This is a genomic window from Paraconexibacter sp. (assembly GCF_059438195.1).
In genome coordinates this window covers 55,699-109,968 of sequence record NZ_JBLKKY010000006.1, presented here as the reverse complement: position 1 = coordinate 109,968, position 54,270 = coordinate 55,699, and the positions used below count along the sequence as shown (strand labels likewise).

Genomic DNA, 54,270 nt, shown 5'->3' with positions numbered 1-54,270 from the left:
GTCGACGCCGGCTGGTACCCGTACGCCGCCCAGATCGGCCAGACCGGCAAGACGGTCGCGCCGAAGCTGTACCTCGCGGCCGGCATCTCCGGCGCGATCCAGCACAAGGTCGGCATGCAGTCCTCGGAGAACATCGTGGCGATCAACAAGGACTCGAACGCCCCGATCTTCGAGTTCTCCGATCTCGGCATCGTGGGCGATCTCAACAAGATCCTCCCGAAGCTCACCGAGGCAGTGAAGGCGAAGAAGGGCTAGGAGACGCACATGGCAGCCGCCGCCAACAACGGGAAGGCCGTCCCCGCGGCCTTCCCGCCGCCGGTCGAACCCCGCAAGGAGTTCATCAAGCGCGAGGTCGACCCCGAGGACGAGATCATCGAGGTGGGCGTCGCCATCGTCGGCGGCGGCACCGCCGGTCTCGCGACCGCGAACCGGCTCCTCCAGCTCCTGCACGAGGACGCGGAGAAGGGGGGCGACCTCATGGAGCGCCTCGGCGAGGTCCCCGTCGCCGTCATCGAGAAGGCGAAGACGTGCGGCGGGCACAACCTCTCCGGGGCGGTCATGCGGCCCGGCCCGCTCGAGGAGCTCTTCCCGGACATGAGCCGGGAGGACTGGCGCAAGGAGGGCTTCGCCTTCGGTGAGGTGAAGAAGGAAGCCGTCTACATGACGCCGACGGGCAAGATGTCCCTGCGGATCCCGACCCCGCCGCCGTTCAAGAACCACGGCAACGAGGTCGTCTCCGTCTCGGCGCTCGCCCGCTTCCAGCAGCAGCAGGCCGAGGAGGGTGGCGCGTACATCCTCACCGAGACCTCCGCCACCCAGCTCCTCGTCGAGGACGGGCGCGTGAAGGGCGTCCGCTCCGGTGACAAGGGCCGCGGCAAGGACGGGGAGCCGCTCGGCAACTTCGAGCCGGGGACCGACATCGTCGCGAAGGCGACGGTCCTCGCCGAGGGCTGCTGGGGCCACCTCACCGGCGCGGCGATCCGCGAGTTCGACCTCGGCGAGAACCGCGAGCCCCAGGTGTGGGAGCTCGGGGTCAAGGAGGTCTGGAAGGTCCCGAAGCCGCTCGACAAGATCATCCACACGATCGGGCCCTGGCCGCTGAAGATCAGCGCGAAGTACGGGCAGATCGGCGGCACGTGGATCTACCCGATGAAGGACGAGAAGACCGGTGACGACCTCGTGTCGATCGGCTTCGTCGTCGACCTCGAGTACGCCGACGCGACGACGTCGGCCCACGACCTCCTCCAGCAGTTCAAGCTCCACCCCCTCGTGAAGAAGATCCTCGAGGGCGGCGAGCGCGTCGCGTGGGGCGCGAAGGCGCTCCCGGGCGGCGGCTACTGGTCGATGCCGAAGCTCACGATGCCGGGGGCCGTCCTCGTCGGCGACTCCGCCGGGATGGTCGACACGGTCGCGCTCAAGGGCGTGCACCACTGCATCAAGTCGGGCATGCTCGCGGCCGAGTCGATCTTCTCGGCGCTCAAGCGCGGCGAGTCGAGCTTCGAGAGCTACGAGACGGCGGTCGAGGAGGGCTCGATCGGCAAGGAGCTCTACGAGGTCCGCAACACCCGCCAGCCGTTCCAGAAGGGCTTCATCAAGGGCGGCCCGCTCGTCAACATGATGATCGCGACGAAGGGCAAGTTTCCCGGCGGTCGCTGGTCGTGGCACCGCAACGACCACCAGCCGATGTTCATCGGCAAGACGGCGGACAACTACCCGAAGCCGGACGGCAAGTACACGTTCGACAAGCTGTCCTCGGTGTTCATCACGGGCAACGCGACCCGCGACGACGCGCCGAACCACATCCGGGTCGAGAAGCGCGTTCCGCGCGAGATCGCGGAGACGTGGAAGTGGATGTGTCCCGCGGGCGTCTACGAGATCCCGGAGGACGCGCCGGAGACGGGCGACGTCGACGTCATCGTCAACTACACGAACTGCGTGCAGTGCGGCGCGATCACCGCGAAGGGCGGCCGGCTCACGGTCCCCGAGGGCGGCGACGGGCCTCTCTACACGGTGAGCTAGTCCCGTCCGCACCTGTCGTTCCGACGACCCCTTCCGGCGAGGCCGGGAGGGGTCGTCGTCTTTTCTGCCCTCGTCCTCACTCAGTCAGTAAGCTGACTGAATGGCGGGGCGCGCATCGGACACTCGTGAACGGCTCCTGGAGGCCGCACTCGACGTCGTGCACGGGCAGGGCTTCCATCGAGCGACGCTCGCGGACATCGCACGGGAGGCCGGTGTTCCGCCAGGCAACGTCCACTACCACTTCCCGACCAAGCAGTCCCTCGGCGACGCCGTGCTCGACCGCCGGCTCGCGCGCCAGAGGGCCGCGACCGCCCGCTGGGGCACGCTCCCGTCGCCGCAAGAGCGGCTGACCGCTTTCCTGCAGATGACGGTCGACGCCCGCGTGCAGCTGACCGAGCGCGGCTGCCCGGTCGGGAGCCTGTGCAGCGAGCTGGCGAAGGACGGCGGTCCCCTCGCCGACCACGCCGCGGAGCTGCTCGCCGGCTGGCTGGCCTGGCTGCGCGCCCAGTTCGCCGAGCTTGGCCACGACGACCCCGACCGCTCGGCCGGCCACCTGCTCGCGGCCGTGCAGGGCGCGACGCTGCTGGCGCACGCGCTCGGCGACCCGCGCCACGTCGAACGCGAGGCCGAGCACCTGCGGCGCTGGATCAGCGAGTCGTGACCGGGCCGAGCACCAGGCGCGTCGTCGTCACGGGCGCCACCGGGTTCCTCGGACGCCATGCGCTCGCGGCGCTGACCGCTCGGGCCGACGTCACCCCGATCGCGGCGTGCCGCTCGCCGGAGCGTCTGGACCTCGTCGGTGACATCGAGGTCCGCTGCGGCGACCTGCGCGATCCCGATCATCGCCGCGCGCTCGTCCGCGATGCCGACGTCGTCGTCCACGCCGGGACCTGGGGGGCGATGTGGGGCCACGCCGTGCAGGAGCGCACGCACTTCTACGAGCCCGCGCACGCGCTCCTCGAGGCGTCCATCGACGCGGGGGTCCGGCGCTTCGTCCTGCCGAGCACGGTCGCGATCGCCGGCTCCGCCGCCGACGATCCCGTGGACGACGAGGCTCCCACCGCGCGCACCGGCTTCTGGCCGCACCTCGATCGGCTCGTCGATCTCGACGACGAGATGCGGGCCGCGAGCGGCCGCGGGACCGAGATGGTCACGCTGCGCCTCGGGCACTTCGTCGGCGCGGGCCTCACCACCGGCCTCGTCGAGGTGCTCGCCTCGCGGCTGCGGACGCATCTCGTTCCCTGGCTGGCCGGAGGCCGCGGGCGGCTGCCCCTGATCGCCGACACCGACCTCGGCGAGGCCCTCGCGCTGGCCGCCGTGGCGGACGGCCTCGCGCCCTACGAGTCGCTGAACATCTGCGGCCCCGAGTTCCCGACCGCCCGCGAGGTCATCGACTTCATCGCCGAGCGCGGAGGGGTGCCACGCCCTCGCTACTCGGTGTCGTTCGCGGCCGGGCACGCGTTCGGGTGGCTCGCGGAGCGCGGGGAGGCGCTGGGTCTGTCCCGCACGCCGTTCCTCACCCGCTCGATCGTGCACCTCTCCCGCGACAGGCGGTGCGCGACCGACCGTGCGACCGCCACGCTCGGCTACGTGGCGCGGGCCCCGTGGCGCGACGCCGTCGGCGCGGCGCTGGCCGACCTCCGCGCACGTGGCTACCCGCCACCGGCTCTGGCGCAGCCTGCATGACGCGCTCCCGCATCCGCGTCGGCGCCGCCATCGACGGTCGCGAGCCGACGACGGGCTGAGCATCCAGGGGCGGGAGCGATCCGGCGGGGGCGCAACTGTCGCGGCCCTCGCCTGTTCCGGGGGGAGCATGACGCCGCTTCGCCGCATCCTCGCCCTCGGCGCCGCCGGGGGCCTCGTCCTCGCCGCCCCAGGCGCGGCATCCGCGCTCACCGCGACGACGAGCGCCACGTCGTCCGACGACGCCCCGCGCCTGCGCGCGACCCTCGAGGAGTGCGAGACCGGCCTCCGGGAGGAGGACCGCGTCGCGGAGTTCCGAGGCGCGATGCCCGCGCGCTCGGGCCATCGCCTCCTCATGCGCTTCGACCTCGAGCGGCGCGACGCCGACGGCGAGGACTTCGAGCGCATCAAGGCACCGACCTTCGGCCGCTGGGAGAAGTCCGATCCGGGCGTCGCAGGGTTCGTGTACCGCAAGCGCGTCGAGGGGCTCGACGCCCCCGGTCAGTACCGCGCGCTCGTCCGCTTCCGCTGGAAGAGCCGCTCCGGGCGCACGATCCGCACCGTCAAGCGACGGACGAGGACCTGCCGGGTCCGCGACGAGCGTCCCAACCTCGTGCTCGGCGACCGTCGCGTCGTCGCGACGCCCTACGGCCCGGTGCTCGAGGTCGACGTCCGCAACGACGGCCGCACGCGCACCCGCCGGGAGAGCGAGGTCGCGCTGCGCGTCGGCGCCGTCGAGGCCTCCTCCGCGCGCGTCCCGGAGCTCGCGGACGACGAGGAGACGACGGTCGTGCTCCCGGCCGCCGGCTGCCTCGCCGACACGGCGCTCCTCGTCGCCGACCCGGACGACGTCATCGACGAGGCCGACGAGGACGACAACGAGAGCGCGCGCCCCTGCGCCTGAGCGGCGATCCGCCGTCCAGGCGCCCGTCCACCCTGGAGGGGCGGGCCGGGGTCGCTGCGCTACTCTCGGTGATGAGATGAAGACCGAAATCCACCCCGACTACGTCGAGGCCCACGTCCGCTGCACGTGCGGCAACGAGTTCACGACGCGCTCGACGACCCCCGAGATCCACGTCGAGATCTGCTCCCAGTGCCACCCGTTCTACACGGGTCGCCAGAAGCTCGTCGACACCGGCGGTCGCGTGGAGCGCTTCAAGCGCCGCCAGGCGAAGCGCGCGCAGCGCCCCTCCTCGTAGGGGCGCCCTGCACCGAGAGACGCGAGCCACGGATGAGCGAGCGTCAGGACAGCGGAGGGGGCGCGCCCGGCGCCCTCTACGGGGGCCAGGCCCTCATCGAGGGCGTCATGATGCGCGGGCCCGACGCGTGGGCCGTCGCGTACCGTGAGCCCCTCCCCGAGCAGCTGACGCCCGAGGGCGTCGCGGCCCGCGAGCTTCCGCGTGGCGGGATCGCCATCGAGTCCTTCCCGCTCGAGAGCGCGCTGCACCGGCACCGCGTCCTCCGGCTGCCGCTCATCCGCGGCGTCGTCGCCCTCGGCGAGTCGCTGCGGATCGGCTTCCGCGCGCTCAACCTCAGCGCCAACGCCCAGCTCCCGCCCGGCGAGCGGCAGATCACCGGCGGCCTCTGGGTCGGGACGGTCGCGGTCGCGCTCGCGCTCGGCATCGGGCTCTTCTTCCTCCTGCCCGCCGGCCTGACGAAGCTCACCGGCATCGGCGGAGACTCCGCCTCCGGCGGCCTCGCGTTCGTCATCGTCGAGAAGCTCGTGCGCGTCGGCGTCTTCCTCGGCTACCTCGCGCTCGTGTCGCGCATGGGGCATCTCCAGCGCGTGTTCCAGTACCACGGGGCCGAGCACAAGACGATCGCCTGCCACGAGGCGGGGCTCCCGCTCACGCCCTCCAACGCCCGCGGCATGAGCCGTCTCCACCCGCGCTGCGGCACGAGCTTCCTCCTCCTCGTCATGCTCGTCGCGGTCGTCGTCTTCGCGCCGCTCGGCGAGCTCGCATGGCCGTGGCTCGTCGTGTCCCGCGTCGTCGGGATCCCGCTCGTCGCCGGCCTCGCTTACGAGGCCCTGCGTGGCTTCGCCCGCCACGGCGACAGCGCGTGGGGCCGCGCGCTCGTGTGGCCCGGGCTGCAGCTGCAGAGGCTCACGACGCGAGAGCCCGACGACGATCAGCTCGAGGTCGCGATCGCCGCGCTGCGCGCGGTCGTCGCCGAGGACGAGGCCGAGCGGGCGCACGGCGGACGCGTCGACTCGCCCCTCGCCGCCTGACCCGCGGACTGGCCGCACGACGCGCGCCGGTACCGTTCATCGAGGAATGATCGAGCAGCTCGTCGAGCAGATCGAGACGCGGTACGCCGACCTCGGCGCGCAGATCGTCGACCCCGAGGTCATCGGCGACCGCCGCCGCTACGCCGACGTCGGCCGCGAGTACCAGCAGGTCGAGGCCGCGGCGAAGCTCGCCGAGGAGTGGCGGCGCGCGCAGGACGACATCGCCGGCGCCCAGGAGCTGCTCGCCGAGGGGGAGGACCCCGAGGTCCGGGAGATGCTCACGACGGCGCGCAGCCGCGCCGAGGAGCTCGGGGAGGAGATCCGGCTCGCGATGGTGGAGCGGGACCCCAACGACGACAAGAACGTCATCGTCGAGGTCCAGGGCGGCGCCGGCGGCGAGGAGGCGGGTCTCTGGGCCGGCGACCTCTTCCGCCTCCTCTCCAAGTACGCGGAGCGCCTCGGCTACAGCACCGAGCCTCTCGAGATGGGCGACGGCAAGTACACGTTCGCGATCAAGGGGGACGGCGCCTACTCCGTGTTCAAGTACGAGGGCGGGACGCACCGCGTGCAGCGCGTCCCCGCGACGGAGTCCCAGGGGCGCATCCACACCTCGACGGCGACCGTCGCGGTCCTCCCCGAGGCGGAGGACGTCGACGTCCACATCGACCCGAACGACCTCCAGATCGACGTCTACCGGTCGTCGGGTCCCGGCGGCCAGTCGGTGAACACGACGGACTCCGCCGTCCGGATCACGCACCGGCCGAGCGGCATCGTCGTCTCGATGCAGGACGAGAAGAGCCAGCTCCAGAACCGCGAGAAGGCGATGAGGGTCCTGCGTGCGCGGCTGTACGAGGCCGCGCTCGCCGAGCAGCAGGCGGCCGTCTCCGCCGACCGACGCGCCCAGGTCGGGACCGGTGATCGGGCGGAGAAGATCCGGACGTACAACTACGGCGAGCGCCGTGTCACCGACCATCGCGTCAAGCTCACCGTCCACAACCTCGACGACGTCCTCCAGGGCGAGCTCGACGAGTTCACCGCCGCGCTCTCCTCCGACGAGAAGCGCCGCCGGCTCGAGGCCCAGGCGGCCGGGGCGGCCTGAGCGCGCGGTGGCGTTCGCGGGCGTCCCGATCGCCGACGCGCTCGACTCCGCGCTCGTCGCGCTGCGCGCCTCCGGCTCGCCGACGCCGCGCCTCGACGCGGAGGTGCTCCTCGCGCACGTGCTCGGCGTCGACCGGGCGCGCCTCGTCATCGACGCCGACCGGTCCGTCGAGGGGCCGGCGATCCGCCGCTTCCAGGAGCTCGTCCGGCGACGCAGCGTCGAGGGCGCGCCGGTCGCGCACCTCGTCGGGGAGCAGGGCTTCCGGCGCCTCGTCCTGCGCAGCGACCCGCGCGCGCTCATCCCGCGCCCGGAGACCGAGCACCTCGTGGAGTCCGTGCTCGAGCTCCTGCCCACGGGGGCGCGCGTCCTCGACGTCGGCACGGGGACGGGCGCCGTCGCGCTCGCGCTCAAGGACGAGCGCCCGGACCTCGAGGTCCACGCCAGCGACGTCGACCCCGACGCGCTCGCGCTCGCGCGCGAGAACGTCGCGGCGACCGGCCTCGACGTCGCGCTCCACCACGCCGACCTCCTCGACGGCGCGCCGGCCGGGCTCGACGCCGTCGTCTCGAACCCCCCGTACGTCTCCGAGGAGGAGCGCGGCGACCTTCCACGTTCGGTCGTCGGTCACGAGCCGCACGGCGCGCTCTTCGGCGGCCCCGACGGGCTCGAGGTCGTGCGGGCCCTCGTCGCCCAGGCGGGCGCGCTGGAGGTCCCGCTCGTCGCCCTCGAGCACGGCAAGGGACAGCGCGAGGCGGTGTCCGGTCTGCTCCGCGACGCGGGATACGATCGCATCGACGTCCACGACGACCTCGCCGGGATCGACCGTGTCGTCGTCGGTCGCCGCAGCGGGGGAGGGGGTGCCCGATGACGACGCTCACAGAGCACGACGCCGAGGTCTTCGAGCGCTGCATGGCGGTGGGAGGCGTCGCCGTCTTCCCGGCGGACACCGTCTACGGGCTCGCGTGCGACCCGGAGGAGAAGGAGGCGCTGCGGCGGCTCTACGCCCTCAAGGGCCGCGTGCCGGACAAGCCCTCGGCGGTCATGCTCTTCGACGTCGGGCTCGCGCTCGCCGCGCTCCCCGAGCTGGGCGCCGGGACGCGCGCGGCGATCGAGCGTCTCCTCCCGGGCCCGGTGACCGTCCTCGTCCCGAACCCCGCCCACCGCTTCCCGCTCGCGTGCGGGCCGACGCCCGACGTCCTCGGCCTGCGCGTCCCGCGGCTGCCGGACTCCGCCTCCGCGCTCCACGCGGTCCGGTGGCCGGTCCTCCAGTCGAGCGCGAACCTCTCGGGCGGACCGGACGCGCGCCGGCTCGAGGAGGTGCCCGAGGCGCTCCGCGAGCACGCCGACCTCGTCTTGGACGCCGGCGAGCTGCCGGGCACGCCGTCCACCGTCATCGACCTCGTCTCCTACGAGGACGACGGCGCCTGGAAGGTCCTCAGGGAGGGCGCGCTGCCGGCCTCCGAGGTCGCGACGATCCTCGACTGACCACCGCCCGCCCGCGCAGCTACCATCGGCGCATGCGCATCGCGGTCGCCTCCGATCACGCCGGGTACCACCTCAAGGCGCACGTCGCCGAGACGCTCGCGGCGGCGGGCCACGAGGTCCTCGACGTCGGGACGCGCTCGACCGACTCGGTCGACTACCCCGGCTTCGCCCACGACGCGGCGCAGAAGGTCGCCGACGGCGAGGCGGACCGGGCGGTGCTCGCGTGCGGGTCCGGCGTCGGCGTCTCGATCGTCGCGAACAAGGTCGCCGGCGTCCGCGCCGTCAACGCCCACGACGAGCACGAAGCGGAGATGGCGCGGCGTCACAACGACGCGAACGTCGTCACGCTCTCCGGCGCCCGGCTCGCTCCGGACAGGGCCGACGCGATCGTCGCGACCTTCCTGGACACCGAGTTCGAAGGCGGCCGACACGCGCGCCGCGTCTCCCAGATCAGCTCGATCGACGGGTCCTGACGGGCGCCGCCGGCGGGTGCCGCGGGCCCCGGAGGGCCCCGGTCGACGTGCTACCGTCGGGCCCCGATGACCGACCTGCCGCCGGACTTCTTCACCCGCCCCCTCGCCGACGTCGACCCGGAGATCGCCGAGCAGATCGGCCGGGAGCTCGAGCGACAGCAGCGCACGCTCGAGATGATCGCGAGCGAGAACTTCGTGCCGCACGCCGTGCTCGAGGCGCAGGGGAGCGTCCTCACGAACAAGTACGCCGAGGGCTACCCGGGCCGGCGCTACTACGGCGGCTGCGAGTACGTCGACGTCATCGAGCAGCTCGCGATCGACCGCGCGAAGGCGCTCTTCGGCGCCGAGCACGCGAACGTCCAGCCGCACGCCGGCGCCCAGGCGAACGCCGCCGTCTACCACGCGCTCCTGCGGCCGGGCGACACCCTCATGGGCCTGTCGCTCGCCCACGGCGGTCACCTCACCCACGGGATGAAGCTCAACCTCTCGGGGAGGCTGTACGACATCGCGCCGTACGAGGTCTCGCCCGAGACGGGGCTCGTCGACATGGACGAGGTCGAGCGGATCGCCCACGAGCGCAAGCCGAAGATGATCGTCGCGGGCTGGTCCGCGTACCCGCGCCACCTCGACTTCGCCCGCTTCCGCGAGATCGCCGACGCCGTCGGCGCCCTCTTCATGGTCGACATGGCGCACTTCGCGGGGCTCGTCGCCGCGGGGCTGCACCCGAGCCCGGTCCCGCACGCCGACGTCGTCACCTCGACGGTCCACAAGACGCTCGGCGGCCCGCGCTCCGGCGTCATCCTCTGCCGCGAGGAGCACGCGAAGGCCATCAACAGCGCGGTGTTCCCGGGCCAGCAGGGCGGTCCGCTCGAGCACGTCATCGCCGCCAAGGCGGTCGCGTTCCGCATCGCGATGACCGACGCGTTCAAGGAGCGTCAGCAGCGCACGATCGACGGTGCCCGCGCCGTCGCCTCCGCGCTCCTCGAGGGTCCCGCCTCCGAGCACGGCGTGAGCGTCCTCACCGGCGGCACGGACGTCCACCTCGTCCTCGCCGACCTCCGCGAGTCCGAGCTCGACGGCCAGCAGGCCGAGGACCGCCTCCACGAGATCGGCATCACGGTCAACCGCAACGCGGTGCCCTTCGACCCGCGGCCGCCGATGGTGACGAGCGGGCTGCGCATCGGCACGCCCGCGCTCGCGACCCGCGGCCTCTCCGTCGACGAGTTCCGGACCGTCGGCGAGATCATCGCGCGTGCGCTCACGCCCGAGGGCGCGGCCGAGAAGGACGAGCTGAGCGCCGCCGTCAGCGCCATCGCCGACCGGCACCCGATCTACGAGTCGCTCTCGCGCGGCGCGGGCGCGGCCGTCTGAGCGCACCGGGACGCGTCTCCGCCCGGGTGGGGGCGTAGGCTCAGCGTCGGCCCATGTCCGAGAGCGACGCCGTCCTCGCCTTCCTGGCGGCCTTCGCCGTCGCTGCGGTCCTCACCCCGTTGACGGCCCGCCTCGCCCGGTCGGTCGGCGCGGTCGACAAGCCGAAGGACCGCGGGCTGGGCACGGGCGCGACGCCGCTCCTCGGCGGCATCGCGATGCTCGCCGCCGCGCTCGTCGCGTCGGCGCTCTTCCTCGACCTCGGAGGGGTCGTCGGCGACCGCTTCGAGGCGATCCTCTGGGGCGCCGTCGCCATCGCGCTCGTCGGCGCGCTCGACGACCGCTTCGATCTGCCGCCCCTCGTGAAGCTCGCCGGCCAGATCGGCTCGGCTTCCATCCCCGTCGCGGCCGGGGTCGAGGTAACGAACATCACCGTCCCGTTCCTCGGGGCGATCGACTTCGGCGATCTCGGTGCGCCGATCACGGTCGCCGGGATCGTGCTCGTCATGAACGTCGTCAACCTCTCGGACGGGATCGACGGGCTCGCCGCGGGCGTCTGCGCGATCAGCGCGGCCGCGTTCGCAGTCATCGCGTTCGACCTCGACCGCGGGCACGCCGGGGTTCTCGCGGCGATCACGGCGGGGGCGGCCCTCGGCTTCCTCATCCACAACTTCCACCCGGCGTCGGTCTACATGGGGGACTGCGGCTCGAACCTCCTCGGCTTCCTCCTCGGCTGCGTCGCCGTGGAGGGCGCCGTGAAGACGCAGGCGGTCCTCGCGCTGCTCTTCCCGCTCGTCGTGCTCGCGGTCCCGTTCCTCGACACGACGTTCGTCGTGCTCAAGCGCCTCAAGTACCGGCGTCCCATCATGGGCGCCGACGCCAACCACTTCCACCACCGGCTGAGCCGGATCGGCTTCAGCCACCGCCGGACGGTCGCCTACCTCTACGTGTGGACGGTCATGCTCGCGGCGTTCGCCGTCGCGCTGCGGTTCGTCCCCTACTCGGACAACGGCGGCACGCTCGACCCGGCGTGGAGCATCGTCATGGGCCTGCTCGGCCTCGTCGTGCTCGCCGCGAGCGTCTATCTCGTCTACGTCCTCGAGATCCTGAAGGTCCGCCGTCTCGACGCGCGTCGGCTGCGACGCGAGAGGCCGCGCGTCACCGAACGCGAGATCGACGCCGACGTCGACCGCGTCATCGAGACCGGCGAGTTCGATCAGGTGCGGCCGTAGATCGTCCGCATGAAGACGGCGACGAGGCCGTCGAGCAGCTCCTCGGGGTCGAGGGGCGCGTCCTGCACGAGCTGCTCGTAGAAGGTCCGCTCGACCATCCACACGAGCGCGAACGCCGTCGCTCGCGCCGGCGCCGAGCCGGAGTCGCCCGGCGGCTGCTCCTGCTCGATGCGCGCGACGGTCGCGTCGACGAACCGGCCGATGAGCGAGCGCCAGAAGCCCGCCACCTCCGGCTCGTAGGTCGAGACCTCCACGATCGCGCGGAGGAGGGGCCCGTGCTCGGTGTAGATGGCGCCGATGCGCGCGAGAGCCGTGCGCAGGGCCTCGCCCGGATCGTCCTCGCTCGAGAACCAGATGTCCGCCTGCGCGTAGAGGTCGGCGGAGATCTCCGCGGTGAGCCGCTTGAGCAGCTCCTTCTTGTCGCGGAAGTAGAAGTAGAAGGCGGTGCGCGAGATGCCTGCGCGCGTCGCGATCCGCTCGATGCCGATGTCCGCGAACGGCGCGCCCTCGGCGAGGAGCTCCTCGGTCGCGCGCAGGACGGAGGCCTCGACGGCCGCGCGCTTCGCGGTCGTCCGGGCTGCGTCGCGGTCGCCGCTCGACATGGCGCGCGATCGTAGCAGCGGCGCTCGACGCCTTTGACGCCCTGTCGAGCGGCGGGCCCGGGAGCTGGAGCGACCGGGGACCGCGGGCTGCGATCATGCGCGTTCCTCAGGTTCCTTCCCGCGGTCGCGTCATCTCTCGCGGGCGCGCCCGTTGTCCAGGCATGCGCACTCGACTCCTCACCCTTCTCGTCCTCGCCGCGAGCACGCTCGCCGCCGGACTCGCCACCGCCCCCGCCTCCGTCGCGGCGGCCCCGCTCGTCGGCATCGCCGACCAGAAGCCCGACATGTTCGAGGACGAGCGGTTCAAGGCCCTCAAGCTGCGGACGGCGCGCTACTACGTCCCCTTCGACATCGACCGCCACGAGCCGCAGCTGGCGCGGCTCGACCGGTGGATGGAGCTCGCCCGCGAGCAGCGCGTCCAGCCGCTCATCACGATGGAGCGCGCGCTCTCGTCGACGACGCGCAAGCGCGGCGCCCCGAGCGTGAAGGTCTACCGCCGCGCCGTGCGCTTCCTGCGCAAGCGCTACCCGTTCGTGCGGGCCTACTCGGTGTGGAACGAGAGCAACCACTCGGGGCAGCCCCTGCGGCGCAACCCGCGGCGCGCCGTCTCGTACTACCGCGTGCTCCTGAAGGAATGCAAGGGCTGCCGCATCCTCGCCTCGGACCTCGTCGACGACAAGAACATGGTGTCGTGGGCGCGGCAGTTCGAGCGGCACCTCGGGCGCCGGGCGAAGCCGCCGATCTGGGGCCTGCACAGCTACTCCGACTCGAACAACTTCCGCATGACCCAGATCACGAGGCTCCTGCGGGCGGTCCGGGGGAAGGTCTGGCTCACCGAGGTCGGCGGGGTCGTCGCGCGGCGCAGCAGGTTCTCGCGGGCGAAGTTCCGCGGGAAGGGGGAGGCGCACGCGGCGCGGGCGACGCGCTACCTCCTCGACCGGATCGCGCGCTACAGCCCGCGGATCGAGCGCATCTACCTCTACCACTGGAACTCGAGCACCGACCGCGACTCGTGGGACTCGGCGTTCATCGCCCACGACGGGCGTGCGCGCTCCTCGCTCACGGTGCTGCGCAACCGGCTCAGCACGTCGCGGCGCGTCGTCTCCAAGGGACCGGCCCCGAAGCGCTTCCGGCGGTGAAGGCGCGGCCCCGCTCGCGCCGCTCCTGCCGCTAGCCTCCGGCGCGATGCACGTCGCGAACATCGAAGCGCTCGAGTCGTTCACGACCCTCGACGGGTCGAGCATCCGCGAGCTCTGCGGTCCCGCGTGGACACCGGCGGAGAAGCAGAGCCTCGCGGAGGCGACCGTCCCCGTCGGAGGGGCGACGACGGCGCACTACCACGTCGTCACCGAGGAGCTCTACTACGTGACGTCCGGCCGCGGGCGCCTGCGGGTGGGGGAGGAGGAGCGCGACGTGCGTCCCGGCGACTGCGCGGTCATCCCGCCCGGGGCCGAGCACAAGCTCTGGAACACGGGTGACGAGCCGCTCGTGCTGCTCTGCTGCTGCGCTCCCGCCTACACGCACGAGGACACCGTCCTCACCGAGGATCCGTCCGCGTGACCGCAACGACGGGGGCGCGGCCGAGTTGACGAGGAGGATGTCCCGCCGTCTCACAGCCGTCCTCGCCGGTCTCCTCGTCGTCGTCGCCGTCGCGATCGCGTCGGTGGCCGCCCCCGTCGCCGACGCGAAGCGCAAGCCGCTCCCGACGCGCGTGTCCGTCGGCATCGGCGACCAGAAGATCGACATGTTCACCGATGAGCGCTTCGAGGATCTCGGGATCCGCCGTGCGCGCCTCGTCGTGCCGTGGGACGTCTTCCACATCGACTGGCAGCTCGGGGACGTCGACCGCTGGCTGCGCGCGGCGAAGAAGGCCGACGTCCGCGTCTTCGTCTCCTTCACCCACTCGCGCGAGAAGGGGCGCCGCCGTGAGCTGCCCTCCCCGGAGCGCTACCAGCGGGAGTTCAAGAAGTTCCGCGAGCGCTATCCGTGGGTGAAGGAGTTCGCGATCTGGAACGAGGCGAACCACTGCGGCGAGCCGACCTGCCGGCGCGAGGCGCTCATCGCCGCCTACTACCGGAAGTTCCGCCAGGCCTGCAAGCACTGCGACCTCACGCCCGCCGCGCTCCTCGACATGCCGAACATGATCGAGTACGTGCGCGAGGTGACCGACGAGCTCGGCTTCGAGCCGAAGCAGTGGGCGCTCCACAACTACCTCGACGTCAACCGCAAGTCGACGAGCCGCCTGCGCAAGCTCCTGCGCGAGGTCGAGGGCGACATCTGGCTCACCGAGACCGGCGGGATCGTCGAGCGCCGCAACCGGCGCAAGGAGACGGTCGACTTCGACGAGGGCGTCAAGCACGCCGGCGAGGTGACGCGGTTCCTCCTCGACAAGGTCGTCCACGTCAGCTCGCGCATCCGGCGCGTCTACCTCTACCACTGGAACTCGGCGACCGACCGCGACTCCTGGGACTCGGCCCTCATCGACCACGAGGGCGAGGAGCGCACCGCGTTCCGCGTCGTGCGCAACCGCCTCGACGAGCGCCGCGAGCGCGTCGAGCGCCGGCGCCGGGAGCGCGAGCGGGAGCGGGAGCGCGAGGGCCGCGAGCGGGACTGACCGGGCCGGCCGCCGCCGCGCTTCCTTCCCGCCAGGCGGGAAGGATCCGCTGCCGCGAGGCGGATGCCGTGTCCGCCCGCGTCCCCCCATCCGGCGGTGTGGCGCGTCGCCGCGCTCCCGGCGTTCATAGCCTCCGTGCCGTGCGCCTCGCGGTCGTCTCCGACACCCATCTCCCGCGGGGGGAGCGTGAGCTGCCCGCCGCGTGCGTCGAGGAGATCGCGGCGGCCGACCTCGTCCTCCACGCGGGGGACGTCACGTCCGCGGGCGTCCTCGACGAGATCGCGGCGATCGGACCGCCGGTGCGCGCGGTCGCGGGCAACCGCGACGACGACGCCCTCGGCGCCCGGCTGCCCGAGACGGACGTCGTCGAGATCGGGGCGGTCCGCATCGCGATGATCCACGACGCGGGCCCGGCGCGCGGTCGGCTCGCCCGGATGCGGCGCCGGTTCCCGCAGGCCGACGCCGTCGTGTTCGGCCACTCGCACATCCCCCTCCACGAGACGGGCGACGACGGCTTCCAGATCTTCAACCCGGGCAGCCCGACGGACAAGCGCCGCGAGCCGGAGCTCACGATGGGGCGGGCGGTCGTGGAGGACGGCGCCGTGCTCTTCGCCCTGCTCGCGCTCCGCGGTGGCGGCTCCGCGCGGCGCCGTGGGACCGGGGACGGGGCGGGCCCCGCGCGTCGACCCGCGGGCGCGCGGTCGCTCTAGGCTGCGCCCGGCACGGACCCCGACACCTTGGAGCGAGCCGTGGGCCACGCCCTCCTCTCCCTCGCGATCTGCAGCGAGATCGTCGCCACCCTCAGCCTGAAGAAGGTCGGGTCGAGCCCCGTCTTCGGGGTCGTCGTCGCCGTCGGGTACCTCGCGGCGTTCACGCTCCTCGCGCTCGCACTGCAGCGCGGCCTCCCGCTCGGCGTCGCGTACGCGATCTGGGCGGCTGCGGGGGTGGCCGCGGTCGCGATCCTCAGCGTGCCCCTCTACGACGAGAAGCTGTCCGCGCTCCAGGTGGCCGGCATCGCCACCGTCATCGTCGGCGTCGCGGCGATCGAGCTGGGCGGCGAGCACTGAGCGGCGCCACCTCGCCCGCTGATGCCGACGGGCGCCGGTGGGGGCCCTCGCGCCGAGTGTCACAAAGTTGTTACAAGCTCGCGATCTTCGATAGGGTGGCGGCGCCGCCAAGGAGGCTGCCGTCCACGCCTCCGGAAGGGTCGCCCGCGTCGATCGCGCGGACGCCATCTCCTTGACCGCGCCGGCCGCACGCCGGTCCGCATGCCCCTCATCGCGACCCCCTGTCCCCGCCTGCACGACCGCTCGACGGAGTCCCGCCCGTGAACGCGCTGCGACTCGTCGACATCGTCCTCGTCATCGTCACCGCGCCGATCGCGGTGCTCCTCGGAGCGCCCGTCCTCGGCGTCCTCGTCGGTGCCGCGATCTGGGTCGCGCAGCGGTTCGGGGAGCTCGCGCTCGCCCGTGTCGCGGCCACCCGGAAGGACGTCCGCGCCGCAATCGGATACAACCTCGCGGGGGTCGTCGGACGCGCGTGGCTCGTGGGCCTTACCATCGTCGCGGTCGGCACCCTCGGAGAGCGGGAGGACGGCCTCGCCGCCGCCATCCTCGTGCTCGTCGCCTTCACCGTCTACTTCTTCAACTCGCTGCTCGTTCGTTCCCTGGAGAGGACCACCGCTAACTCATGAGCACTCGCGCCAAAGTCTTCACCGGCATCGGGGTGTGGATCGGGTCCATCGTCCTGTTCGCCGTCATCTTCGGCTGGAGCCGCTTCGACAACGACGACTTCAAGCCGCAGGAGGAGTTCCGCCTCGAGACGTGGTTCTCGGTGGGGCCGCTCGACGTCAACAAGGGCATCCTCTACGTCTTCCTCGCGGCGCTCTTCATGTGCGTGACGCTCATCTACGTCGCCCGGCGCATGCAGGACAAGCCGAACCGCGTCCAGACCCTCGTCGAGATGGCGTTCACGTTCATGCGCGACGACATCACGCGGGCGAACATGGACCACAAGATGGCGCTGCGCTGGTTCCCGCTCGTCGCCTCGCTCTTCCTCTTCATCTGGTTCTCGAACATCCTCGGGTACATCCCGCTGCCGACGAACACGGCCCACAAGGTCGACGTCTTCGGCGCGGAGATCCCGGCGTTCGCCCTCTACGCCGCCACCGCGAACCTCTCGATCCCCCTCGTCCTCGCGCTCGTGGTGTGGGTCACCTACAACGCGCTCGGCATCAAGGAGAAGGGCCTCGTCGGCTACATCAAGAGCTTCATCCCGGCCGGCGTCCCCGGCGGGATGCGGCCGTTCATCCTCGTGCTCGAGCTCGCATCGAACTTCATGCGGCTCATCTCGCTGTCGGTGAGGCTCTTCGCGAACCTGCTCGCGGGCCACCTCATCATCCTCTTCATGTCGGGGGCGCTCGTCGTCATCCTCGGCATCGAGGCGCTCGGGGTCGTCACGTTCCCGATGGGCGTCGCCCTCTTCATGTTCGAGGTCGGCCTCATCGCCACCCTGCAGGCCTTCATCTTCGCCACGCTCACCGCGATCTACCTCGGCGGCGCCGTCGCTGAGCATCACTAAGTCGCCAACACAGGAGAAACAGACATGGACCTCGCCACCCTCACCGTGATCGCCCAGGCCGCCGGGGAGTCGACGGCGGCCGACGCCGGTCGCGCCATCGCCCTCGGCGTGGGCGGCGGCCTCGGCGCCGTCGGCGCCGGCGTCGGCATCGGCATCGTCTTCGGGAAGGTCATCGAGTCGGTGACCCGTCAGCCCGAGATGCGCGACGAGATCACGTCGATCCAGTGGCTCGGCTTCGCGCTCTGCGAGGCGTGCTTCTTCTACGGCCTCGTCGCGGGCCTCATCGCGTTCTTCCTCTAGGCCGCGATGCTCAGCACCCTCACCACACCGATCCTCGCCGTCGCCGAAGGCGCCGAGGACGAGGGCGGGAGCTTCCTCGTCGAGCCCGACATCGGGCTGATGCTGTGGACGCTCGCCGTCTTCGCGGTCTCGATGTTCATCCTCTACAAGCTCGCGTTCCCGCACATCCAGGCGGCGCTCGACAAGCGGCAGAAGCTCATCGAGGACTCCATCGACACGGCCGAGCGGACGAAGGCCGAGGCCGACCAGATCCTCCAGGACTACCGGCAGCGCCTCGCCGAGGCCCGCCAGCAGGCCGACGACATCGTCGCCCGCGCCGGCAAGGCCGGTGACGAGGTCAAGCGCGAGGCCGCCGAGGAAGGGCGCCAGAAGCGCGAGGAGCTCGTCGCCCAGGCGCGTCGCGACATCGAGGTCGAGACCCGCCGCGCGATCCAGGAGATCCGCAAGGAGGTCGCGGATCTCACGGTCCAGGCGACGGAGAAGGTCACCCGGAAGTCCCTCACCGAGGAGGACCAGCGCCGCCTCGTGGAGGAGGCTCTCGGCGAGCTCGACTTCTCGGCCCTCAGCGGAGAGCGGACGGTCTAGCCGATGGAGGAGATCGCCCGCGTCTACGCCCGGTCCCTCTTCGAGGTCGCCGAGGCCCAGGGCCGGCTCGACGTCGTCCGCGAGCAGCTCGGCGCCTTCGCCGACGCCGTCGACGCGAACCGCGAGCTCCAGGTGTTCCTCTTCTCCCCGTACTTCGCGACGGAGGAGAAGAAGGACGGGCTGCGGCGCGCGGTGATCGACGCCGACCCGGTCGTGATGAACACGCTCGAGCTCCTGCTCGAGAAGCACCGCATGCCCGCGGTCTTCCGGATCCGGCGTGAGTTCGACCGGCTGTGGGAGGACGCGAACAAGCTCCTCCCGGTCGAGATCACCTCCGCGATCCCCCTCGACGAGGGCCTCGTGCAGCGGCTGAGCAGCCGCATCGGCGAGCAGACCGGCCGCAAGGTCGAGCTGAAGACCACCGTGGATCCCGACGTCATCGGCGGCATCGTCATGCGCGTCGGCAACAACATCCTCGACGCGTCGATCCGCACGCGTCTCGAATCCCTTCGCAAGCAGGTCGCCGCCGTCTAGGGCGCCGACCGACAGGAGACACACCTCCCATGCAGATCAAGCCCGACGAGATCACCAGCATCCTCAAGAACCGGATCGAGGGCCTCGACGCGAGCTCCGCGGAGCTCACCGAGGTCGGCACGGTCCTCTCCGTCGCTGACGGCATCGCGCGCATCCACGGCCTCGAGAACTGCATGGCGTTCGAGCGGCTCGAGCTGCCGCACGGCGTCACCGGCCTCGCGCTCAACCTGGAGGCCGACAACGTCGGCGCCGTGCTCTTCGGCCCCTGGGAGCACATCGTCGAGGGCGACACCGCGAAGCGGACCGGCAAGCTCCTCGAGATCCCGGTCGGCAAGCAGATGCTCGGCCGCATCGTCGACCCGCTCGGCAACCCGCTCGACGGCAAGGGCGACATCACGCCCGAGGAGTACCGCCCCGTCGAGTTCAAGGCGCCCGGCGTCGTCTCGCGTCAGCCGGTGAAGGAGCCGCTGCAGACGGGCATCAAGGCGATCGACGCGATGATCCCGATCGGCCGCGGCCAGCGCGAGCTCATCATCGGCGACCGCCAGACGGGCAAGACGGCGATCGCGGTCGACACGATCATCAACAACAAGGACTCGGGCGTCGTCTCGATCTACGTCGCGGTCGGCAAGCGCATGGCGACCGTCGTCCAGCTCGCGAAGACGCTGGAGGAGGCGGGCGCCCTCGACAACGCGATCATCGTCGCCGCCTCGGCCGACGAGGCCGCGCCGATCAAGTTCCTCGCGCCGTACGCGGGCTGCGCGATGGGCGAGTTCTTCCTCTACAACGGCGGGCACGCGCTCACCGTGTACGACGACCTCACCCAGCACGCGTACGCGTACCGCCAGATGTCGCTGCTCCTCCGCCGCCCGCCGGGCCGCGAGGCGTACCCGGGCGACGTCTTCTACCTCCACAGCCGCCTGCTCGAGCGCGCGGTGAAGCTCAACGACGAGCTCGGCGGCGGGTCGATGACCTCCCTGCCGATCATCGAGACGCAGGCGGGCGACGTGTCGGCCTACATCCCGACGAACGTCATCTCGATCACCGACGGGCAGATCTTCCTCGAGCCGAAGCTCTTCTACTCGGGCGTGCGCCCGGCCATCAACGTCGGCATCTCGGTGTCGCGCGTGGGCGGCAGCGCGCAGGTCGCCCCGATGCGCAAGGTCGCCGGCCGGATCAAGGGCGAGCTCTCCCAGTACCGCGAGCTCGAGGCCTTCGCGCAGTTCGGCTCGGACCTCGACGCCGATACGCAGCGGACGCTGGCCCGCGGCGAGCGTCTCGTCAAGACGCTCAACCAGGGTGAGCGGGCGCCGCTCAGCGTCGGTGAGCAGACCGTCCAGCTGTTCGCCGCGACGAACGGCTACCTCGACCGCGTCGCGACGGACCGCGTGCCCGAGTTCCACGAGGGCCTCATCCGCCGTGCGAAGGCCGAGAGCGCCGACCTCCTCGCGACGATCGAGGGCGGCGACTGGTCCGACGAGACGCAGAAGGCCGTCGACGAGCTGTGCGCCGGCTGGTCGAAGGACTTCGGCTACGACCTCGACGAAGAGGGCATGCCGGAGGAGGACACGAGCACGGTGAGCCAGGGCACGGGCGTCGAGTCCTCGGCGTCCTCGGCCCCCGCCGCGACCGCCGAGGAGCCGGCGGCCGTCTGAGACGGCCCGCCCCGGAACGAGACGAAGACGGAGCGAGATGCCTCAGGACCTCAAGTCGCTGAAGAGCCGCGTCGGCTCGGTGCGGAACATCCAGAAGATCACCCGCGCCATGGAGATGGTGGCGGCGGCGCGGCTGCGCCGGGCGGAGCAGCGCATCGAGGCGCTCCGCCCGTACGCGGGCGCGGTGCGGCGCATGGCGCGGCAGGCCTCCGAGGCGGCGGGGAACGTCCCGAACTTCCCCATCCTCACGGAGCATGACGAGGTGAAGACCGTCGGCATCCTCCTCGTGACGGGTGACCGCGGCCTCGCCGGCGCGTTCAACTCCCAGATCATCCGCGCGGGCCTTCGCTGCGCGGAAGAGCACCGCGCCGACGGGAAGGACGTCGTGTTCTACGCCGCCGGGCGCCGCGGGGTGAGCTCGCTCACGTTCCGCAAGCTCCCGCTCGAGGGGACCTACGTCGGGTTCTCGGACCGTCCGGCGTACGCGAACGCGCGCGAGATCGCCGACGAGCTCATGGCGTCGTACACGGACCTCAAGCTCGACCAGGTCGAGGTCTTCTACAACGGGTACGTCTCGGCGCTCACGCAGGTCGTCCGCCGCGAGGTGCTGCTGCCGCTCCAGCAGGCGACGATCCTCGAGGAGGCCGAGGTCGACGAGGACGTCGACGAGGACTCCGGTCATCACGCGCTCGTCGAGTACGAGCCCGATGCCGAGCAGATCCTCGGCCGCCTCATCCCGGACTACGTGGAGATCTCGGTCTTCCGGGCGCTCCTCGAGTCCACGGCCTCCGAGCACGGCGCCCGCATGACCGCGATGCGCAACGCGTCCGAGAACGCCGGCGAGCTCATCTCCAACCTCACCCTGGACCTCAACCGCGCCCGGCAGGCCGCGATCACCCAGGAGATCCTCGAGGTCGTCGCCGGGGCCGAGGCCCTCTAGACGGCGATCTCCGCCACGACCCCTCCGAAACCGGAAGACACCATGGAAGCCAGCACTCTCACGAAGAACGTCGGCAAGATCGAGGCGATCAAGGGCGTCGTCATCGAGGCCTCCTTCGCCGACACGCTCCCCGAGATCAACCACGCACTCGAGGCGCAGCTCAACGACACGACGCTCACGTTCGAGGTCCAGCAGCACCTCGGCGACGACCGCGTCCGCGCGGTCGCGATGGACGCGACCGACGGTCTCGCCCGCGGGATCGACATCGTCGACACGGGCGCCCCGATCACGGTCCCCGTCGGCGAGATGACGCTCGGGCGGATCTTCAACCTCCTCGGCGAGACGATCGACGACGGCCCCGAGCTCGAGGTGAAGGAGCGGTGGCCGATCCACCGGTCCGCCCCGACGGTCGAGAGCCTCACGCCGACCTCGGAGATGTTCGAGACCGGCATCAAGGTCATCGACCTCCTCGCGCCGTACGCGAAGGGCGGCAAGATCGGCCTGTTCGGCGGCGCGGGCGTCGGCAAGACCGTCCTCATCCAGGAGCTCATCCACAACCTCGCCAAGGAGCACGGCGGCCTGTCGGCGTTCTGCGGCGTCGGCGAGCGCTCGCGCGAGGGCAACGACCTCTGGCTCGAGATGAAGGAGTCGGGCGTCATCGACAAGACGATGCTCGTCTTCGGCCAGATGAACGAGCCGCCCGGCGCCCGCATGCGCGTCGCGCTCTCGGGCCTCACGATGGCGGAGTACTTCCGTGAGCAGGGCGGCCAGGACGTGCTCCTGTTCATCGACAACATCTTCCGCTTCGTCCAGGCGGGCTCCGAGGTCTCGGCGCTCCTGGGCCGGATGCCCTCGCAGGTCGGCTACCAGCCGACGCTCGAGTCCGAGATGGGTCAGCTCCAGGAGCGGATCACCTCGACGAGCCAGGGCTCGGTCACCTCGGTGCAGGCGATCTACGTCCCGGCGGACGACCTCACCGACCCCGCCCCGGCGTCGGTGTTCAACCACCTCAACGCGACGACGGTCCTCTCGCGCTCGATCGCGGAGAAGGGCATCTACCCGGCCGTCGACCCGCTCGACTCGACCTCGACGATCCTCAAGCCGGACGTCCTCGGCGACGAGCACTTCCAGGTCGCGAACCAGACGAAGGAGCTCCTGCAGCGCTACAAGGAGCTGCAGGACATCATCGCGATCCTCGGCATCGACGAGCTCTCCGAGGAGGACAAGCTCGTCGTCGGCCGCGCGCGTCGCGTCGAGCGCTTCCTCTCGCAGCCGTTCCACGTCGCCGAGCAGTTCACGGGGTCGCCGGGCGCGTACGTGCCGGTCGCGGAGTCGATCCGCGGCTTCAAGGAGATCCTCGAGGGTCAGCACGACGACCTCCCGGAGCGTGCGTTCTACCTGCAGGGCACGATCGACGACGTCGTCGCGGCGGCGAAGAAGGGCTGAGCGCCGTGGCCCACGCGACCTTCCCCGTCGAGGTCCTCACGCCGGAGGGCGAGGTGTTCTCGGGCGACGTCGAGATGGTCTCGACGCGCACCGAGACGGGCTCGATCGGCATCCGGGCCCAGCACCAGCCGCTCCTCGGCATGCTCGCCCCGGCCGAGCTCCGGCTCCACAAGAGCGAGTCGGAGATCGTCCGGTACGCGCAGGGCGAGGGCTACGTCCAGGTCGCCGACGGTCGCGTCCTCATCCTCACCGAGGAGGCGCTGAAGCCCGAGGATCTCGACGTCGCCGACCTCCGCGAGAAGCTGCAGAAGGCCCAGGCGGCCTTCGACGCGGCGGATCCGCAGACCGAGGCCCAGGCCGTCGCGATCCGCGACAAGCGCCGCTGGGAGATGTTCCTCAACGTCGCCGAGGGCAACGCGCAGTAGCGCGCCGTCCGACCGCCGTTTCGCCGTACCGCCGCCCCCGGGTCCGACCCGGGGGCGGTTCTGTTTGCAGATGGGGCCTTCGATGGCTGCCCATCTGCAAAGAGCCCGGGACCGGTCACTCCGGCACGCAGCGCACTATTCGACGAGGCGCCGTGCCCAGGAGAACGTTCGTCGGGCGCCTCGATGTCGTTGAGGTGCCTGCGGTCGACGTCATCGGGCTCACCCGTCGATGCACGTGACGTACGCGATGACGCGCCACGAGCTGGTCGACGTCGATCCCGTCGTCGCGAGGTCGTCGGCGGTGACGAGCCACGTGCGGTCCTCCGACGGGACGCTCCTCACGATCGCGATCTGGTGGCGCGACGGCGGGATCGAGCTCGTCTCGCTCAGCGAGATCTCGGCTCCGCCGCCGGTCGCGATCTTGCCGAAGGGACAGGACGCCGAGACGGTCTTCGGCGAGTCGGTGGAGAAGGTCGAGGAGCTGGTCACGTGCTCGCGCCCGCCCGTCACGATCTGGCAGGCGACGCTGCCCGACGGCGACACGGAGCGGATCGCCTGTCCGCCCGGGCACCCCACGAAGATCCGGCGCTGCACCTCGTTGACGTCGATGTCGGTGCCGCTGACGGCGCCGCTCGCGATCTTCGCACCCGTCACGGCGTTGTCGGCGATCTTGCTCGTGCTGACGGCGCCGCTCGCGAGCTTCGTCGTGGTGACGGCGAGGTCGGCGAGCTGGCCCGTCCCGATCGCGCCGAGCGCGATCTTCGCGGCGGTCACCGCGAGGTCGGCGATCGCGGGGTCGGGGTAGGTGCCGGCGAGGTCGCCGCCGGCGACGGCGCCGTCGATCGTGCCGGACGGTCCTGCGGGACCCTGGGGTCCGACCGGTCCGGCGGCGCCGGTGTCGCCTTTGGGTCCCGCCGGTCCCGTCGGTCCCGCCGGTCCCGCCGGGCCCGCCGGTCCCGGCACCGGCGTGAGCTGGGCGCTCTGGGCGGCCACCTGGCCGCCGCCCATCTGGGCGATCGCGGCCTGGACGATCTGCGCCGCGGTGAAGCCGCCGACGCGTTCGGCGTTGAGGCCGGGGACGATGCCCGTGGCGTCGGAAGAGATCGTGAAAGGCACGTCGCCCGTCGTGTCGAAGTGGGCGGCCGGCCCCTTCTTGCGATTGCGCACACGGACGCACTCGTCGTCGTCGCGGCGGCATTCGAAGGAGGCGGCGCCGCCGCTGCCGGCGTTCTCGACGCGGAGCGCGTGGCGGCTGCCCTTCACCTTGGAGACGATGCGGGTCTCGGAGGTCGCGCTGCCCGTGGCGGGGTTGCGCTTGCCCTCGCGGATCGTCTGCCCGGTCCTGGCGTCGGCAGTGGGGGCGAGGGCGACGAGGAGCGTGGAGACGAGCCCGGCGGTCAACGCGACGCGGCGCCGGTGGGCCGCTCCGGAAAGCAGATGGTCGGCCATCGGCCGACCATCTCACCTCGATCCTTCCCTGCCATCAGGGCAGACCCGGAGATTCGCCCTGGCTGCGCCGGTCAGCGCGTGCTGCCCGCCTGACGGTCGCCCGCCTGGGAGCGGGCGTCCCCGGCGGCGCGCTCGGCCTCGCGGCGGGCGTCCTCGGCCTCGCGGGCCTGGCGATCGGCCTCGTCGGCCTTCGCGCGCGCCTCGTCGGCCTCCTCGCCTCGCCGGCGAGCCTCCTCCTCGAGCTCCGACGCGCGCTCCGCGGCGCGATCCTGCTCCTCGAGGCGCTCGGCCCGCGCGCGTGTGCCCTCGAGCGGGCGGCCGCCGTCGTCGCCGAGGTGGATGCCGTAGGCCTCGCTCACCGCGGCCAGCTCGGCGGTCGTCACGGTCCCGTCGTTCGCGGGGCCGCCGACGCCGTGGACGGTCTCGCCGGAGTAGGGGAGGCGGAGCTCGTCGCGCGTCGCAGACGCCTCGCGCAGCGGCACGAGGTGCTGCTTCTTCGAGAGCTTGCCGTGTTGGATCTCGCCGACGACCGGCTGATCGTCACGGAAGTACACCTCGTTCAGCTTGCCGATCTTCTCGCCGGAGGCGTCGATGACGTCGCGTCCGATCCACTGCTCGATGTTCTCGACCTGCACGGGTGGACTCCTTGTCTCTCGTTCTCCGTTCAGGCTTCGGATACCCGGAACCGGAGCTCCGACGCGCCGTGTGCCGACGGCGCGGGACGGGCGTGCGGCGCTCAGTCCCGCGAGATGCCCGCGTCGCGCACGCCCGCCTCGAGCGCCTCGAGGCCGAACCCATCGACCGGTCCGAGCGCGCCCGTCCCCTGGAGGCCACCCGAGGCGGCGGTCGTCGCCGCCCAGGCGAGCACGTCCCCGGTGAACGAGTAGCCGTCGACGCCCGCGAGTCGGACGGAGGCGAGCTCGTTGCCGACCGAGTCCTTCGCCGTCGCGAAGATGAGCGACCCGGTCCGCGCCCGCGCCTCGGCGTCCGGGCCTCCGGTCGAGCCCTTCACGAGGCGCGCGGAGAGGCGCTCCGCGGCTCCCGGGACGCCGGGGATCCTCAGCGTCGGCGCGGTGACGGCGGACATCACCTGCATCGGCCGGGAGAGCGGGCCGAACCAGCCGAGGAAGACGTCGACGTCGCGCACGGAGGGGGAGAGGCGCGGCAGCGCGAAGTGCTCGCTCGAGCCGACCGAGATCGCCGGCTTCCAGCGGCCGGGGCGCACCTCGAAGCGCGCGACCCGCTTCGCCGGGCGCTCGGTGGCGATCGCGGCGTCGCGGAACGTGTAGGCAGGCGACGTCAGACCGGACACGATGCTCGCGCGCGTCCCGCCGCTCATCGCGTCCGGGCCCGAGGCGCCGGTGAAGAAGTACCCGATCTCGACGCGCGCGGCCCGCTCGCCCGCCTCGGCGAGCGCGAGGCCCCCGGCGAGGTTGCCCGGCACCCAGTCGTAGCCCATCGCGGTGAGCAGGCCCACCTCCGCCGCCCGCGCGCGCGGCCCGTGGACCTCGAAGACCTCGCGGATGAACGCGCCCTCGCCCGTCGAGTCGAGGTAGTGCGCACCCGCGTCGATGGCCGCGTCGACGGCGGGGCGGCCCCAGCGCGTGAAGGGCCCGACCGTGGAGACGAGGACGTCCCCGCGCTCGACGAGCGCCCGCACCGTCTCCGGCCGCGTGACGTCCGCGACGGCCGTCTCGAGGCCGCCGAGCGCGGCGGCGAGCGCGTCGAGGCGCCCCTGACTGCGACCGGCGAGGACCGGCGAGGCGCCCCGGCCGACGAGCGCGCGGGCGACGAGATCGCCCGTGTAGCCCGTGGCCCCGAACACGACGATGCGGCTGCTCATGGGCGGGGAGGCTATCCCGCGCCGCCCGCCTCGGCCCGGTCCGCGTGGACCGCCTCGTCGCCGCTCGTCGCTACGCTGAGGGGATGGACGCGCGCGCTCTCGCCGAGCGGCTGATGACGTACGACACGTCCAAGCCCGACGAGCTCACCTCCGCTGCCGCGTTCGTGAAGGGCTGGCTCGAGTCCCGTGACGTCGAGGTCGCGCACCACGACCACAACGGGCTGCCGGTCATCACGGCGAAGGCGGGGCCGGTCACCGGCCCCCTCGTCGTGCTGCACGGGCACCTCGACGTCGTCCCCGCGCGCGAGGGCCAGTTCACGCCGCGCGTCGAGGGGGACCGCCTCATCGGCCGCGGCGCCTACGACATGAAGGGCGCCCTCGCGGCGATGATGCTCGCGACGAGCGACGCGGCTCGCCAGGACGCCGTCCGGGTCCTCTTCCTCTGCGTGCCCGACGAGGAGTCCGAGGACGTGGAGGACCGCTCGACCGACCGTCTCATCGCCGACGGCCTCCGCGCCGACTTCGCGATCACCGGAGAGCCGACCGACCTCCACGTCGGGATCGAGGCGAAGGGCGTCCTCGCGCTGCGCTGCGTCGTCCAGGGCCGGGCCGCCCACGGATCGACGCCTTGGCTCGGCGACAATGCGATCCTCAAGGCGCACGACGCGTACCGCCGCATCGAGACGCTCCCGTTCAGCCGCGAGAGCTCCGAGATGTTCGACCGCCCGTCGATCAACCTCGCCCGGATCGACGGCGGCGACGCGTTCAACAAGGTCCCCGACACCTGCTCCATGGACGTCGACATCCGCTTCCTCCCGACCCAGGACGCCCGCGCCATCATCGAGCAGGTGCGCGAGATCCCCGATCTCGAGATCGTGAAGTGCTTCACCCGTCCGCCGGCGACCGTCGAGCGGACGAACCCGTTCGTCCAGGCGCTGCGCGACGCCGTCAGCGGCACGACCGAGGGCGAGGCGCTCTCGATCGGCCGAGACGGCGCGAGCGACGCCGTCTCGTTCCTCGAGGCCGGGGTCCCGGCCGTCGAGTTCGGGCCGATCGGAGGAGGCCACCACGGTCCCGACGAATGGGTCTCGGTGACCTCGCTCGAGCGCTACCGCCGCGCCCTCGGCGACTTCATCGGCCTCCTCCCCGCCCGGCTCGAGGGGCGCGGCGGCCTCCGCGCGGTCGAGGACGGCGTCGCGTGAGCGACCTCCCGCCCGGTCTCGGGCCGGCTCAGGACGAGCCGCCGCCCCACCTCGGCCGCGGGCTGCTCATCCGCGGCGCGCTCGGCGCGCTCGCGATCGCGCTCTGCGCCGTCCTCGCGACGGCGACCGCGGGGATCCTCCAGATCAAGGACTTCGCGGACGACCTCGAGGTGATCGGCGGTCTCGAGACGGCGAGCGCGAGCGGCGAGGAGGAGGGCCCGCCGCCGATCACGAAGGCGGAGGCGGGCGACGCCCGGACGTTCCTCCTCCTCGGCTCCGACCGCCGCTACAACGACCTCAAGAAGAACAACTCGGCGCTCGAGGAGGACGTCCCCGCGCGCTCGGACACGATGATGCTGGTCCGGCTCGATCCCGACGAGCCGGTGACGAGCGTCCTCTCGGTGCCGCGTGACCTCCGCGTCGAGATCCCCGGGCACGGCTGGGCGAAGCTCAACGACTCCTACGCGCTCGGCGGGCCGGCGCTCACGTCGCAGACCCTCCAGGAGCTCCTCGGGATCGAGATCAACCACGTCGTCAACGCGACGTTCGGCGGGTTCCGCAAGGCGGTGACGACGGTCGGCTGCGTCTACGCCGACATCGACCGGCGCTACTACCACTCCAACGAGGGCCTCCCGCAGAGCCAGCACTACGCGGAGATCGACATCCAGCCGGGCTACCAGGAGCTCTGCGGGCAGAAGGCCCTCGACTACGTCCGCTTCCGGCACGCCGACAGCGACCTGGTGCGGGCCGCGCGCCAGCAGGACTTCCTGCGGGCGATGAAGGACCAGGTCTCGAGCTCCCAGCTCTTCGACGACCGCGACGAGCTGCTCGACATCTTCCTCGACGCCGTGCAGGTGGACGGAGAGCTCAAGCGCGTGACGACGCTCGAGAGCGTCCTCAAGCTCGCGGTCTTCTCGGCCGGCAAGCCGGTGCGCCAGGTGCCGTTCCCGGCGAACTTCGTCCAGGAGGGCGAGATCAGCTACGTGGAGGCGAGCCAGGCGTCGGTCGATCGCGCCGTCGACCGCTTCCTCGATCCCCCCGACGGGGAGAAGCCGAAGACGGACGCCGAGGGGCCCTCCGACCCGGACGACCCCGCGGAGGCCGACGACCCGTCCGACGCGAAGGACCGCGAGAAGGAGCCGAAGAAGGCGAAGGTCGACCTGTCGCTCCTGCGCAACATCCGCACGGAGAGCGAGAACCGGGTCGCCGAGATCGTCGCGAGCGGCGAGCTCGACTTCCCGCTCTACTTCCCCTCGCGGGCGACGAACCCGGGCCGGTTCACGGAGACCGAGCCGAACCCGCGCGTCTACACGGTGCGCAATCGGGCCGACAAGAAGCACAAGGCCTACCGCATGGTCTTCGTCCACAACGCGCTCGAGGGTCAGTACTACGGCGTCCAGGGGACGACGTGGCGCACGCCGCCGATCCTCGAGAACCCCACGTCGAAGCGCAAGGTCCACGGCAGGACGCTCTTGCTCTACCGTGATGGGTCGCGCCTGCGCTTCGTCGCATGGCGGACCGACGACGCCGTGTACTGGGTGTCGAACACCTTGACGAAGAACCTCTCGAACGACCAGATGCTCGGCATCGCGTCGACCCTCAAGCGCTTCAAGTGAGCACGGCCCCGCAGGAGGGGCCCCCGCGTCTCGCGCGGGGGCTCTACAAGCGATTCGCACTCGGTGCGCTCGTCATCGCCTTCATGGCGATGGTGTCGACGTCGACCGCCGTGCTCATGGAGGTCGACCGCGCGGCAGACATCTTCGACGACCTGTCGGCGCCGCTCGGCGAGGACACGACGAACGCCCTCGACGACGTCGACCCGGGGAAGCCGCAGACGATCATCGTGCTCGGCTCCGACGAGCGCTACATCGACCGCGTGCAGGGCAACAAGGTCCGCTCGGACACGATCATCGTCGTCCGGCTCGACCCGTCGAAGGGGGCGACGGCGATCATGTCGCTCCCGCGCGACCTCGTCGTCGACATCCCGGGCTACGGCCGCGACCGCATCAACGCCGCCTACGCCCTCGGCGGCCCGGCGCTCACCGTGAAGACCGTCCGGGCGCTCCTCGACACGCCCATCCACCACGTCGTCAACGTCAACTTCGGCGGCTTCCGGCGCGCCGTCGACCGTCTCGGCTGCGTGTACACCGACATCGACCGGCGGTACTTCAACGACAACAACCCGCCCAACGGCGGCGGTCCGAAGTACGCGACGATCGACGTGAAGGCCGGCTACCAGCGCCTCTGCGGTCAGGACGCTCTCGACTACGTCCGCTACCGGCACTTCGACTCCGATCTCGTCCGCGGCGCGCGCCAGCAGGAGTTCCTGCGCTCGGCGAAGGACCAGATCGGCGTCTCGGAGATCTTCGACGACCGCGACGAGCTCCTCAAGATCTTCGCCCGCTACACCCAGACCGACATCCGCGGGACGAGCGCGATCCTCCGGCTCCTCAAGCTCGTGTACGAGAGCTCGAACCAGCCGATCCAGGAGATCCAGTTCCGCGCCGAGGACAACGGGTCGGGCGCCCTCACGATGCCGCCCGAGCGGCTGCGGCGGACCGTCGAGCGGTTCCTCGGCGCGAAGGCGAGCCCCGGCGCCCGCGGCGAGGCGGAGAAGACGCGTGAGGACCGCTCGCGCGAGCGCACCCAGCGCAAGCGGCGCTCCGGCGACGCCCCGAAGGGCCTCTTCAACGCCGCACGCGTCGCCGAGGACGAGGGGATCAAGCTCGGGGCGCGGCTCGTCTTCCCGGTCTACTACCCGAAGCTCGCCGCCATCGGGTCGACGTACGTCCCGGGCGACAACCGCGTCTACGACATCTACGACCGCGGCCGGCGCAAGTACCGCGCCTACCGGATGGTCGTCTCCGCCCCCGGCGTGGGCCAGTACTACGGCATCCAGGGGACGAACTGGATGGCGCCGCCGATCCTCGACAACCCGAGCGAGACGCGGAAGGTCGGCGGCCGCACCCTGGAGCTGCATTTCGACGGCGACCGGCTGCGGCTCGTCGCCTGGCGGACCGAACGCGCCGTCTACTGGGTGACGAACACCCTCCTGCAGACCCTCACGAACACCCAGATGCTCGGAATCGCAGAGTCCCTCACGCGCGTCGGTGCGCGATGATCTCGCTACCCTTCCCCGCCTCATGAGCGACCGCGAGCCCATCGGCGTCATCGGCACCGGCTACGTCGGCCTCGTCACCGCGGCCGGCTTCGCCGAGCTCGGCAGCGACGTCCACTGCATCGACATCGACGCCGACAAGATCGAGCGTCTCCAGCGCGGCGAGATCCCGATCTACGAGCCGGGCCTCGAGGAGATGGTGGCCCGCAACCGGGAGCGCCTCCACTTCTCGACCGACATCTCCCGCGCTCTCGAAGGGGCGCGCCTGCTCTTCGTCGCCGTCGGCACTCCGCCGACCTACTCGGGCGATGCCGACCTCTCGGCCGTCCACGCGGTCGTCGGCTCGATGCCGCCCTCGGACCGCCACGCGCTCGTCATGAAGTCGACGGTCCCGGTGGGCACCGGCAGGAGCATCAAGCGCGTCTTCGAGGAGCAGGGGAAGGGCGGGTTCCGCTACGTCTCGTGCCCCGAGTTCCTCAAGGAGGGCACGGCGATCGACGACTTCATGCGCCCCGATCGCGTCGTCATCGGCGACGACGCCGACTGGGCGGGCGAGGCGGTCACCGAGCTCTACAAGCCGCTCCTCACGCCGGAGCACGGCGGCGCCGGTCCCGGCGAGCTCGTCCGCACCGACATCGCGAGCGCGGAGATGGTGAAGCTCGCGGCGAACGCATTCCTCGCGACGAAGATCAGCTTCATCAACGAGATCGCGAACGTCTGCGAGGAGACGGGCGCCGACGTCATCGAGGTCGCCCGCGGCATGGGCCTCGACCAGCGCATCGGGCCGAAGTTCCTCCAGGCGGGCATCGGCTTCGGCGGCTCGTGCTTCCCGAAGGACGTCACCGCGCTCAAGCAGCTCGCGGGCAACTCCGGCTACCACTTCCAGCTCCTCAACGCGGTCATCGAGGTCAACGAGCTGCAGAAGCGCCGCGTCATCGGCAAGCTGCACAAGCACCTCGGCCCGCTCGTCGGCAAGGACATCGCGCTGCTCGGCCTCGCGTTCAAGCCGAACACCGACGACATGCGTGAGGCGTCCTCGCTCGTCCTCAGCGCTCGTCTGCAGGCCGCGGGCGCACGCGTCCGCGCCTACGACCCGATCGCCGAGGAGGAGGCGAGGAAGCTCCTCCCGGGCGTGGGCTTCTGCCCCGGCGCGATGGACGCGATCGACGGCGCGGACGCGGTCGTCCTCGTCACCGAGTGGGACGAGTTCAAGGACCTCGACTGGGGAGAGGTCTCCGACGCGATGGACGGGACCCTCGTCGTCGACGGTCGCAACGCCCTCGACGGCGACGCGGTCCGCGGAGCGGGTCTCGTGTACGAGGGGATCGGGCGCGGCTCGTGACGCCGGACGCCCGGTCCTCCCACGGGCGGAGGTGACGACGTGCAGGCGGTGATCCTCGTGGGGGGTGAGGGGACGCGGCTGCGGCCCCTCACGTCCGGCGTGCCCAAGCCGATCGTCACGCTCGTCGACCGGCCGTTCATGGCCTACATGCTCCAGTGGCTCCACGCCCACGGGGTGGACGACGTCATCATGTCGTGCGGCTTCCTCGCGACGAAGGTGAAGGACGTCCTCGGCGACGGCTCCGACTACGGCGTCCGCCTGCGCTTCGTCGAGGAGCCGGAGCCGCGGGGGACGGCCGGCGCCCTCAAGTACGCCGAGGAGCACCTCGAGGACCGCTTCCTCATGCTCAACGGCGACGTCCTCACCGACGTCGACGTGAGCGCGCAGATCGCCCAGCACGAGCGGACGGGCGCGGTCGGCACGCTCGGCCTCGTCCCGGTCGAGGACCCGTCGGCGTACGGGCTGGTGCTCACCGAGGACGACGGCGAGGTCCGCGGGTTCCTCGAGAAGCCAGAGCGCTCGCAGCTCGCCGGGGTCGACGAGTACCTCATCTCGGCGGGGATCTACGTCCTCGAGCGGGCGGTCCTCGACATGATCGAGCCGCACCGCAACGTGTCGATCGAGCGCGAGATCTGGCCGGCGCTCGTGGGGGAGGGCCTCTACGGCTACGCCGCCCACGACGCGTACTGGATGGACATCGGAACGCCGCAGCGCTATCTGCAGGGGACCGCCGACATCCTCGACGGCTCGGTCCACACCGAGGTCCAGACGCGCCTCGAGTCCGGCCTCCACGTCGCGGGCGAGGTGTCGCCCGGCGCCGTCGTCAACGCGCCGGCGATCGTCGAGACCGGCGCCGTCGTCGAGCCCGGGGCGACCGTCGGCCCGCACGCGGTCGTCGGACCGGGGGCCCGCATCGGCGGCGGCGCGACGGTGAAGCGCAGCGTCGTCCTCGGCGGCGCGTCGATCGGCGCCGACGTGACCGTCTCCGACGCGATCGTGGCGCCGAACGCGGCGATCGGGGACCGCACGGTGGTCGAGTCCGAGGCCGTTCTCGGGGACGGCGCGAAGGTGGGAGCGGACAACCTTCTCAGCCGAGGTGTCAAGGTGTTCCCAGGCGCGTGCGTCGGAGACGGGGCGATCCGCTTCTAGCGCGGCGCGGGTGAGCGAGAGGAGAGACATGAGCACGACGCACGAGCAGTCCCTCGATCGAGATGCCGTCGCGAAGGTCGACAGCTCCGACCAGATCACGGACGTCCTCGCGCTGCCCGAGCACGTGCGCGACGCGCTGTGGAAGGCGGAGTCCGCCGGGCTCGAGCGATGGGACAGCCCGGGAGGGCTCATCGTCGCCGGGATGGGCGGCTCGGGTGTCGCCGGGCTCCTCGCCCGCGCGATGCTCGGCGACCGCGCCGTGCGACCGATCCTCCTCGCCCGCGACTACGGGCTCCCGGCGTGGACGACGCCCGACACCACCGTGCTCTGCGCGTCGTACTCGGGCAACACCGAGGAGGTCCTCGCCTGCTACGAGGCGGCCGGGCACCTCGGCGCGCAGCGGGTCGTCGCGACGAGCGGTGGCAAGCTCGCGCAGATCGCGCGGCGCGAGGGCGTCCCCGTCATCCCGGTCGCCGGCGGGCTGCGGTCGCGCGCCGCGGTCGGCTACATGACCGTCGCCGCGCTCGAGGTCGCCGCGCAGTGCGGCGCGGGCCCGCGGCTCGCGTCCGAGCTCGACGTCGCCGCCGAGAGCCTCGAGGGCCAGGTCGTCGAGTGGGGGCCCGACGGGGAGGAGGACGGCCGCGCGAAGGCGCTCGCCCGCGCTCTCCACGGGACGATCCCGGTCATCGCGGGCACGGGTGCGACGGGCCCCGTCGCCTACCGCTGGAAGACCCAGTTCAACGCGAACGCCAAGATCCCCGCCTTCTCGCACGAGCTGCCGGAGCTCGATCACAACGAGCTGCAGGGCTGGGAAGGCGCGCGCGGGCTCGGCCCGTTCAGCGCGGTCTTCCTCGACGACGCCGACTGCCATCCGAGGATGAGCGGGCGGATCGAGCTCACCCGCCAGCTCGTCGAGCCCCACGCCGCCGGGACGCACGTCGTCTCGTCGGTCGGGCGGACGAGCGTCGAGCGGGTCCTGGGGCTCGTGCTGCTCGGCGATCTCGCGTCGATCTACCTCGCGGTGCTGCGCGGAGAGGACCCCGGGCCGCTCGGCTCGGTGGATCAGTTGAAGGGGGAGCTCGCGGCGCGCTGAGCGTGTGCCGGGGGTTCTCGCCGGGCTGCGGTCCGGGCGGGAGCTGACATTCCCCTTCGCTCCGCATTCCGGCCTCCGGCCGTGATGCGACGCCGCTCCGGGGAACGTCATCTCCCACCCGTCGCCGGCGCCGGGGGTGCCCGCGCCTCCGTCGCGCCGGAGAGGGCCGGTCCGGTCCCCCGGCCTCGCTGGGGGGCTGGGGTGGCAGCGCCGCCGTCCCCTGTCGCCGGCGGCCTGCGGCGATTCGGCGACGCTCCACGTCGCCGGTTCTCCACACGTCCGCGCGACGCGCGACGTGCGGCGTCGCAGCGACGCCACGCGTCGCCGCATCGCCGAACGGCCCGCGACCCCACCAGCGCCCGCAGCACCACCCAGCAGAAGAAGCAAGCCGCGCCGCTACGCGGCCGACCGGGGTGGGGCGGGACGTCCCCTGGAGCGGCGTCGCAAGACGCCCGGAGGGCGGGTTGCGGAGCGCAAGGGGATGTCCCGCCCCACCCCGACCACGACCTGACGAACGGCGTGGCGCCGCGTGAACCTTGACACGATCGTGGTAAGGTTCGCCGCGGATGGACGCGCTCACGATCAACGAGGCGGCCGAGACGACCGGCTGGTCGGCTCGGATGCTGCGCTACGTCGAGCGGCTGGGGCTCATCGAGCCGCGCCGCTCGCAGGCCGGCTACCGCCTCTACGGTCCCGCCGAGCTGCAGCGGCTGCGCACCCTGCGCGAGCTGCTGTCCACGTACGACGTGGGCCTCGGCGACGTGGGCTTCGCGCTGCGCATGCGGCGCGACCGCGACCTTCGCGAGGCGGTCGACGGGTGGCTCGAGAGCGAGCCCGCGCGACCGGAGCACGTTCCCGCGAGCAACTGGCTGCGCTGGGAGCAGGACAAGCATCAGCGGCTCCTCGCGGCCGCCGGGGCGACGACGCCCGACGACGACTGACCCACTCGACACCACTGACGTAAAGGACGCGATGAGCACCCCCACGACGGTTCTGTCCCCGAGCGACTTCAAGGTCGCCGACCTCTCCCTCGCGGCGTACGGCCGCAAGGAGATCGAGCTCGCCGAGCACGAGATGCCCGGCCTCATGGCCCTCCGCGAGGAGTTCGGCGAGAGCAAGCCGCTCTCCGGCGCCCGCATCACCGGGTCGCTCCACATGACGATCCAGACCGCGGTCCTCATCGAGACGCTCACGGCGCTCGGCGCCGACGTCCGCTGGGCGTCCTGCAACATCTTCTCGACGCAGGACCATGCGGCCGCCGCGATCGCCGTCGGCCCGAACGGCACGCCCGACGAGCCGCAGGGCGTCCCGGTCTTCGCCTGGAAGGGCGAGACGCTGGAGGAGTACTGGTGGTGCACCGAGCAGGTCCTCCGCTGGCCGGGCGACACCGGGCCGAACATGATCCTCGACGACGGCGGTGACGCGACGCTCCTCGTCCACAAGGGCAAGGAGTTCGAGGACGCCGGCGCCGTGCCGGACCCGTCGACGGGCGGCTCGGAGGAGTTCGAGGTCTTCCTCACGCTCCTGCAGCGCTCGCTCTCCGAGGATCCGAAGCGCTGGACGAAGATCGCCGAGGGCATCCAGGGCGTCACCGAGGAGACGACGACCGGCGTCCACCGCCTCTACGAGATGCAGCGCGACGGGAAGCTCCTCTTCCCCGCGATCAACGTCAACGACTCCGTCACGAAGTCGAAGTTCGACAACCTCTACGGCTGCCGCCACTCGCTCGTCGACGGCATCAACCGCGCGGTCGACGTCATGCTCGCCGGCAAGGTCGCGGTCGTCTGCGGCTACGGCGACGTCGGCAAGGGCTCGGCCGCCTCGCTCAAGGCCCAGGGCGCCCGCGTCATCATCACCGAGGTCGACCCCATCTGCGCGCTCCAGGCCGCGATGGAGGGCTTCCAGGTGACGACGCTCGAGGACGTCGTCGAGACCGCCGACGTCTTCATCACGACGACGGGCAACAAGGACATCATCACGCGCGACCACATGGCGCGGATGAAGCACCAGGCGATCGTGGGCAACATCGGCCACTTCGACAACGAGATCGACATCGCCGGCCTCGCCCGCACCGAGGGCATCGAGCGGATCAACATCAAGCCGCAGGTCGACGAGTGGCGCTTCCCCGACGGGAAGTCGATCATCCTCCTCAGCGAGGGTCGCCTCCTCAACCTCGGCAACGCGACGGGCCACCCGTCCTTCGTCATGTCGTCGTCGTTCACGAACCAGACGATCGCCCAGATCGAGCTGTTCACGAAGAACGACGACTACGAGAAGAAGGTCTACGTGCTCCCGAAGCACCTCGACGAGAAGGTCGCCCGCCTCCACCTCCCCGCGCTCGGCGTGAAGCTCACCGAGCTGCGGACGGAGCAGGCGGACTACATCGGCGTCCCGGTCGACGGCCCCTACAAGCCCGACCACTACCGCTACTAGCCCAGAGCGCGCCTCGTCGTCGCTGCCGGCACGCACCGCGAGGGGCCCGTGCTTCCGCACTCGCCCCTCGCGGCGCGCAACGGCAGTGACCACGATCCGGGGCTCCGGGCTCTCATCGGCGGCTGATGAGCACTCCACCACGCACCTCCGACGTCGCCGACCTCGCCCTCGCGGACGCCGGGCGGGACCGGATCACCTGGGCGGACGCCCAGATGCCGGTCCTCGCCGCGCTCCGCGAGCGGTTCGCGGTGGAGCGACCGTTCGACGGGGTCGTCGTCGCCGCGTGTCTCCACGTCACGGCGGAGACGGCGAACCTCGTCCGCGCGCTCATCGCCGGGGGCGCGGAGGTCGCGCTCTGCGCGGCGAACCCCCTCTCGACGCAGGACGACATCGCCGCGGCGCTCGTCGTCCACGAGGGGGCCGAGGTCCACGCCCGCCGCGGCGAGGACGTCGAGACGTACATCGGCCACGTCGCGACCCTGGTCGCCCGCGGCCCGCAGGTGACGCTCGACGACGGCGCCGACCTCATCAGCGTCATCCACGCCGGTCACCCGAAGATCCTCGAGGGCCTCCTCGGCGGCACGGAGGAGACGACGACGGGCCTGGTGCGCCTCCGCGCGCTCGAGGCCGAGGGGACGCTCGCCTGCCCGGTCATCGCCGTCAACGAGGCGCTGTCCGAGCGCGTGTTCAACGACCGCTACGGGACGGGCCAGTCGACGCTCGACGGGCTGCTCCGCGCGACGAACATCCTCCTCGCCGGCCGCACGGTCGTCGTCATGGGCTACGGCTGGACGGGGAAGGGCATCGCGCAGCGCGCCCGGGGCATGGGCGCGATCGTCCTCGTGTGCGAGGTCGACGAGCGGCGCGCGCTCGAGGCCCGCATGGAGGGCTACGAGGTCGTGCGGGCGGTGGACGCCGCCCGGCGCGGCGACGTCTTCATCACCGTCACCGGCGTGCAGAAGGTGCTCCGGACCGAGCACTTCGCCGAGATGAAGGACGGCGCGATCCTCGCGAACGCCGGCCACTTCGACGTCGAGATCGACCTCGAGGCCTTGCGGGGCGCGGCGAGCGGGCCGCCCACCCAGGTCCTCCCGCTCGTCGAGCAGTACGACGTGGCCGGCCGGCGGCTCAACCTCCTCGCGGAGGGGCGGGTCGTCAACCTCGCGGCGGCGCAGGGCCACCCGGCGGCGGTGATGGACATGAGCTTCGCCGGGCAGGCCCTCGCGATCGAGGAGCTCGTCACGAGGCGGGAGGGCCTCGGCGCCGGGGTGCACCCGGTCTCGCCGCGGATCGACCGCGAGGTCGCGCGGCTGAAGCTCGCCTCGCTCGGCGTCGAGATCGACGCTCTCACCGAGGAGCAGACGGCCTACAGGACGCGCTGGGAGCCGGCCCCGTAGCCTGCCCCGCCATGGACGTCCGAGCTCAGGTCCTCGCCGCGGGTCTCGGGACCCGCCTGCGCCCCCTCACGCACGAGATCCCCAAGCCGATGGTGCCGGTCCTCGACCGGCCCGTGATGGCGCACATCGTCGATCACATCCACCGCGCCGGGATCGGCGACATCATCGCGAACCTCCATCACTTCCCCGACACCATCCGCTCGCACTTCGGCGACTCGATCGAGTACGTCTACGAGGAGGAGCTCACGGGGACGGCCGGCGGCGTGCGGCGCTGCAAGGACTTCTTCGGCGGCGAGACGTTCCTCGTCTTCTCCGGCGACGCGCTCACGGACATCGACATCGCCCGGTTCCACGCGCGCCACAAGGAGGCGGGTGGCATCGCGACGATCGCCGCGAAGCGCGTGAGCGACACGCGGGAGTACGGGGTCATCGTCCACGACCGCGACGGGCGCATCAGCGCGTTCCAGGAGAAGCCGCACCCCGACGAGGCGCTCAGCGACCTCGCGAACACGTGCATCTACTTCTTCGAGCCCGAGATCTTCGACTACTTCCCCGACACCGAGTTCGTCGACTTCGCGAACGACGTCTTCCCGGCGCTCCTCGCGGCCGACGTCCCCTTCCACGTCCACGACATCGGCGACGAGTACTGGAACGACGTCGGCTCGCTCCACGAGCTCAAGCAGGGCACCTTCGACGCGATGACCGGCGAGCTCGACCTGCAGGCGCCGGGCCGCGAGGTCGCCGAGGGCGTCGTCGTCGGCGAGGGCTCCTCGGTCGACGCCGCCGAGGTCGTCGAGGGTCCCGTGTGGGTCGGCCGCGACGTCCGCATCGGCCGCGGCGTCCACCTCCAGGGCCCGCTCGTCATCGGCGACGGCGCCGCGGTCGGCGACGGCTCGCGCCTCAAGGACTCGGTCGTCCTGCCCGGCACCGTGCTCGCGGACGGGACGATCCTCATCGGCGCGATCACCGGCCACGCGGCCGGGCTGCGCGAGGGGATGTGAGGGAGCTCACCCGGTCACGTCCCGGACGGTGGCGAGGACGGCTCCCGGCCGGCCGGTGACCTCGCACCACGTGAAGCGGCCGAGCGAGTAGCCGAGGCGCTCGAGCTGCACGGCCTTCGCCTCGTCCCGCCAACGTTGCCCGCGCGTGAGCTCGTGGTGCCGGCGGCTGTCGAGCTCGATCGCGTGCATCCGCTCCGGGATGCACGCATCGACCTCGCATCCGCCGCCCCAGGGGAAGGGAACCCACATGTTGAGGCGCGGGAGGATCGCGAGCGGTGGCGCTGCGTCGCGCACGAGCGCGAGGAAGGCGACCTCCAAGGGCGACCTCGTCCGTTGGGGTGACGAGTGGCGGCCGAGGTCGAGCGCGGCGGTGAGGGCGCGAAGGCCGTGATGGCCCGTCGCGCGCCGCATCGCCTCGGCGAGGGCTGACTCGTCCCACAGGTCGGCGATGACGACCTCTTCGAGCAGCCGGCTGAGGCGGTCGACGTCGAGCGAGGTCGCGAGCTCGATGAGCACCCGCGGCCACGTGAGCGTCGGGACGCGGTCGATCATCGCCGCGTCCTCGTCGGCGAGGTGGCGATAGTGGTGGACGACGACGGCGGCGGACGACACGGTCCGACCACGGGGTGCGAACGTGATGTCTGCCGCTCCAGTGCATGAGGTTGACGTGCGCCGCCGCGGACTGGTGGGAGAGATACGAGTCGGGTCCAGCGGCGCGGACCGCGGCGAGCCGCCGCGCCGTGGGTGTGAGATGTGCGTGCCCGACGGCGTAGACGCCGTCGTAGAGCTCGATGAGCAGGCCGCGGTCGCGTCGACGCCCGATCATGCGCCGCGTCACGCCGAGCATCCGGAGATCGTCCCTCGTCGCGATCCCGTGATCGCGGTCGGCGATGAGCGCGATCACCTCGTCGGGGTGACGTGGCCAGTCAGGCGTACCTCCACGGTGGTGATTCCTATCCACGTCCGGCAGGGTCGCCCGCCGGGACCGCGCGCTGCGCTCGCGGCGCGGGTTCTCAGGCGTTTCGCTGCAGATCCTCCAGGCGCTCGGCGCGCTGGGCGTCGCGCTCGGAGTCGGAGAGCGCCTTGATGAAGAGGAAGGCGAGCGCGATCCCCATGACGACGGACTGCTCGATGGCCATGATCGCGCCGGCGAGGGCCTGGTCGTCGCTCGCCGACAGGCCCCAGTAGTCCGGCTGGGTCTCGTAGACGGCGTAGAGCGGCTCGGGCGCGAAGGTGAGGAAGACGCCGAGGATGCCGACGAAGACCTTGGTGACGGCCATGTAGACGACCGGTCCGAGCCCGCCGAGCGCCTGGCGGGAGCGGATGGGGGAGAGGAGGTGCCACCAGTAGAGACCCCCGGCGAAGGTGAAGAAGACGTGCTCGAGGACGTGGACGACCTCGTTCTCGACGGCGGCGTCGTAGAGCGCCGGCACGTGCCAGACCCACATCACGCCGACGTAGAGCAGGATCGCGAAGACCGGCCCGCCGAACCACCCGGCGCGCCGCTCGACCGGGTGGAGGGTCCGCGTCGCGGGCCGCAGCATCACCTTCGTGAGCCCGAGCAGGAGGAGGATCGGGACGACGTCGAGGAGCAGGACGTGCTGCACCATGTGCATCGCGAAGATCTGCTCGCCGAGGGCGTCGATCGGGCTGAAGAGCGACGCCGCGAGGAGGACGATGCCGGTGAGGAAGAGCGCGACGCGCCACCAGGGCGCGTTGCGGTCGGGCTCCGGGCCGGACCGGACCTCGCGCAGCCGCCAGAGGTACGCCCCGAGCAGGATCGCGACGAGGAGGATCGGTCCAGGCGAGAAGCTCCACGACGCGTCCGGTGACATGCCTGCGAATCGTCGCAGACGGGTCTGGAGCCGTGACGCCGGACGAGGGACGATCGGCGCGGTGGCGCCCCGTCCGCAGATGCTCCTCGACCTCCTCGTCCCGCCCGTGTGCCTCGTCTGCCGCGCGCCGGGCGCCGAGCTCTGCGCGCGCTGCCGGCAGGCGCTGCCGCGCCTGGAGACCGCGGCGCTCTGTCCCCGCTGCGCGCTGCCGGCCCCGTGCGGAGCCCGCTGCCCCGCCTCCGGCCAGGCGTTCGCGGCCGCCTGGGCCCCGTTCGCCCACGAGGGGCCGGCCCGCACGCTCGTCGCCGCCCTCAAGTTCCGCCGCGCCTACGCCGCGGCCGGCCTCCTCGCCGAGGCGATCGTCGAGACGGCGCCCCCGGCGCTGCTCGACGGCGCCGTCGTCGTCCCCGTCCCCGCCCATCCGGCGCGCCGCCGGCGGCGGGGGGTCGACCACGCCCGGCTCCTCGCCGTCGCGGTCGCGCGACGCGCGCGCCTGCGCTGCACCCCGCGCGCGCTCACCCGCGAGGTGACGGCCGGCCGGCAGGTCGGCGCCGGCCGTGCCGCGCGGCTCGCCGCCCGGCACGAGGTCGTCGCCCGGGCCTCGGGACCGGGCCGCGTCGTCCTCGTGGACGACGTCCACACGACCGGCGCGACGCTCGACGCCTGCGCCCGGGCCCTTCTCCGCGCGGGGCATCGCGAGGTCGTCGCGTGCACCGCCGTCCGGGCCCTGCTCACCGCGGGCCGGGCGGGGACGTGAGCGCGGGACGGCCGAGCCGCGCCGCCGCCCGGCCCGTCCCACCGCGCCGTCCCCGAGGGCCGTGCCGCCCGCGATGACCGCCGAGGAGGGCGATCTCGGGAGGACCGCAGGGCGTACGCGGACGCGCGGAGGCCGCAGAGGGGGCACAGGGGCCCCCGGACCGCCGGTCCAGGCGGCGTTATCACAAAAGGCCGTCGAGAGGTGTTGCGGTCCGCCGACCGGGTCCGTATGGTCGTCGAAACCCCGCCCATCGACCAGGAGGTTGGGAATGCAGATCGAGGTGAAGGGCCGCAACTGCCCCGTCACGGACGAGCTCAGGGCTCACGTGGCCAAGCGCTTCACGAAGGTCGGCAACCAGGTGAGCGAGTTCGCTCGCCTCGAGGTCGAGTTCTCCGAGGAGCGCAACCCCGCGATCCCTGACAAGCACTGCGTGCGGGCGACCCTCTATCTCAAGGGCGTCACCCTCCACGCGCACGACGCGGCCCGGGACCTCCGTCACGCCATCAACCTCTGCGAGCAGGAGCTCGGCCGCCAGGTGAAGCGGCACCGCGTCAAGCGGCGCAAGCGCCGTGAGGCGCGCGCTTCCGGGGGCGTCCGAGGCCTTTCGCCCGCCTGATCCACGAACACCTGAGCGCGCCCGTACCCGAGGCGCGCGCGGGGCCCGACGCGGCCTCGCCGACCACGGTGCCCGCGCCGTCCGATCCGGACGGGCGGGCGTCGTCGCGCTGGTACCCTCGGCCCTATGGGCATCCTCGATCGCGCGCTGAACGTCGGCGAGAAGAAGCAGTTCCGCCAGTACGAGAAGCGCGTCGCCTCGATCGGCGCGTTCGAGCCCGAGCTGGAGCTCGAGTCCGACGACGAGCTGCGTGAGCGGTTCGCGGCTCTGCGTGTCCGCGTCCAGGAGGAGGGCGCCTCGCTCGACGAGGTCCTCCCCGAGTCCTTCGCGATCACGCGCGAGGCCTCGAAGCGCGTCATGGGCATGCGTCACTTCGACGTCCAGCTCATCGGCGGCATGGTCCTCCACTCGGGCCAGATCGCCGAGATGAAGACGGGCGAGGGCAAGACGCTCACCGCGACCCTCCCCGTCGTCCTCAACGCCCTCGCGGGCCGCGGCGTCCACGTCGTCACGGTCAACGACTACCTCGCCCGCCGCGACGCCGAGTGGATGAGCCCGATCTACGGCTTCCTCGGCCTGGCCGTCGGCGTGCTGCAGAACATGCAGCCCGCCGAGCACAAGCGCGCCGCCTACGCGTCGGACATCACGTACGGGACGAACTCCGAGTTCGGCTTCGACTACCTGCGCGACAACATGGCGACGTCGCTGGACGGCAAGGTCCAGCACGGCGGCCGCTACACCGAGGACGGCCGCCCGCTCGCGACGCACAACTTCGCGATCGTCGACGAGGTCGACAACATCCTCATCGACGAGGCGCGGACGCCGCTCATCATCTCGGGAGCCCCCGAGAAGGCCGCCGACCTCTACGTCCAGTTCGCCAAGCTCGCGAAGGTGATGGAGGCCGGCGCGCGGCCCGAGGGGATGGACCCGCGGCAGAAGAAGGAGTTCGTCGCCGAGTACGACTACGAGTTCGAGGAGAAGCACAAGACCGTCTCGGTGACCGAGCGGGGCGTCGAGAAGGCCGAGAAGTTCCTCGGGATCGACCACCTGTACCGGGCCGAGAACGGCCACATGGTCAACCACCTCATCCAGTCGCTGAAGGCCGAGTCGCTCTACAAGCGCGACGTCGACTACGCGGTCGTCGACGGCGAGGTGAAGATCATCGACGAGTTCACGGGCCGGATCCTCGACGGCCGCCGGTGGTCGGAGGGCCTCCACCAGGCGATGGAGGCGAAGGAGGGCGTCCGCGTCCAGGAGGAGAACCAGACCCTCGCGACGATCACGCTCCAGAACTACTTCCGGATGTACGACAAGCTCGCCGGGATGACGGGCACCGCCCTCACCGAGGCGACCGAGTTCATGAAGATCTACGAGCTCGGCGTCGTCCAGATCCCGACGAACCGGCCGATGGTCCGCATGGACCAGAACGACCAGGTCTACAAGACGAAGGACGGCAAGTGGGACGCCGTCGTCTCCGAGATCGCCGCGCGGCACGAGAAGGGCCAGCCCATCCTCGTGGGGACGATCTCGGTCGAGGTCTCGGAGATGCTGTCCGAGCAGCTCTCGAATCTCGGCATCAAGCACTCGGTCCTCAACGCGAAGCCGGAGCACGTCGCCCGCGAGGCGGAGACGGTCGCCGAGGCGGGCCGCCTCGGTGCCGTGACCATCGCGACGAACATGGCGGGGCGTGGCGTCGACATCAAGCTCGGCGGCAACGCCGAGCACCTCGCCGAGCTCGAGCTGCGCAATCTCGGCCTCGCGCCGGGCGATCCCGACTACGACGAGCGCCGCGAGCAGATCTTCCCCGTGATCGAGGGCCGGGTCGAGGAGGAGCGCGAGAAGGTCCTCGAGGCGGGCGGGCTCTTCATCGTCGGCACCGAGCGGCACGAGTCGCGACGGATCGACAACCAGCTCCGCGGCCGCGCCGGCCGCCAGGGCGACCCGGGGGAGTCGCGCTTCTTCCTCAGCGCCGAGGACGACCTCGTCCGCCTCTTCGCCGGCGACCGGATCTACAAGATCCTCGACCGCCTCGGCACCGTCGACTCCGAGGGGCACGAGGAGCCGATCGAGGCCGGGATGCTCTCGAAGCAGATCGAGAAGGCGCAGAAGAAGGTCGAGGAGCAGAACTTCCTCATCCGCAAGCGCGTCCTCGAGTACGACGACGTGCTCAACAAGCAGCGCGACATCATCTACCGCTACCGCGACGACGTCCTCGAGGGCCGCGACATGGGCGGTCCGGCACGCGAGCACATCCGCAACGTCATCGATCGCCTCGTCGCCGAGTACACCCCGGGCGAGTACGTCGAGGACTGGGACCTCGACGGCCTCTGGGCCGCGCTCGAGGACGTGTGGCCGATCGGCATGGAGCCCGACGAGCTCGCGACGGGCGGCGTCGGCCGCGAGGAGGCCGTCGAGCTCCTCACGGACGACGCGATCGCGCGCTACGACGAGCGCGAGGAGGAGCTGGGGGACGAGCTCATGCGTGCCCTCGAGCGCTACCTGCTGCTCCAGATCATCGATCAGCGCTGGCGCGAGCACCTCTACGACATGGACTACCTGCGCGAGGGCATCCACCTCCGCGGGTTCGCCCAGATCGACCCCCTCGTCGCCTACAAGAACGAGGGCTACGACCTCTTCCAGGACCTCATCAACACGATCTGGTCGGACTTCGCGCGGATGATCTTCAACGTCGAGGTGAAGGTCGAGCAGCCCGTCGCCGACCCGGCCGAGGCCTCCGGCGTCGAGCCCGACGCCGAGGCGCCCTCCCGCATCCAGTACACGGGCGGAGCGGGCACGGCGCAGCCGAGCGCGCTCACGGCGGCCGCGGCCGGCGGCGTCATGAGCGCCGACTCCTACGGCGACGTGCCGACCGAGCAGCCCGAGCAGGCGGTGCCCGCGGTGCAGCAGCGCCGGGTCGACGAGACCGAGCAGGTCGGTCGCAACGACCCCTGCTGGTGCGGGTCCGGCAAGAAGTACAAGAAGTGCCACGGCGCCTGAGCCGCCGCTGACGCCGCTGACCGGTCCCGACCGCCCGTCGATCGGGCGGGCGAACGCTCAAGCTGTCGCGCCTCGAGACCGATGGTCTCCCTGATGGACGGCGAGCAGCCGACCCCCGCGACCCCCTCACCGCGGGTCGCATACGGGACGACGCCCCGCGAGCGGGCGGTGATGGCCCGTGCCCTCGCCTTCCTCTTCGCCGCCGGAGCGGCGCTCGTCGGCGCGACGCTCGCCCTCCCGCACGAGGCCGGGACCGACGACGCGGCGATCTTCAGCGCGGTCATCGCGGCGGCGGCCGTCGCGGTCGCGCTCGCCGCCGTGGGCGGGAGGGTCGGCGTCCACGTCATCCACGCCGGGGTCGCGGCCGGCTCGCTCCTCATCGCGCAGTGCGTCGCCTTCGGGGGCCCGAGCGCCGACGCCTACGCGATCATGTACGTCTGGGTCGCGCTCTACGCGTGCTCGTTCTTCGGGCTGTGGCCCGCGGTCGCCCACATCGTCTTCGCGGCGGCGCTCCACGGCGGCGTCCTCGTCGTCGCCGAGGGCGCGAGCGTCGTGCCCCACGTCCACTGGATCATGGCCGTCGGCACGATCGCGGTCGGCGCGCTCCTCGTCGGCCGCCTCACGCGCGCGATCCGCGACCAGGCCACCGACCTCGCGGAGGTCGCCCGCATGGCGAACGCGCTCACCGAGGTCTCCATGTTCGGCAGGGCGGCGTGCGAGGGCCTCCAGCGCTCCGCGCGGGCCGACGTCGCGATCCTGCTCGAACCCACGGACGGCGAGGACGGCATGGAGGTCTCCGCCATGGCCGGATCACCGGAGGCGGGCCTCGCCTTCGAGGGCGAGCGCGCGCAGATCGCGCTCGAGCGCGCCTACCGCCTGTCGCAGCCCTCGCCCATCCTCGCCGACGAGCCGCCCCGAGGCCTTCGCCGCTTCGACGGGGCCGTCGTCGGCTTCGCGCAGCCGATCCTCCGGGACGGCGCGGCCGTCGGAGTGCTGGCGCTCGCCTGGACGCGCCGCCGCCGCTCGATCCCGGACCGGGCGAGCACCGCCGCCCTCCTCTTCGCCGCCGAGGCGAGCGTCGCGATCGAGCGGGCCGAGCGCCGCAGCCGCGACCGCGAGAAGGCGGCGCTCGAGATCAACGACAACATCGTCCAGGGCCTCGTCGTCGCGAAGTACCTCATCTCCTCCGGGAGGGTCGAGGCGTCGGTCGACGCGCTCGACGAGACGCTCGGCCGCGCCCGCCGCCTCATCACCGACCAGCTCGTCGAGGTCTCGCGCGCCGGCGGGCGCATCGAGCCGGGCGACCTCGCGCGCAGCGAGGCCTCTCCGGTCGGCGAGAAGGCGCGGCCGACCGCCTGAGCCCGGACCCCGCCCGAGCGGGTCAGGTCCGCGGAGGCGGCTCGGGGCCCTTCCGCGGCCGTCCACCGGGGAGCCTGTCGGCCACGCGTCCGAGCCGCTCGACGGCCCCCTCCAGCGGCTCGGCCATCGCGACTGCCCGCTCGAGGAGCGGCAGGGCCTCGAGAACCTGCCCGGCGCGCGCGGTGACCTCCGAGGCGCTCGCGCGCAGCGCGTGGCCCTCGTCGACGATCGCAGCGCCCCGGATGTCGATGCGCTCGCCGAGCGCGAGGACCGCCTCCGCCCGGTCGTCGATCGTCCGCGCCATCTCGAGCATCTCCACGCCCGTCCGGTCGACGCGGCGGCCGAGCTCGAGGAGCTCCACGAGGACGCTCTCGACGCGGTCGGACCGGCTCTGCACGTCGCGTGCCGCGACGGCGAGGGTGTGCAGGTCGTCGAGGGCCTGGGCGGCGAGCCTCAGCGGAAGGAAAGGAAGCGCGAGCGGGTTCACGGACGTCCACCGTAACGACCGTCAGGCCCCGGCTGTGCGGGCTGCCGGAGGGGCGGCGGTGCTAGCTTCGGCTCATGGCTGCGCCCTCCGTCGAATCGGTGACCCAGAGAATCGCCACGATCCACGAGCAGTTCGCGATCGTCCGCGACCACATCGACCCGTCGGCGCTCGCCTCCCACATCGCGGAGCTCGAGGACGAGATGGGCGCGGCGGGCTTCTGGGACGACCAGGCGCACGCGGCGAAGGTGAGCGCCGACCACGCGCGGACCTCGCGCCGTCTCGAGACCTACCGCTCCCTCGAGGGCGACATCGAGGACCTCGAGGGCCTCGTCGAGCTCGCCGCCGAGGACGAGGAGCTGCAGGGCGAGCTCGAGGAGCAGCTCGCGTCGATCGAGTCGCGCCTCGGCACGCTCGAGGAGGAGCGCCTCTTCTCCGGCGAGTACGACGGCGGCGACGCGCTCGTCTCCATCAACGCCGGAGCGGGCGGCACCGACGCGCAGGACTGGGCGGAGATGCTCCTGCGGATGGAGATGCGCTGGGCGGAGTCCCGCGGCTTCTCGGTCGAGCTGCTCGAGGTGAGCGCGGGGGAGGAGGCGGGCATCAAGTCCGCGACGTTCCGCGCGGAGGGCCCGAACGCCTACGGCCTCTTCTGCGCCGAGAAGGGCGTCCACCGCCTCGTGCGCATCTCGCCCTACGACTCGCAGAACCGCCGCCAGACCGCGTTCGCGGGCCTCGAGGTCGCGCCGATCGTGGACGAGGTCTCCGACATCGAGATCGAGCCGGACGACATCCGCGTCGACACGTACCGGTCCTCGGGCGCGGGCGGGCAGCACGTCAACAAGACGGACTCGGCGATCCGCATCACCCACCTGCCGACGAACATCGTCGTCCAGTGCCAGAACGAGCGCTCCCAGGGCGCGAACCGCGAGACCGCGATGAAGATGCTGCGGGCGAAGCTGCTCGAGCGCGCGGAGGCCGAGCGCCAGGCGGAGATCGCGAAGGAGAAGGGGGAAGCGGAGAACGTCGGCTGGGGCTCCCAGATCCGCTCCTACGTCCTGCACCCGTACACGATGGTCAAGGACCACCGCACGAACGTCGAGGTCGGCGACGCCCAGCGCGTCCTCGACGGCGCCCTCGACGAGTTCGTCCGCGCGGAGCTCCTGCGCGAGGCCGGCCGCGGACCGGAGGCCGACGGCGGCGAGGCCGGGGCGTGAGCCACCGGGAGCCGCTCGAGGCGATCGTCCGGCGCGCGCTGGACGAGGACATCGGCGACGGGGACGTCACCGTCGAGGCGACCGTCCCGCCCGAGATGCGGGCGGTCGCGAGGATCACCCAGAAGGCTCCCGGGGTCGTCTCCGGCATCGACGTGGCGACGTGCGCGTTCCGGCTCTGCGACGCGGACGCCGACATCGCGGTCGACGGCCCGGAGGGCGCCTGGCGCGACGTCGGCCCGGTCCTCACGGTGACGGGGAACGCGGCGGCGATCCTCGCGGCGGAGCGCACCGCCCTCAACTTCCTCGGCCGGCTCAGCGGCGTCGCGACGCTCACCCGGCGCTTCGTCGACGCCGTCGAGGGGACGGGCGCGACGATCCTCGACACGAGGAAGACGACCCCCGGCCTCCGGATGCTCGAGAAGGCGGCCGTCCTCGCCGGAGGCGGGACGAACCACCGGATCGGCCTCTTCGACGAGGTCCTCATCAAGGAGAACCACGCCGCGGCCGCCGGCGGCGTCGGCGCGGCCGTCGTCGCCGCCCGCCGCCACCGACCCGACCTCCCGCTCGTGTGCGAGGTCCGCACGCCCGAGGAGATCGACGAGGCGCTGGAAGCCGGTGCGCCGCGCCTGCTCCTCGACAACTTCGACGCGGAGGGCCTCCGCGCGGCCGTCCGGCAGATCGGCGGACGCGCGCACACGGAGTGCAGCGGGGGCGTCACCCTGGAGACCGTCCGAGCCCGAGCATCGACAGGCGTAGAATTCATCTCGGTGGGTGCGATCACGCATTCCGCGCCCGCGCTGGACCTGTCCCTGATCCTGGAGCCCCTGCCATGAATCTGCCCATGGCCACCACCGAGCACCGGGGCGGCGTCCCGGCCCTCACCCCCGAGGAGACCGCCGCCCTCACCGAGGAGATCCGTGCGCTCGCCCGCGAGCGCGACGCGGTCGTCCTCGCCCACAACTACCAGCTGCCCGAGATCCAGGCGGTCGCGGACTACGTCGGCGACTCGCTGGGCCTCAGCCGCAAGGCCGCCGAGGCCGGCGCCGAGGTCATCGCGTTCTGCGGCGTCCACTTCATGGCCGAGACCGCCTCGGTCCTCAGCCCGGACAAGACGGTCCTCATCCCGGACCTCGACGCCGGCTGCTCGCTCGCCGACTCGATCACGCCGGAGCAGCTCCGCGCGTGGCAGGCGAAGCACCCGGGCGCCGTCACGGTGATGTACGTCAACACGACGGCCGAGATCAAGGCGCTCACCGACTACTGCGTGACCTCGTCCAACGCGGTCTCCGTCGTCGAGCACATCTACCGCGAGCACGGCGAGGACACGAAGATCCTCTTCGGCCCCGACATGTTCCTCGGCGCCTACGTCGAGAAGCGCACCGGCAAGCCGATGCACGTCTGGGACGGCGAGTGCCACGTCCACGCGGGCATCCGCCCGTCCGACATCGGCGACGTGCGCGCCGCCCATCCCGGCGCCGACTTCCTCATCCACCCGGAGTGCGGCTGCTCGACGAGCGTCATGGAGTACGTCGCCGCCGGTGACGTCGACTCCGAGGGCGTCCACATGCTCTCGACCGGTCAGATGCTCGACTACGCCCGCGAGCGGGCGGGGGAGAGCGGGACGGTCGTCATGGCCACCGAGACCGGGATGCTGCACGGCCTCCAGATGGCCGCGCCCGAGCTCGACTGGGTGCCCGCGAACGTCGAGGCGAGCTGCCGCTACATGAAGATGATCACGCTCCCGAAGCTGCGGGACTGCCTGCGGGACATGACGGGCGTCGTGAAGGTCCCCGAGGACATCGTCGAGCGGGCCCGCGTCCCGATCGAGCGCATGGTCGCGATCGGCTAGCTCCCGGACGCGTCCGGGGTGGGCTCGGCGAAGAGGTCGAGACCCTCATCGACCGCGAGGCGCACGCGCGGGAGCGATTCGCGCTTCCGCGCGAGCTCGGCCGCGGTGTAGCAGTGGACGTCGGCGCGGCCGCCCATCGCGTCGGCGTCCCAGAGGTTCGCCGCCTGGTGGACCCGCTCGAGCCACGGGACGCCGTCGAAGCCCTCGGAGACGAGGACGACGACGTACTCCTCGCCGCGCTCCCGCTGCGACCCCGCGCCGCGGAGGTCGGCGACGCGCGCGCCGCCGAGACGCGCGGCCTCGAGCGGCCAGCGGTCCGAGATGCGGCGCAGGTATCGGCGCAGCTCGTCGAGGTCGAGCCCGTCGGCGACGGTCATCGCGTGCATTGTGGCGCGCCGGGGACCGCCTGTGGGGGAAATCACCCGACGCACCTGACGAAACGCACGCGGAGCGTGAGTGTCGTCAGGGAGGTGGTCAGAACTCGCTGACCTCGTGCGGGCCGACGCAGGCGACCGCGAACGTCTCGGGGTCGACGCGCCGCGCGATCTCGGCGACCTCGTCGAAGGTGACGGCGTCGAGGGCGGCGATCGAGTCGTCGGGGTCGATGCTCTCGCCGCGGACGATCGACTGCGTCGCGGCGAAGCGGGCGACGGCGTTCGTGTTCTCGAAGGCGAGGACCCGCCGGCCGGCGGCGTAGGCGCGGGCGCGCTCGACCTCCTCCTCCTTCGGGCCGTCGCGGTGCAGCTCGGCGACGATCTCGCGGATGCGCTCGTAGGCCTCGCCGAGCTTGCCGGACTCGAGACCCGAGCCGATCTGGAGGATCGGGACGTCGGCGAACGCGTGGTCCGCGGCGTAGATCGAGTAGCAGAGCCCCCGCTGCTCGCGGATCTCGTCGAAGAGCCGTGAGCCCATCGAGCCTCCGAGCAGCGTCGCGTACGTCGAGAGGGCCGTCCGCTGGGCGCGGTCGGTGACGTCGACGTCGGGGCGGTAGATGAGCCGCAGGTGGGACTGGTTCGACTCGCGGGACTCGACGAGGCGCTCGGGGGAGAAGTCGGGCGCCGGCTCGTAGGCGTCGGGCTCGGGAAGCGTCGGGAAGCGCTCGAAGAGCGCGGCCGTCTCGCCGTTCTGCGGCACGTGCTCGGTGTTGCCGACGATGAACGCGCCGCCGCGCGCGCCGGCCCAGCGGCGCTCGCGGAAGGCGACGATCGCGTCGCGGGTGAACGTGCGCAGATGCTCCTCGGGGCCGAGGACGGAGCGCCCGAGCGGATGCTCGCCGAACGCGGCGCGGTCGATGAGGTGCTCGGCGACCGCCGCCGGCTGGTCGTTGTAGCGGGCGATCTCCTGGATGACGACGCCGCGCTCCCGGTCGAGCTCGTCGGGATCGATCTTCGGCCGGCCCGCGAAGTCCGTGAGGAGGTCGATCGCCTCGGGGGCCGACTCGGCCCGCACCGTGATGTGGAAGGCGACGAGGTCGTGGGACGTGTAGGCGTTGAGCGAGCCGCCCATCCGCTCGGCGGTCTCGTTGACCTTGCGGTAGTCGTCGTACTTCTCGCCGCCCTTGAAGACGAGGTGCTCGAGGAAGTGCGCCATGCCGTTCTCCTCGGCGCGCTCGGTCCGCGCGCCGGCGTCGAACGCGACGAGGATCGTCGTCGCGCGCGTTCCGGAGAGGTGGATGCGGTGGAGCGGGAGGCCGTTGGCGAGAGTCTCCGAGGTGATCTGCGGCATGCACCGGAGTCTAGGCCCCGGCCCGCCCGGGCCGGAGGCGAGGGGGACGCAGGCTGTGGAAGCGCAGCTCGTTGACGACGAGCACGGTCGCGACGACGCCGGCCTGGATCCAGGCGAGGCCGACCGGCGTGCTCGCGAGCGACAGCACCGCCGCGGCCTGCAGGACGACGCCGCCCGCGAGGAGCCGGACCCACGTGCGATCGCGGATCGCGACGGAGTAGTGGCACACGACGAAGAGCGCCGACAGCCCGAGTCCGGCGAGCAGCGTCGGCAGCACGCCCTCGCGAGCCGCGGCGTAGTCGCTGCCGAACATGACCTCGATGAGCGTCCCCGGCGCGATCACCCCCGGGACCGCGACGACGAACGCGCCGCCGACGGCGACCGCCGACGCGCGCCGCAGGACGCGGGCGGCCTCCTCGGCGCCCGCGGCCGTCGCGCGGGCCGCACGCGGCACCATGAGCTGCGAGACGGCGGCGGGGAGGAAGACCACGATCTTCGAGATCGTGCTCAGCGCGGCGTACACGCCGGCCTCCTCGCCCGAGAGGACGAGGCGGGCGAGCACGAGGTCGAGGTTGGCGAGGAGGGCGAAGCCGATGAACGCCCCGCTCGCGGAGAGCATGTGGACGTCGGGACGCCGGCGCAGGCCGCGCGTCGCCGCGCCGGTGCCGCCCGGCGTCCAGAGGTCGCGGTAGACGACGCCGACGACGACGAGCACGAGGAGGAGGCCGAGCGCCTGCCCGCCGATCGCGCCGCCCGCCCCGCCGCCCGCGGCGGCCCACGGGATGCCGACGAGCAGGCGGGCCGCGCTCCCCGCGAAGACGACCGCGCCGAGGGCGGCGAAGCGCTCGGTCCCCTGCACGACGCCGTTGGCGACCGTCGAGACGAACGCGAGGACGATGAACGGCGCGAGGGCGACGACCGGTCCCGGCTGCCGGACGTCGAGCACCGCGAGGGTGAGCGGCGAGAGCGCGAGGTACAGGAGACCGGCGACCGTCGCGATCGTCGCCACGTGCCCCAGCGCGTGCCGCGTGAGGTCGCGCACCCGCTCCGCGTCTCCTGCGGCGTGCGCTCTCGCGACCCGCTCGGCGACCACGACCTGCGCGGCGCCGAGCGGCACGGCGAGGACGAGCGCGAGCGCGAGGAGCGACGTCAGCTCGCCGAAGCCGGACGGCTCGAGGACGCGCGAGAAGACGAGCGTCGACGCGTAGTTGAGGACGTTCGCGCCCTGCGAGAGCGCGACGAAGAGGACCGTTCCGCGCTTCGCGGCCACGGACCGGCGCGTGGCGGGTGCCGCCGGCGCCTGGACCGCGACGCCCACGCTCACGCCCCGTCCGGCAGGCGGAGGACGACGTCGCGCGCGACGGCGGACCGGTGGGCGGGCTCTGCCCAGACGAGCTCGGGGGAGCGGCCCCAGACCTCCTCGATCGTCCGCCGGCAGCCGGCGAGGTCCGTCCCCGCCCGCCGGTGCGTCGAGACCTCGATCGCGAGGTACGCCCACTCGAGTCCCGCCAGGCCGCGCAGGACATCGGTCTCCGCGCCCTCGACGTCGATCTTCAGGAGGTCGACGCGCGCCGGCAGGCCGAGCGCCCTGCGGCGCTCCGGCGTGAGCGGCTGCGCGGGCACGGTCCGCCGCTCGGCGGCCGCGCCGAGCCCCGCCTCGGCGTTCGCCCGCACCACGCTGCCCTGGGCCGACTTGCCCGGCACGGCCCAGAGCTCGAGCGCGCCCTCCGCGGCGGAGACCGCCCGGGGCACCGCGGTCCACGACGGGTGGAGGGCGAGGTTCGCCTCGAGGAGCGCGAAGGCCTCCGGGTTGGGCTCGAACGACCATCCGCGCAGCGCGGGGAAGAGCCGGGCCGCCGTCGCGGCGAACTGGCCGACGTTCGCGCCGACGTCGAGCACCGTGCCGCCGTCGCGCAGCCCGACGAGCGCGTCGAGCCTCTCGAGCTCGCGGAGGTAGGTCGCCATCAGCAGCGGCGTGAAGCGGTTGTCGAACGCGAGGTCGCCGCCAAGGTGACGCATCGTCCGCCGGCCCGCGGCGACCGTGCGGTAGCGGTGGGCCCAGTAGCGGGCGCGCTGCGCCGGCGGGAGGCACGTCGACCCGATGAGACATCCGTCCAGGCGGATCACGTCCACG

Annotated in this window: 55 protein-coding genes and 1 pseudogene (1 of these 56 only partly in view); 44 read left to right on the top strand and 12 right to left on the bottom strand. The window is 72.0% G+C overall.

Annotated features, from left to right (window positions below; all coding sequences use genetic code 11):
- The 13 genes from ACME2J_RS03875 to ACME2J_RS03815 all read left to right on the top strand — a co-directional run.
- The coding region (locus ACME2J_RS03875) for an electron transfer flavoprotein subunit alpha/FixB family protein (RefSeq protein WP_495543555.1) at positions 1–255 on the top strand (255 nt) is incomplete at its 5' end.
- Between the two features lie 9 nt (positions 256–264).
- On the top strand, positions 265–2,019 hold the full coding sequence (locus tag ACME2J_RS03870) for an electron transfer flavoprotein-ubiquinone oxidoreductase (protein WP_495543554.1): 1,755 nt from the start codon (positions 265–267) through the stop codon (positions 2,017–2,019).
- 100 nt (positions 2,020–2,119) lie between these two features.
- Positions 2,120–2,680, top strand: coding sequence for a TetR/AcrR family transcriptional regulator (locus ACME2J_RS03865; protein WP_495543553.1), 561 nt, complete (start codon positions 2,120–2,122; stop codon positions 2,678–2,680).
- The gene (locus tag ACME2J_RS03860) at positions 2,677–3,705 is read left to right on the top strand and encodes an NAD-dependent epimerase/dehydratase family protein (protein WP_495543552.1); all 1,029 of its coding nucleotides are present in this window, start codon (positions 2,677–2,679) and stop codon (positions 3,703–3,705) included. The genes ACME2J_RS03865 and ACME2J_RS03860 overlap by 4 nt, the downstream gene beginning before the upstream one ends.
- 127 nt (positions 3,706–3,832) lie before the next feature.
- Positions 3,833–4,606 carry a CARDB domain-containing protein gene (locus ACME2J_RS03855; protein ID WP_495543551.1) on the top strand — a complete coding sequence of 258 codons (774 nt, stop codon included), beginning with the start codon at positions 3,833–3,835 and terminating at the stop codon, positions 4,604–4,606.
- Positions 4,607–4,682: 76 nt separating this feature from the next.
- Positions 4,683–4,901: a 50S ribosomal protein L31 gene (rpmE, locus tag ACME2J_RS03850; protein WP_495543550.1), complete on the top strand. Its 219-nt coding sequence runs from the start codon at positions 4,683–4,685 to the stop codon at positions 4,899–4,901.
- A gap of 32 nt (positions 4,902–4,933) precedes the next feature.
- Positions 4,934–5,932 carry a DUF1385 domain-containing protein gene (locus tag ACME2J_RS03845; RefSeq protein ID WP_495543549.1) on the top strand — a complete coding sequence of 333 codons (999 nt, stop codon included), beginning with the start codon at positions 4,934–4,936 and terminating at the stop codon, positions 5,930–5,932.
- A 46-nt stretch (positions 5,933–5,978) separates the two neighbouring features.
- Positions 5,979–7,031 carry a peptide chain release factor 1 gene (prfA, locus tag ACME2J_RS03840; protein ID WP_495543548.1) on the top strand — a complete coding sequence of 351 codons (1,053 nt, stop codon included), beginning with the start codon at positions 5,979–5,981 and terminating at the stop codon, positions 7,029–7,031.
- A 7-nt stretch (positions 7,032–7,038) separates the two neighbouring features.
- Positions 7,039–7,899 carry a peptide chain release factor N(5)-glutamine methyltransferase gene (gene prmC, locus ACME2J_RS03835; RefSeq protein WP_495543547.1) on the top strand — a complete coding sequence of 287 codons (861 nt, stop codon included), beginning with the start codon at positions 7,039–7,041 and terminating at the stop codon, positions 7,897–7,899.
- A complete protein-coding gene (locus tag ACME2J_RS03830) occupies positions 7,896–8,516 on the top strand; it encodes an L-threonylcarbamoyladenylate synthase (protein WP_495543546.1) in 621 nt (206 codons plus the stop codon). Before prmC ends, ACME2J_RS03830 begins: the two co-directional genes overlap by 4 nt.
- Positions 8,517–8,548: 32 nt before the next feature.
- Positions 8,549–8,989: a ribose 5-phosphate isomerase B gene (rpiB, locus tag ACME2J_RS03825; RefSeq protein ID WP_495543545.1), complete on the top strand. Its 441-nt coding sequence runs from the start codon at positions 8,549–8,551 to the stop codon at positions 8,987–8,989.
- Positions 8,990–9,055: 66 nt separating this feature from the next.
- Positions 9,056–10,360, top strand: coding sequence for a serine hydroxymethyltransferase (gene glyA, locus ACME2J_RS03820; protein ID WP_495543544.1), 1,305 nt, complete (start codon positions 9,056–9,058; stop codon positions 10,358–10,360).
- Between the two features lie 53 nt (positions 10,361–10,413).
- Positions 10,414–11,589: a glycosyltransferase family 4 protein gene (locus tag ACME2J_RS03815; protein WP_495543543.1), complete on the top strand. Its 1,176-nt coding sequence runs from the start codon at positions 10,414–10,416 to the stop codon at positions 11,587–11,589.
- Here ACME2J_RS03815 and ACME2J_RS03810 read toward each other — a convergent pair.
- Positions 11,574–12,191, bottom strand: coding sequence for a TetR/AcrR family transcriptional regulator (locus ACME2J_RS03810; protein WP_495543542.1), 618 nt, complete (start codon positions 12,189–12,191; stop codon positions 11,574–11,576). The two genes, ACME2J_RS03815 and ACME2J_RS03810, sit on opposite strands and share 16 nt — an antisense overlap.
- 161 nt (positions 12,192–12,352) lie before the next feature.
- On the opposite strand from ACME2J_RS03810, the gene ACME2J_RS03805 reads away from it, so the two are divergent.
- The 14 genes from ACME2J_RS03805 (at position 12,353) to atpC (ending at position 23,270) form a co-directional block, all read left to right on the top strand.
- Entirely contained in the window at positions 12,353–13,330 is a 978-nt protein-coding gene (locus tag ACME2J_RS03805; RefSeq protein ID WP_495543541.1) for a glycosyl hydrolase, read from the top strand.
- Positions 13,331–13,376: 46 nt separating this feature from the next.
- Entirely contained in the window at positions 13,377–13,751 is a 375-nt protein-coding gene (locus tag ACME2J_RS03800; protein ID WP_495543540.1) for a cupin domain-containing protein, read from the top strand.
- 37 nt (positions 13,752–13,788) lie between these two features.
- Positions 13,789–14,805, top strand: coding sequence for a hypothetical protein (locus ACME2J_RS03795; protein ID WP_495543539.1), 1,017 nt, complete (start codon positions 13,789–13,791; stop codon positions 14,803–14,805).
- Positions 14,806–14,945: 140 nt separating this feature from the next.
- On the top strand, positions 14,946–15,515 hold the full coding sequence (locus ACME2J_RS03790) for a metallophosphoesterase family protein (protein ID WP_495543538.1): 570 nt from the start codon (positions 14,946–14,948) through the stop codon (positions 15,513–15,515).
- 39 nt (positions 15,516–15,554) lie between these two features.
- Positions 15,555–15,872, top strand: coding sequence for a DMT family transporter (locus tag ACME2J_RS03785; protein WP_495543537.1), 318 nt, complete (start codon positions 15,555–15,557; stop codon positions 15,870–15,872).
- Between the two features lie 260 nt (positions 15,873–16,132).
- Positions 16,133–16,498: a hypothetical protein gene (locus tag ACME2J_RS03780; protein WP_495543536.1), complete on the top strand. Its 366-nt coding sequence runs from the start codon at positions 16,133–16,135 to the stop codon at positions 16,496–16,498.
- Complete coding sequence (gene atpB / locus ACME2J_RS03775) at positions 16,495–17,385, top strand: F0F1 ATP synthase subunit A (protein WP_495543535.1); 891 nt, start codon at positions 16,495–16,497, stop codon at positions 17,383–17,385. Before ACME2J_RS03780 ends, atpB begins: the two co-directional genes overlap by 4 nt.
- Positions 17,386–17,409: 24 nt before the next feature.
- Positions 17,410–17,685 (top strand): ATP synthase F0 subunit C, encoded by a 276-nt coding sequence (atpE, locus tag ACME2J_RS03770; protein ID WP_495543534.1) that lies wholly within the window; start codon positions 17,410–17,412, stop codon positions 17,683–17,685.
- 6 nt (positions 17,686–17,691) lie between these two features.
- Positions 17,692–18,270, top strand: a complete 579-nt coding sequence (gene atpF, locus ACME2J_RS03765) for a F0F1 ATP synthase subunit B (RefSeq protein ID WP_495543533.1) — start codon at positions 17,692–17,694, stop codon at positions 18,268–18,270.
- A 3-nt stretch (positions 18,271–18,273) separates the two neighbouring features.
- Positions 18,274–18,804 carry an ATP synthase F1 subunit delta gene (atpH, locus tag ACME2J_RS03760; RefSeq protein WP_495543532.1) on the top strand — a complete coding sequence of 177 codons (531 nt, stop codon included), beginning with the start codon at positions 18,274–18,276 and terminating at the stop codon, positions 18,802–18,804.
- 29 nt (positions 18,805–18,833) lie between these two features.
- Complete coding sequence (atpA, locus tag ACME2J_RS03755) at positions 18,834–20,459, top strand: F0F1 ATP synthase subunit alpha (protein WP_495543531.1); 1,626 nt, start codon at positions 18,834–18,836, stop codon at positions 20,457–20,459.
- A gap of 37 nt (positions 20,460–20,496) precedes the next feature.
- Complete coding sequence (gene atpG / locus ACME2J_RS03750; RefSeq protein ID WP_495543530.1) at positions 20,497–21,399, top strand: ATP synthase F1 subunit gamma; 903 nt, start codon at positions 20,497–20,499, stop codon at positions 21,397–21,399.
- A 42-nt stretch (positions 21,400–21,441) separates the two neighbouring features.
- Positions 21,442–22,845, top strand: coding sequence for a F0F1 ATP synthase subunit beta (gene atpD / locus ACME2J_RS03745; protein ID WP_495543529.1), 1,404 nt, complete (start codon positions 21,442–21,444; stop codon positions 22,843–22,845).
- A 5-nt stretch (positions 22,846–22,850) separates the two neighbouring features.
- Positions 22,851–23,270, top strand: a complete 420-nt coding sequence (gene atpC / locus ACME2J_RS03740) for an ATP synthase F1 subunit epsilon (RefSeq protein ID WP_495543528.1) — start codon at positions 22,851–22,853, stop codon at positions 23,268–23,270.
- Positions 23,271–23,489: 219 nt separating this feature from the next.
- Here atpC and ACME2J_RS03735 read toward each other — a convergent pair whose 3' ends face one another.
- The 3 genes from ACME2J_RS03735 to ACME2J_RS03725 all read right to left on the bottom strand — a co-directional run bounded on the left by ACME2J_RS03735 (position 23,490) and on the right by ACME2J_RS03725 (position 26,562).
- Complete coding sequence (locus tag ACME2J_RS03735; RefSeq protein WP_495543527.1) at positions 23,490–24,719, bottom strand: hypothetical protein; 1,230 nt, start codon at positions 24,717–24,719, stop codon at positions 23,490–23,492.
- Between the two features lie 71 nt (positions 24,720–24,790).
- Positions 24,791–25,354, bottom strand: coding sequence for a PRC-barrel domain-containing protein (locus tag ACME2J_RS03730; RefSeq protein ID WP_495543526.1), 564 nt, complete (start codon positions 25,352–25,354; stop codon positions 24,791–24,793).
- A gap of 101 nt (positions 25,355–25,455) precedes the next feature.
- Positions 25,456–26,562 carry a saccharopine dehydrogenase family protein gene (locus ACME2J_RS03725; RefSeq protein ID WP_495543525.1) on the bottom strand — a complete coding sequence of 369 codons (1,107 nt, stop codon included), beginning with the start codon at positions 26,560–26,562 and terminating at the stop codon, positions 25,456–25,458.
- Between the two features lie 83 nt (positions 26,563–26,645).
- Between ACME2J_RS03725 and ACME2J_RS03720 the strand changes: the two genes are divergently transcribed.
- The 10 genes from ACME2J_RS03720 (at position 26,646) to ACME2J_RS03675 (ending at position 39,297) form a co-directional block, all read left to right on the top strand.
- Entirely contained in the window at positions 26,646–27,764 is a 1,119-nt protein-coding gene (locus tag ACME2J_RS03720) for a M20 family metallopeptidase (protein WP_495543524.1), read from the top strand.
- Positions 27,761–29,380, top strand: coding sequence for an LCP family protein (locus tag ACME2J_RS03715; RefSeq protein ID WP_495543523.1), 1,620 nt, complete (start codon positions 27,761–27,763; stop codon positions 29,378–29,380). Before ACME2J_RS03720 ends, ACME2J_RS03715 begins: the two co-directional genes overlap by 4 nt.
- Positions 29,377–30,885, top strand: a complete 1,509-nt coding sequence (locus tag ACME2J_RS03710) for an LCP family protein (protein WP_495543522.1) — start codon at positions 29,377–29,379, stop codon at positions 30,883–30,885. The genes ACME2J_RS03715 and ACME2J_RS03710 overlap by 4 nt, the downstream gene beginning before the upstream one ends.
- Before the next feature lie 22 nt (positions 30,886–30,907).
- Entirely contained in the window at positions 30,908–32,224 is a 1,317-nt protein-coding gene (locus ACME2J_RS03705) for a UDP-glucose dehydrogenase family protein (RefSeq protein WP_495543521.1), read from the top strand.
- Positions 32,225–32,263: 39 nt separating this feature from the next.
- On the top strand, positions 32,264–33,373 hold the full coding sequence (locus tag ACME2J_RS03700; RefSeq protein ID WP_495543520.1) for a nucleotidyltransferase family protein: 1,110 nt from the start codon (positions 32,264–32,266) through the stop codon (positions 33,371–33,373).
- 28 nt (positions 33,374–33,401) lie between these two features.
- Positions 33,402–34,466 carry a bifunctional phosphoglucose/phosphomannose isomerase gene (locus ACME2J_RS03695; protein WP_495543519.1) on the top strand — a complete coding sequence of 355 codons (1,065 nt, stop codon included), beginning with the start codon at positions 33,402–33,404 and terminating at the stop codon, positions 34,464–34,466.
- Positions 34,467–35,032: 566 nt separating this feature from the next.
- Positions 35,033–35,407, top strand: coding sequence for a MerR family transcriptional regulator (locus tag ACME2J_RS03690; RefSeq protein ID WP_495543518.1), 375 nt, complete (start codon positions 35,033–35,035; stop codon positions 35,405–35,407).
- A gap of 31 nt (positions 35,408–35,438) precedes the next feature.
- Positions 35,439–36,899: an adenosylhomocysteinase gene (gene ahcY / locus ACME2J_RS03685; RefSeq protein WP_495543517.1), complete on the top strand. Its 1,461-nt coding sequence runs from the start codon at positions 35,439–35,441 to the stop codon at positions 36,897–36,899.
- Between the two features lie 125 nt (positions 36,900–37,024).
- A complete protein-coding gene (gene ahcY, locus ACME2J_RS03680) occupies positions 37,025–38,296 on the top strand; it encodes an adenosylhomocysteinase (RefSeq protein WP_495543516.1) in 1,272 nt (423 codons plus the stop codon).
- An 11-nt stretch (positions 38,297–38,307) separates the two neighbouring features.
- The gene (locus ACME2J_RS03675; RefSeq protein ID WP_495543515.1) at positions 38,308–39,297 is read left to right on the top strand and encodes a nucleotidyltransferase family protein; all 990 of its coding nucleotides are present in this window, start codon (positions 38,308–38,310) and stop codon (positions 39,295–39,297) included.
- A 6-nt stretch (positions 39,298–39,303) separates the two neighbouring features.
- Here the strand turns inward: ACME2J_RS03675 and ACME2J_RS03670 are convergent, their stop codons facing one another.
- The 3 genes and pseudogenes from ACME2J_RS03670 to ACME2J_RS03660 form a co-directional block, all read right to left on the bottom strand.
- Positions 39,304–39,909 (bottom strand): putative endonuclease domain-containing protein, encoded by a 606-nt coding sequence (locus ACME2J_RS03670; RefSeq protein ID WP_495543514.1) that lies wholly within the window; start codon positions 39,907–39,909, stop codon positions 39,304–39,306.
- Between the two features lie 163 nt (positions 39,910–40,072).
- Positions 40,073–40,201 (bottom strand): annotated as a pseudogene (locus tag ACME2J_RS03665) (type IV toxin-antitoxin system AbiEi family antitoxin domain-containing protein); the annotation flags it as partial.
- 109 nt (positions 40,202–40,310) lie between these two features.
- Positions 40,311–41,132 carry a cytochrome c oxidase assembly protein gene (locus tag ACME2J_RS03660; RefSeq protein WP_495543513.1) on the bottom strand — a complete coding sequence of 274 codons (822 nt, stop codon included), beginning with the start codon at positions 41,130–41,132 and terminating at the stop codon, positions 40,311–40,313.
- A 61-nt stretch (positions 41,133–41,193) separates the two neighbouring features.
- On the opposite strand from ACME2J_RS03660, the gene ACME2J_RS03655 reads away from it, so the two are divergent.
- From ACME2J_RS03655 to ACME2J_RS03640, 4 genes are all read left to right on the top strand, one after another.
- A complete protein-coding gene (locus tag ACME2J_RS03655) occupies positions 41,194–41,889 on the top strand; it encodes a ComF family protein (protein ID WP_495543512.1) in 696 nt (231 codons plus the stop codon).
- A gap of 268 nt (positions 41,890–42,157) precedes the next feature.
- Entirely contained in the window at positions 42,158–42,505 is a 348-nt protein-coding gene (gene hpf, locus ACME2J_RS03650) for a ribosome hibernation-promoting factor, HPF/YfiA family (protein ID WP_495543511.1), read from the top strand.
- 126 nt (positions 42,506–42,631) lie between these two features.
- A complete protein-coding gene (secA, locus tag ACME2J_RS03645; protein WP_495543510.1) occupies positions 42,632–45,502 on the top strand; it encodes a preprotein translocase subunit SecA in 2,871 nt (956 codons plus the stop codon).
- Between the two features lie 93 nt (positions 45,503–45,595).
- On the top strand, positions 45,596–46,861 hold the full coding sequence (locus ACME2J_RS03640) for a hypothetical protein (protein ID WP_495543509.1): 1,266 nt from the start codon (positions 45,596–45,598) through the stop codon (positions 46,859–46,861).
- A gap of 22 nt (positions 46,862–46,883) precedes the next feature.
- Here the strand turns inward: ACME2J_RS03640 and ACME2J_RS03635 are convergent, their stop codons facing one another.
- Positions 46,884–47,348: a hypothetical protein gene (locus ACME2J_RS03635; protein ID WP_495543508.1), complete on the bottom strand. Its 465-nt coding sequence runs from the start codon at positions 47,346–47,348 to the stop codon at positions 46,884–46,886.
- 74 nt (positions 47,349–47,422) lie between these two features.
- Here ACME2J_RS03635 and prfB point away from each other — a divergent pair, with 74 nt between their 5' ends.
- Genes prfB through nadA form a run of 3 tightly spaced genes read left to right on the top strand, consistent with a single transcriptional unit; the run spans position 47,423 to position 50,411 of the window.
- Entirely contained in the window at positions 47,423–48,562 is a 1,140-nt protein-coding gene (gene prfB / locus ACME2J_RS03630; protein ID WP_495543507.1) for a peptide chain release factor 2, read from the top strand.
- Entirely contained in the window at positions 48,559–49,395 is an 837-nt protein-coding gene (nadC, locus tag ACME2J_RS03625; RefSeq protein WP_495543506.1) for a carboxylating nicotinate-nucleotide diphosphorylase, read from the top strand. Before prfB ends, nadC begins: the two co-directional genes overlap by 4 nt.
- An 8-nt stretch (positions 49,396–49,403) precedes the next feature.
- Complete coding sequence (nadA, locus tag ACME2J_RS03620) at positions 49,404–50,411, top strand: quinolinate synthase NadA (RefSeq protein WP_495543505.1); 1,008 nt, start codon at positions 49,404–49,406, stop codon at positions 50,409–50,411.
- On the opposite strand, the gene ACME2J_RS03615 is transcribed toward nadA, so the two are convergent.
- From ACME2J_RS03615 to ACME2J_RS03600, 4 genes are all read right to left on the bottom strand, one after another.
- The gene (locus ACME2J_RS03615) at positions 50,408–50,788 is read right to left on the bottom strand and encodes a hypothetical protein (protein WP_495543504.1); all 381 of its coding nucleotides are present in this window, start codon (positions 50,786–50,788) and stop codon (positions 50,408–50,410) included. The genes nadA and ACME2J_RS03615 overlap by 4 nt on opposite strands.
- A gap of 97 nt (positions 50,789–50,885) precedes the next feature.
- Positions 50,886–52,136, bottom strand: a complete 1,251-nt coding sequence (locus ACME2J_RS03610; protein ID WP_495543503.1) for a M16 family metallopeptidase — start codon at positions 52,134–52,136, stop codon at positions 50,886–50,888.
- Positions 52,137–52,146: 10 nt separating this feature from the next.
- Complete coding sequence (locus ACME2J_RS03605) at positions 52,147–53,406, bottom strand: lipopolysaccharide biosynthesis protein (RefSeq protein ID WP_495543502.1); 1,260 nt, start codon at positions 53,404–53,406, stop codon at positions 52,147–52,149.
- Between the two features lie 50 nt (positions 53,407–53,456).
- Positions 53,457–54,270, bottom strand: the 3' portion of a protein-coding gene (locus ACME2J_RS03600; protein WP_495543501.1) for an FkbM family methyltransferase. It continues 26 nt past the right edge of the window; 814 of the gene's 840 nt are visible here — the last part of the coding sequence; its start codon lies beyond the right edge, outside the window — the gene reads right to left on this strand; it ends in the stop codon at positions 53,457–53,459.

What these genes read in the sequence shown, in the direction of transcription:
- ACME2J_RS03800 (WP_495543540.1), top strand. Translation starts at nt 13,377, where the DNA reads ATGCACGTCGCGAACATCGAAGCGCTCGAGTCGTTCACGACCCTCGAC.
- ACME2J_RS03705 (WP_495543521.1), top strand. Translation starts at nt 30,908, where the DNA reads ATGAGCGACCGCGAGCCCATCGGCGTCATCGGCACCGGCTACGTCGGC.
- ACME2J_RS03720 (WP_495543524.1), top strand. Translation starts at nt 26,646, where the DNA reads ATGGACGCGCGCGCTCTCGCCGAGCGGCTGATGACGTACGACACGTCC.
- ACME2J_RS03815 (WP_495543543.1), top strand. Translation starts at nt 10,414, where the DNA reads ATGTCCGAGAGCGACGCCGTCCTCGCCTTCCTGGCGGCCTTCGCCGTC.
- ACME2J_RS03830 (WP_495543546.1), top strand. Translation starts at nt 7,896, where the DNA reads ATGACGACGCTCACAGAGCACGACGCCGAGGTCTTCGAGCGCTGCATG.
- atpG (WP_495543530.1), top strand. Translation starts at nt 20,497, where the DNA reads ATGCCTCAGGACCTCAAGTCGCTGAAGAGCCGCGTCGGCTCGGTGCGG.
- glyA (WP_495543544.1), top strand. Translation starts at nt 9,056, where the DNA reads ATGACCGACCTGCCGCCGGACTTCTTCACCCGCCCCCTCGCCGACGTC.
- ACME2J_RS03610 (WP_495543503.1), bottom strand. Translation starts at nt 52,136, where the DNA reads ATGCCGCAGATCACCTCGGAGACTCTCGCCAACGGCCTCCCGCTCCAC.
- atpD (WP_495543529.1), top strand. Translation starts at nt 21,442, where the DNA reads ATGGAAGCCAGCACTCTCACGAAGAACGTCGGCAAGATCGAGGCGATC.
- ACME2J_RS03660 (WP_495543513.1), bottom strand. Translation starts at nt 41,132, where the DNA reads ATGTCACCGGACGCGTCGTGGAGCTTCTCGCCTGGACCGATCCTCCTC.
- ACME2J_RS03810 (WP_495543542.1), bottom strand. Translation starts at nt 12,191, where the DNA reads ATGTCGAGCGGCGACCGCGACGCAGCCCGGACGACCGCGAAGCGCGCG.
- ACME2J_RS03805 (WP_495543541.1), top strand. Translation starts at nt 12,353, where the DNA reads ATGCGCACTCGACTCCTCACCCTTCTCGTCCTCGCCGCGAGCACGCTC.
- prfA (WP_495543548.1), top strand. Translation starts at nt 5,979, where the DNA reads ATGATCGAGCAGCTCGTCGAGCAGATCGAGACGCGGTACGCCGACCTC.
- ACME2J_RS03690 (WP_495543518.1), top strand. Translation starts at nt 35,033, where the DNA reads ATGGACGCGCTCACGATCAACGAGGCGGCCGAGACGACCGGCTGGTCG.
- ACME2J_RS03795 (WP_495543539.1), top strand. Translation starts at nt 13,789, where the DNA reads ATGTCCCGCCGTCTCACAGCCGTCCTCGCCGGTCTCCTCGTCGTCGTC.
- ACME2J_RS03725 (WP_495543525.1), bottom strand. Translation starts at nt 26,562, where the DNA reads ATGAGCAGCCGCATCGTCGTGTTCGGGGCCACGGGCTACACGGGCGAT.
- ACME2J_RS03735 (WP_495543527.1), bottom strand. Translation starts at nt 24,719, where the DNA reads ATGGCCGACCATCTGCTTTCCGGAGCGGCCCACCGGCGCCGCGTCGCG.
- ACME2J_RS03865 (WP_495543553.1), top strand. Translation starts at nt 2,120, where the DNA reads ATGGCGGGGCGCGCATCGGACACTCGTGAACGGCTCCTGGAGGCCGCA.
- atpE (WP_495543534.1), top strand. Translation starts at nt 17,410, where the DNA reads ATGGACCTCGCCACCCTCACCGTGATCGCCCAGGCCGCCGGGGAGTCG.
- hpf (WP_495543511.1), top strand. Translation starts at nt 42,158, where the DNA reads ATGCAGATCGAGGTGAAGGGCCGCAACTGCCCCGTCACGGACGAGCTC.
- nadA (WP_495543505.1), top strand. Translation starts at nt 49,404, where the DNA reads ATGGCCACCACCGAGCACCGGGGCGGCGTCCCGGCCCTCACCCCCGAG.
- secA (WP_495543510.1), top strand. Translation starts at nt 42,632, where the DNA reads ATGGGCATCCTCGATCGCGCGCTGAACGTCGGCGAGAAGAAGCAGTTC.
- ACME2J_RS03695 (WP_495543519.1), top strand. Translation starts at nt 33,402, where the DNA reads ATGAGCACGACGCACGAGCAGTCCCTCGATCGAGATGCCGTCGCGAAG.
- ahcY (WP_495543517.1), top strand. Translation starts at nt 35,439, where the DNA reads ATGAGCACCCCCACGACGGTTCTGTCCCCGAGCGACTTCAAGGTCGCC.
- ACME2J_RS03675 (WP_495543515.1), top strand. Translation starts at nt 38,308, where the DNA reads ATGGACGTCCGAGCTCAGGTCCTCGCCGCGGGTCTCGGGACCCGCCTG.
- atpB (WP_495543535.1), top strand. Translation starts at nt 16,495, where the DNA reads ATGAGCACTCGCGCCAAAGTCTTCACCGGCATCGGGGTGTGGATCGGG.
- ahcY (WP_495543516.1), top strand. Translation starts at nt 37,025, where the DNA reads ATGAGCACTCCACCACGCACCTCCGACGTCGCCGACCTCGCCCTCGCG.
- ACME2J_RS03640 (WP_495543509.1), top strand. Translation starts at nt 45,596, where the DNA reads ATGGACGGCGAGCAGCCGACCCCCGCGACCCCCTCACCGCGGGTCGCA.
- atpH (WP_495543532.1), top strand. Translation starts at nt 18,274, where the DNA reads ATGGAGGAGATCGCCCGCGTCTACGCCCGGTCCCTCTTCGAGGTCGCC.
- ACME2J_RS03845 (WP_495543549.1), top strand. Translation starts at nt 4,934, where the DNA reads ATGAGCGAGCGTCAGGACAGCGGAGGGGGCGCGCCCGGCGCCCTCTAC.
- rpmE (WP_495543550.1), top strand. Translation starts at nt 4,683, where the DNA reads ATGAAGACCGAAATCCACCCCGACTACGTCGAGGCCCACGTCCGCTGC.
- ACME2J_RS03855 (WP_495543551.1), top strand. Translation starts at nt 3,833, where the DNA reads ATGACGCCGCTTCGCCGCATCCTCGCCCTCGGCGCCGCCGGGGGCCTC.
- ACME2J_RS03615 (WP_495543504.1), bottom strand. Translation starts at nt 50,788, where the DNA reads ATGACCGTCGCCGACGGGCTCGACCTCGACGAGCTGCGCCGATACCTG.
- atpA (WP_495543531.1), top strand. Translation starts at nt 18,834, where the DNA reads ATGCAGATCAAGCCCGACGAGATCACCAGCATCCTCAAGAACCGGATC.
- atpF (WP_495543533.1), top strand. Translation starts at nt 17,692, where the DNA reads ATGCTCAGCACCCTCACCACACCGATCCTCGCCGTCGCCGAAGGCGCC.
- prfB (WP_495543507.1), top strand. Translation starts at nt 47,423, where the DNA reads ATGGCTGCGCCCTCCGTCGAATCGGTGACCCAGAGAATCGCCACGATC.
- ACME2J_RS03870 (WP_495543554.1), top strand. Translation starts at nt 265, where the DNA reads ATGGCAGCCGCCGCCAACAACGGGAAGGCCGTCCCCGCGGCCTTCCCG.
- rpiB (WP_495543545.1), top strand. Translation starts at nt 8,549, where the DNA reads ATGCGCATCGCGGTCGCCTCCGATCACGCCGGGTACCACCTCAAGGCG.